44 protein-coding genes, 9 tRNA genes and 1 riboswitch (1 of these 54 only partly in view) are annotated in these 57,114 nt (G+C 72.6%); of the genes, 28 read left to right on the forward strand and 25 right to left on the reverse strand.

The features are described from left to right. Nucleotides 1–439: 439 nt before the first annotated feature. Nucleotides 440–988: a MarR family winged helix-turn-helix transcriptional regulator gene (locus ABD361_RS25845; RefSeq protein WP_344438519.1), complete on the reverse strand. Its 549-nt coding sequence runs from the start codon at nucleotides 986–988 to the stop codon at nucleotides 440–442. Between the two features lie 99 nt (nucleotides 989–1,087). On the opposite strand from ABD361_RS25845, the gene ABD361_RS25850 reads away from it, so the two are divergent. Next, nucleotides 1,088–2,419 (forward strand): MFS transporter, encoded by a 1,332-nt coding sequence (locus ABD361_RS25850; RefSeq protein ID WP_344438672.1) that lies wholly within the window; start codon nucleotides 1,088–1,090, stop codon nucleotides 2,417–2,419. A 14-nt stretch (nucleotides 2,420–2,433) separates the two neighbouring features. On the opposite strand, the gene ABD361_RS25855 is transcribed toward ABD361_RS25850, so the two are convergent. Then, nucleotides 2,434–4,134, reverse strand: a complete 1,701-nt coding sequence (locus tag ABD361_RS25855; protein ID WP_344438521.1) for an ATP-binding SpoIIE family protein phosphatase — start codon at nucleotides 4,132–4,134, stop codon at nucleotides 2,434–2,436. 269 nt (nucleotides 4,135–4,403) lie between these two features. Then, complete coding sequence (locus tag ABD361_RS25860; RefSeq protein WP_344438674.1) at nucleotides 4,404–5,729, reverse strand: NAD(P)/FAD-dependent oxidoreductase; 1,326 nt, start codon at nucleotides 5,727–5,729, stop codon at nucleotides 4,404–4,406. Between the two features lie 605 nt (nucleotides 5,730–6,334). Here ABD361_RS25860 and ABD361_RS25865 point away from each other — a divergent pair. Both ABD361_RS25865 and ABD361_RS25870 read left to right on the forward strand, forming a co-directional pair. Next, nucleotides 6,335–7,084, forward strand: coding sequence for a TetR/AcrR family transcriptional regulator (locus tag ABD361_RS25865; protein ID WP_344438524.1), 750 nt, complete (start codon nucleotides 6,335–6,337; stop codon nucleotides 7,082–7,084). A gap of 152 nt (nucleotides 7,085–7,236) precedes the next feature. Continuing rightward, nucleotides 7,237–9,516, forward strand: a complete 2,280-nt coding sequence (locus ABD361_RS25870; protein ID WP_344438526.1) for a sigma-70 family RNA polymerase sigma factor — start codon at nucleotides 7,237–7,239, stop codon at nucleotides 9,514–9,516. 27 nt (nucleotides 9,517–9,543) lie between these two features. Here the strand turns inward: ABD361_RS25870 and ABD361_RS25875 are convergent, their stop codons facing one another. Further along, a complete protein-coding gene (locus ABD361_RS25875) occupies nucleotides 9,544–11,583 on the reverse strand; it encodes an asparagine synthase-related protein (RefSeq protein ID WP_344438529.1) in 2,040 nt (679 codons plus the stop codon). A gap of 703 nt (nucleotides 11,584–12,286) precedes the next feature. Between ABD361_RS25875 and ABD361_RS25880 the strand changes: the two genes are divergently transcribed. Further along, nucleotides 12,287–13,744 carry an NsdA family TPR-like regulatory protein gene (locus tag ABD361_RS25880; RefSeq protein ID WP_344438531.1) on the forward strand — a complete coding sequence of 486 codons (1,458 nt, stop codon included), beginning with the start codon at nucleotides 12,287–12,289 and terminating at the stop codon, nucleotides 13,742–13,744. Nucleotides 13,745–14,025: 281 nt separating this feature from the next. After that, nucleotides 14,026–15,261, forward strand: a complete 1,236-nt coding sequence (gene lhgO, locus ABD361_RS25885) for an L-2-hydroxyglutarate oxidase (protein WP_344438533.1) — start codon at nucleotides 14,026–14,028, stop codon at nucleotides 15,259–15,261. Nucleotides 15,262–15,475: 214 nt separating this feature from the next. Here the strand turns inward: lhgO and ABD361_RS25890 are convergent, their stop codons facing one another. Next, nucleotides 15,476–16,408 (reverse strand): glycoside hydrolase family 16 protein, encoded by a 933-nt coding sequence (locus ABD361_RS25890; RefSeq protein ID WP_344438535.1) that lies wholly within the window; start codon nucleotides 16,406–16,408, stop codon nucleotides 15,476–15,478. Nucleotides 16,409–16,687: 279 nt separating this feature from the next. On the opposite strand from ABD361_RS25890, the gene trmB reads away from it, so the two are divergent. From trmB to ABD361_RS25910, 4 genes are all read left to right on the forward strand, one after another. Continuing rightward, on the forward strand, nucleotides 16,688–17,512 hold the full coding sequence (gene trmB / locus ABD361_RS25895; RefSeq protein ID WP_344438537.1) for a tRNA (guanosine(46)-N7)-methyltransferase TrmB: 825 nt from the start codon (nucleotides 16,688–16,690) through the stop codon (nucleotides 17,510–17,512). 163 nt (nucleotides 17,513–17,675) lie between these two features. Further along, entirely contained in the window at nucleotides 17,676–18,974 is a 1,299-nt protein-coding gene (locus tag ABD361_RS25900; RefSeq protein WP_425583325.1) for a PrsW family intramembrane metalloprotease, read from the forward strand. Between the two features lie 52 nt (nucleotides 18,975–19,026). Continuing rightward, nucleotides 19,027–20,169 (forward strand): YDG/SRA domain-containing protein, encoded by a 1,143-nt coding sequence (locus ABD361_RS25905; RefSeq protein ID WP_344438540.1) that lies wholly within the window; start codon nucleotides 19,027–19,029, stop codon nucleotides 20,167–20,169. Nucleotides 20,170–20,210: 41 nt separating this feature from the next. Next, the gene (locus ABD361_RS25910) at nucleotides 20,211–20,519 is read left to right on the forward strand and encodes a hypothetical protein (protein WP_344438541.1); all 309 of its coding nucleotides are present in this window, start codon (nucleotides 20,211–20,213) and stop codon (nucleotides 20,517–20,519) included. 22 nt (nucleotides 20,520–20,541) lie between these two features. On the opposite strand, the gene ABD361_RS25915 is transcribed toward ABD361_RS25910, so the two are convergent. The 7 genes from ABD361_RS25915 to ABD361_RS25945 all read right to left on the reverse strand — a co-directional run bounded on the left by ABD361_RS25915 (nucleotide 20,542) and on the right by ABD361_RS25945 (nucleotide 29,230). Further along, on the reverse strand, nucleotides 20,542–21,486 hold the full coding sequence (locus ABD361_RS25915) for an aldo/keto reductase (RefSeq protein WP_344438543.1): 945 nt from the start codon (nucleotides 21,484–21,486) through the stop codon (nucleotides 20,542–20,544). 64 nt (nucleotides 21,487–21,550) lie between these two features. Continuing rightward, the gene (locus ABD361_RS25920) at nucleotides 21,551–23,026 is read right to left on the reverse strand and encodes an MFS transporter (protein WP_344438545.1); all 1,476 of its coding nucleotides are present in this window, start codon (nucleotides 23,024–23,026) and stop codon (nucleotides 21,551–21,553) included. Between the two features lie 108 nt (nucleotides 23,027–23,134). Next, a complete protein-coding gene (locus ABD361_RS25925; RefSeq protein WP_344438547.1) occupies nucleotides 23,135–24,247 on the reverse strand; it encodes a M23 family metallopeptidase in 1,113 nt (370 codons plus the stop codon). An 11-nt stretch (nucleotides 24,248–24,258) separates the two neighbouring features. After that, nucleotides 24,259–24,395, reverse strand: a riboswitch (cyclic di-AMP (ydaO/yuaA leader). 135 nt (nucleotides 24,396–24,530) lie between these two features. Then, a complete protein-coding gene (locus tag ABD361_RS25930; RefSeq protein ID WP_344438549.1) occupies nucleotides 24,531–26,366 on the reverse strand; it encodes a DEAD/DEAH box helicase in 1,836 nt (611 codons plus the stop codon). 115 nt (nucleotides 26,367–26,481) lie between these two features. Then, nucleotides 26,482–26,685: a cold-shock protein gene (locus ABD361_RS25935; protein ID WP_344438551.1), complete on the reverse strand. Its 204-nt coding sequence runs from the start codon at nucleotides 26,683–26,685 to the stop codon at nucleotides 26,482–26,484. Nucleotides 26,686–26,855: 170 nt separating this feature from the next. Further along, nucleotides 26,856–27,689: a DUF6227 family protein gene (locus ABD361_RS25940; RefSeq protein ID WP_344438553.1), complete on the reverse strand. Its 834-nt coding sequence runs from the start codon at nucleotides 27,687–27,689 to the stop codon at nucleotides 26,856–26,858. A gap of 317 nt (nucleotides 27,690–28,006) precedes the next feature. Beyond that, nucleotides 28,007–29,230 carry an MFS transporter gene (locus ABD361_RS25945; protein ID WP_344438556.1) on the reverse strand — a complete coding sequence of 408 codons (1,224 nt, stop codon included), beginning with the start codon at nucleotides 29,228–29,230 and terminating at the stop codon, nucleotides 28,007–28,009. A gap of 358 nt (nucleotides 29,231–29,588) precedes the next feature. Between ABD361_RS25945 and tuf the strand changes: the two genes are divergently transcribed. Then, the gene (gene tuf, locus ABD361_RS25950) at nucleotides 29,589–30,782 is read left to right on the forward strand and encodes an elongation factor Tu (protein ID WP_344438558.1); all 1,194 of its coding nucleotides are present in this window, start codon (nucleotides 29,589–29,591) and stop codon (nucleotides 30,780–30,782) included. 179 nt (nucleotides 30,783–30,961) lie between these two features. Here the strand turns inward: tuf and ABD361_RS25955 are convergent, their stop codons facing one another. The 3 genes from ABD361_RS25955 to ABD361_RS25965 form a co-directional block, all read right to left on the reverse strand. Further along, a complete protein-coding gene (locus ABD361_RS25955; protein WP_344438560.1) occupies nucleotides 30,962–31,426 on the reverse strand; it encodes a cellulose binding domain-containing protein in 465 nt (154 codons plus the stop codon). A gap of 169 nt (nucleotides 31,427–31,595) precedes the next feature. Continuing rightward, a tRNA-Lys gene (locus ABD361_RS25960) sits at nucleotides 31,596–31,668 on the reverse strand. 147 nt (nucleotides 31,669–31,815) lie between these two features. After that, nucleotides 31,816–33,978 carry a DEAD/DEAH box helicase gene (locus ABD361_RS25965; protein ID WP_344438562.1) on the reverse strand — a complete coding sequence of 721 codons (2,163 nt, stop codon included), beginning with the start codon at nucleotides 33,976–33,978 and terminating at the stop codon, nucleotides 31,816–31,818. Between the two features lie 293 nt (nucleotides 33,979–34,271). Between ABD361_RS25965 and ABD361_RS25970 the strand changes: the two genes are divergently transcribed. Continuing rightward, the gene (locus tag ABD361_RS25970; RefSeq protein ID WP_344438564.1) at nucleotides 34,272–34,574 is read left to right on the forward strand and encodes a hypothetical protein; all 303 of its coding nucleotides are present in this window, start codon (nucleotides 34,272–34,274) and stop codon (nucleotides 34,572–34,574) included. Nucleotides 34,575–34,805: 231 nt separating this feature from the next. On the opposite strand, the gene ABD361_RS25975 is transcribed toward ABD361_RS25970, so the two are convergent. After that, nucleotides 34,806–35,156, reverse strand: coding sequence for a metallopeptidase family protein (locus ABD361_RS25975; RefSeq protein WP_344438566.1), 351 nt, complete (start codon nucleotides 35,154–35,156; stop codon nucleotides 34,806–34,808). 137 nt (nucleotides 35,157–35,293) lie between these two features. Here ABD361_RS25975 and ABD361_RS25980 point away from each other — a divergent pair. The 6 genes from ABD361_RS25980 to ABD361_RS26005 all read left to right on the forward strand — a co-directional run bounded on the left by ABD361_RS25980 (nucleotide 35,294) and on the right by ABD361_RS26005 (nucleotide 40,346). Further along, nucleotides 35,294–35,366: transfer RNA gene (locus ABD361_RS25980), tRNA-Glu, on the forward strand. 40 nt (nucleotides 35,367–35,406) lie between these two features. Beyond that, a tRNA-Asp gene (locus ABD361_RS25985) sits at nucleotides 35,407–35,481 on the forward strand. Nucleotides 35,482–35,511: 30 nt separating this feature from the next. Beyond that, a tRNA-Phe gene (locus tag ABD361_RS25990) sits at nucleotides 35,512–35,585 on the forward strand. A 194-nt stretch (nucleotides 35,586–35,779) separates the two neighbouring features. Beyond that, complete coding sequence (gene hrpA / locus ABD361_RS25995) at nucleotides 35,780–39,751, forward strand: ATP-dependent RNA helicase HrpA (protein WP_344438568.1); 3,972 nt, start codon at nucleotides 35,780–35,782, stop codon at nucleotides 39,749–39,751. Nucleotides 39,752–39,846: 95 nt separating this feature from the next. After that, nucleotides 39,847–39,921, forward strand: a tRNA-Asp gene (locus tag ABD361_RS26000). Between the two features lie 200 nt (nucleotides 39,922–40,121). Continuing rightward, complete coding sequence (locus ABD361_RS26005) at nucleotides 40,122–40,346, forward strand: DUF6274 family protein (protein WP_344438571.1); 225 nt, start codon at nucleotides 40,122–40,124, stop codon at nucleotides 40,344–40,346. 356 nt (nucleotides 40,347–40,702) lie between these two features. Here the strand turns inward: ABD361_RS26005 and bldC are convergent, their stop codons facing one another. Continuing rightward, a complete protein-coding gene (gene bldC, locus ABD361_RS26010) occupies nucleotides 40,703–40,909 on the reverse strand; it encodes a developmental transcriptional regulator BldC (protein WP_003949541.1) in 207 nt (68 codons plus the stop codon). A gap of 490 nt (nucleotides 40,910–41,399) precedes the next feature. After that, nucleotides 41,400–42,242: a DUF8083 family protein gene (locus ABD361_RS26015; protein ID WP_344438574.1), complete on the reverse strand. Its 843-nt coding sequence runs from the start codon at nucleotides 42,240–42,242 to the stop codon at nucleotides 41,400–41,402. 220 nt (nucleotides 42,243–42,462) lie between these two features. On the opposite strand from ABD361_RS26015, the gene ABD361_RS26020 reads away from it, so the two are divergent. Together ABD361_RS26020 and ABD361_RS26025 are read left to right on the forward strand one after the other, a co-directional pair. Beyond that, a complete protein-coding gene (locus ABD361_RS26020) occupies nucleotides 42,463–43,590 on the forward strand; it encodes a Leu/Phe/Val dehydrogenase (protein WP_344438576.1) in 1,128 nt (375 codons plus the stop codon). A gap of 375 nt (nucleotides 43,591–43,965) precedes the next feature. Then, a complete protein-coding gene (locus tag ABD361_RS26025) occupies nucleotides 43,966–44,223 on the forward strand; it encodes a DUF3073 domain-containing protein (RefSeq protein WP_344438578.1) in 258 nt (85 codons plus the stop codon). Nucleotides 44,224–44,339: 116 nt separating this feature from the next. Here the strand turns inward: ABD361_RS26025 and purM are convergent, their stop codons facing one another. The 6 genes from purM to purS form a co-directional block, all read right to left on the reverse strand. Beyond that, a complete protein-coding gene (gene purM, locus ABD361_RS26030) occupies nucleotides 44,340–45,422 on the reverse strand; it encodes a phosphoribosylformylglycinamidine cyclo-ligase (protein ID WP_344438580.1) in 1,083 nt (360 codons plus the stop codon). 61 nt (nucleotides 45,423–45,483) lie between these two features. Beyond that, nucleotides 45,484–47,001, reverse strand: coding sequence for an amidophosphoribosyltransferase (gene purF / locus ABD361_RS26035; RefSeq protein WP_344438582.1), 1,518 nt, complete (start codon nucleotides 46,999–47,001; stop codon nucleotides 45,484–45,486). Nucleotides 47,002–47,149: 148 nt separating this feature from the next. Next, nucleotides 47,150–47,992, reverse strand: a complete 843-nt coding sequence (locus ABD361_RS26040; RefSeq protein WP_344438584.1) for a sterol carrier family protein — start codon at nucleotides 47,990–47,992, stop codon at nucleotides 47,150–47,152. Between the two features lie 109 nt (nucleotides 47,993–48,101). Beyond that, a complete protein-coding gene (gene purL, locus ABD361_RS26045; RefSeq protein ID WP_344438586.1) occupies nucleotides 48,102–50,351 on the reverse strand; it encodes a phosphoribosylformylglycinamidine synthase subunit PurL in 2,250 nt (749 codons plus the stop codon). Continuing rightward, on the reverse strand, nucleotides 50,351–51,031 hold the full coding sequence (gene purQ, locus ABD361_RS26050) for a phosphoribosylformylglycinamidine synthase subunit PurQ (protein WP_344438588.1): 681 nt from the start codon (nucleotides 51,029–51,031) through the stop codon (nucleotides 50,351–50,353). The genes purL and purQ overlap by 1 nt, the downstream gene beginning before the upstream one ends. Further along, a complete protein-coding gene (gene purS / locus ABD361_RS26055; protein WP_030367046.1) occupies nucleotides 51,028–51,273 on the reverse strand; it encodes a phosphoribosylformylglycinamidine synthase subunit PurS in 246 nt (81 codons plus the stop codon). The genes purQ and purS overlap by 4 nt, the downstream gene beginning before the upstream one ends. Nucleotides 51,274–51,590: 317 nt before the next feature. Here purS and ABD361_RS26060 point away from each other — a divergent pair, with 317 nt between their 5' ends. The 9 genes from ABD361_RS26060 (at nucleotide 51,591) to ABD361_RS26100 (ending at nucleotide 56,400) form a co-directional block, all read left to right on the forward strand. After that, nucleotides 51,591–51,908 carry a histone-like nucleoid-structuring protein Lsr2 gene (locus ABD361_RS26060; protein ID WP_344438592.1) on the forward strand — a complete coding sequence of 106 codons (318 nt, stop codon included), beginning with the start codon at nucleotides 51,591–51,593 and terminating at the stop codon, nucleotides 51,906–51,908. Between the two features lie 186 nt (nucleotides 51,909–52,094). Beyond that, nucleotides 52,095–52,166, forward strand: a tRNA-Gly gene (locus ABD361_RS26065). Between the two features lie 44 nt (nucleotides 52,167–52,210). Then, nucleotides 52,211–52,282: transfer RNA gene (locus tag ABD361_RS26070), tRNA-Gly, on the forward strand. A gap of 79 nt (nucleotides 52,283–52,361) precedes the next feature. Further along, nucleotides 52,362–52,434: transfer RNA gene (locus ABD361_RS26075), tRNA-Gly, on the forward strand. 135 nt (nucleotides 52,435–52,569) lie between these two features. Then, nucleotides 52,570–53,544, forward strand: coding sequence for an ABC transporter ATP-binding protein (locus ABD361_RS26080; RefSeq protein WP_344438594.1), 975 nt, complete (start codon nucleotides 52,570–52,572; stop codon nucleotides 53,542–53,544). Next, the gene (locus ABD361_RS26085) at nucleotides 53,541–54,323 is read left to right on the forward strand and encodes an ABC transporter permease (RefSeq protein ID WP_344438596.1); all 783 of its coding nucleotides are present in this window, start codon (nucleotides 53,541–53,543) and stop codon (nucleotides 54,321–54,323) included. The genes ABD361_RS26080 and ABD361_RS26085 overlap by 4 nt, the downstream gene beginning before the upstream one ends. Nucleotides 54,324–54,354: 31 nt before the next feature. Then, on the forward strand, nucleotides 54,355–55,689 hold the full coding sequence (locus ABD361_RS26090; RefSeq protein ID WP_344438598.1) for a sensor histidine kinase: 1,335 nt from the start codon (nucleotides 54,355–54,357) through the stop codon (nucleotides 55,687–55,689). 8 nt (nucleotides 55,690–55,697) lie between these two features. After that, nucleotides 55,698–56,291 (forward strand): response regulator transcription factor, encoded by a 594-nt coding sequence (locus ABD361_RS26095; RefSeq protein ID WP_344438676.1) that lies wholly within the window; start codon nucleotides 55,698–55,700, stop codon nucleotides 56,289–56,291. Between the two features lie 36 nt (nucleotides 56,292–56,327). Continuing rightward, a tRNA-Gly gene (locus ABD361_RS26100) sits at nucleotides 56,328–56,400 on the forward strand. Nucleotides 56,401–56,419: 19 nt separating this feature from the next. Here the strand turns inward: ABD361_RS26100 and ABD361_RS26105 are convergent. Beyond that, nucleotides 56,420–57,114: the final stretch of a sensor histidine kinase gene (locus ABD361_RS26105; RefSeq protein WP_344438600.1), read on the reverse strand. It continues 706 nt past the right edge of the window; only the last 695 of its 1,401 coding nucleotides appear in the window; its start codon lies off the right edge, out of view — the gene reads right to left on this strand; the stop codon is at nucleotides 56,420–56,422.

Genomic DNA, 57,114 nt, shown 5'->3' on the forward strand with positions numbered 1-57,114 from the left:
TCCACCGTGATGATGGACGGGGTGTCAACATATCTGGCGTTGACTTTTGGCACGCTGTTGAGTTCTCAAGGAACGGACGCTTCCTTCGGTCCCGTTTCACCGGGCCCTCCGGGCGCTTCCCTTCGGTGTTTCCAACCTTACCAGATCCGATTTCTCGTTTCCGGCCCCCTGTTGGAGCGGGGTTTTTCTCGCCTTCGGTCTTTCGGCCCCCGGCGTGATCACTACTTTAGCGGATTTCCCTCCCGGCTCCTAATCGGAGCCCGGTCCGAAATTCGGCACGCCGAATTCCATCCCGTTAAGGGGCCGTGCAGTAGTGGATGCCGTCGGTGCGGCGAGAGATGCCGTCTCGAACCCTTCCGGGCCCGCGACAACTCGGAGAACACTACGGATGGGGCGATGCCCTGTCAACCCCCGTCCGGCAGCCCGTTCCCGGCCCCTCTCAGTCGAGGTCGCTGAGGCGGCCGCCGGCGTCGTGCTGGGTTTCCTCGACCCGGCGCAGGAGGCGGGTGAGCATCTCGCCGAGGAGGGCACGCTCGACCGGGGAGAGGTCCTGGAGGAGGTCCTCTTCGAAGACGGTGGCCTTGCGGAGGCCGTCGAGCCACTTGGCGCGGCCTTCCTCCGTGATGCCGACGATGACGCGGACGCGGTTGTTCTCGTCGCGCTCCCGGGTGACGAGGCCCTCGCCGACCATGCGGTCGATGCGGTGGGTCATGGCGGCGGGGGTGAGGCCGAGGCGCTTGGCGAGGTCGCCGGGGCCGAGGCGGTAGGGCTCGCCCGCGAGGACGAGGGCCTTGAGGACCTCCCACTCGGCGTTGCTGATGCCGAGCTCGGCGGTCTGGCGCCCGTAGGCGACGTGCATGCGCCGGTTGAGGCGGCTGAGGGCCGAGACGACCCGCTCGACCTGCGGGTCCAGGCCCTGGAACTCGCGCTGGTAGGCGGCGATCTGCTCTTCGAGGCTCGGCTCGGCGGGCCCGTGGGTGTCAGCCATGGCGGCAGTATCCCAGAAATCGTTCGCGCTAAAGCCCTTCGACGTGTACTCTTTAGCTTCGAACTTTAGGGTTGAAGTCTTCGAGGTTGAGGGGTGAGTGTGACCACCGCGATGGGCGCCGCGCTGCGCCGGATCCAGTTGGGCAACGCGTTGAGCGCGTTCGGCAACGGCTTCACGGTCCCGTTCCTGTTCGTCTACGTGTCCCAGGTAAGGGGTCTCGGGGCGAGCATGGCGGGCTTCGTGATGATGACGTTCGCCGTGGCCGCGCTCGCCGTGCTGCCGTTCGTCGGTCGGGTGATCGACCGCCGGGGTCCGCTGCCGGTCGCCGTCGCGGGTACGGTCGCCGCCGCCCTGGGGTCCCTCGCGCTGGGTCTGGCGAGCGTCTGGCCGCTGGTGCTGGCCGCGGCCGCCGCCCTGGGCGCGGGTATAGCGGTGGTCCAGCCCTCGCTGGCCACCATGATCGTGTGGTGCTCGACGCCGACCACCCGCTCGCGGGCGTTCGCCATGCAGTTCTTCCTGAACAACCTGGGGCTGGGTGTCGGCGGTCTGCTCGGTGGCCAGCTGGTGGACACCTCCGACCCGGCGAGCTTCGTGCGGCTCTTCGCCATCGAGTCGGTGATGTTCCTGGTGCTGGGTGCCATGGTCGCGACCGTGCGGCTGCCCCGCGCCCCCAAGGTGGAGGACAAGGTGCCCAGCGGGCCCACCCCGCAGAGCGGGTGGCGGGCGCTGGTGGGCGACCGGGCGATGGTGCAGCTGTGCGTGCTGGGCTTCGTGATGTTCTTCGCCTGCTACGGGCAGTTCGAGTCGGGCCTGGCGGCCTTCGCCGTCGAGGTCACCAGGATTTCGCCGGCGATGCTGGGCATCGCGCTGGCGGCCAACACGATGGCGATCGTCGTGGCCCAGTTCGTGGTGCTCAAGCTCGTCGAGCGGCGCCGGCGCAGCCGTGTCATCGCGCTGGTCGGTCTGATCTGGGCCGTGGCGTGGGTGGCGGCGGGCCTGTCCGGGCTCGTACCGGGCGCGCCGGCCCTGGCGACGACGCTGCTGATCTCGACGTACGCGCTGTTCGGCATCGGTGAGTCGATGCTGTCGCCGACGATGGCGCCGCTGGTGGCCGATCTGGCGCCGGCACGGCTGGTCGGTCAGTACAACTCGGCGTTCGCCCTGGTCAAGCAGCTGGCGCTGGCGGTGGGGCCGGCGGCGGGCGGTCTGATGGCGGGGGCGGGCGCGTACCCGGCGTACATCGTCCTGCTGGTCGTCTGCGCGCTGGGGATCTCCGTCCTCGCCCTGCGGCTGGGCCGCCTGCTCACCGCGGAGCAGGACAACCCGGTGCGTGCGCACGCTCGCCGTACCGCGGCCGCGGGTGTCGCGGCCGAGGCGCCGGCCGCCCGCTCCGTGCAGGAGCAGGGCGAGCGGACGCCGGTGGCGGTCTGACGGCGGCGTTGCGCTCAGCCCAGGTGGGTGCGCAGGCCGCGGCCGGTGGGCAGGGCGAATTCGCACCAGACGGCCTTTCCTCCGCCGGGTGTGCGCCGTGAGCCCCACGAGGAGGCGATCGTGGCGATGATCGAGATGCCGCGGCCGGCCTCGTCGGCGGGTTCGGCGCGGCGGCGGCGGGGGAGGTGGTCGTCGCCGTCGGTGACCTCGATGATCAGGCGCCGGTCGGTGCGGCGCAGCCGCAGCCGCATGGGTGGTGTGCCGTGCTGCAGGGAGTTGGCGACCAGCTCGCTGGCGGCCAGGACGCCGAGGTCGCGCAGGTCCGTGGGGAAGCGCCAGCTGGCCAGCACGCCGGAGGCGAAGGCGCGGGCGCGGGGCGCGGCCTCGATGCCGCCGAGGAGTTCGAGGGCGGCGTTGTGGAAGAGCTCGGCGTCGTGGCCGGTGCGGGCGGGGTGCTGGAGCACCAGCAGGGCGACGTCGTCGTCGTGTTCCTGGGTGACGCCGAGGGCACGCACCAGGCGGTCGCACATGACCTGGGGTGAGCCGGTGGCGCCGGCGAAGGCGCGCTCGAGGGCGGCGACGCCGTCGTCGATGTCCTGGTCGCGGCGTTCGACGAGGCCGTCGGTGTAGAGGACGGCGCTGGCGCCGGGGCCGAGGGGCACGCTGCCGGAGGTGTGCAGCCAGCCGCCGGTGCCCAGGGGCGGCCCGGTGGGTTCGGCGGCGCGGTGGACGGTGCCGTCGGGGTCGCGGATGAGGATGGGCAGGTGCCCGGCGGAGGCGTAGACGAGCCGGCCCTCGTTGGGGTCGTGGACGGCGTAGACGCAGGTGGCGATCTGGGTGGCGTCGATCTCGGTGGCGAGGCCGTCGAGGAGTTGCAGGACCTCGTGGGGCGGCAGGTCCAGGCGCGCGTAGGCGCGTACGGCGGTGCGCAGCTGGCCCATGACGGCCGCGGCGCGTACTCCGCGGCCCATGACGTCGCCGATGACGAGGGCGGTGCGGCCGGCGCCGAGGGTGATGACGTCGTACCAGTCGCCGCCGACGGCGGTGTCGTGGCCGCCGGGCTGGTAGGTGGCGGCGACGCGCAGGTCGTCGGGTTGTTCGAGCTCCTGGGGCAGCAGGCTGCGCTGGAGGGTGACGGCGGCCTCCCGCTGGCGGCGTTCGCTCGCGCGCAGGCGTTCGGCTGCTTCGACCTGGTCGGTGACGTCGGCGGCGAAGACGAGGACGCCGTGCTGGGCGCCCTTGCCCTCGCCGACCTCGATGGGTGAGCAGGTGAGCGTGTAGTAGCAGTGCCGTCCGGTGGTGACGGCGACCCGCCGGGACTTGACCGTGCGGGGTTTGCGGCTGCGCAGGACCTGGTCCATCAGCGGCAGCAGGCCGAGCTCGACGAGCTCGGGCAGGGCGGTGCGGGCGGGCATGCCGGGCGTGCGGATGCCGAAGAGGGCGGCGTAGGCGTCGTTGACGTAGGCGACGCGGTGGTCCGGCCCGTAGACGAGGGCGACCAGGGCCGGGACCTTGCCGAGGATGTCGTGCACGCGCAGCGCGTCGAGGCTGGGGACGGGCTCGGTGTCCGTGGCGGGCTCGGCGCGGGCGGCGGGCACCGAGCCGGTGCCGCTCCCGGTCGGCCCGTGCGGGGCGGTGGCGGAGGCGCGGTCGGCGCGGGCGGCGGCTCGGCGCTGCGTTCCGGGGAGCCGTGCGCTCCAGCGGGTGAAGTTCACTGAAGGACTACCTCGTGGAGTCGCTGCGGAATCAGCTCGGCGGCGTGGGGTGGCAAAGCCGCGCCCCCGGTGCGGGGGCGCGGTGAGCGGTGGGGGCGTCCGCTGCCGCGTATGGGCAGCAAACGTCCGAATGCTCGCGATTGTCACTCTTCGCAGATACCAGCCCACTCATGGTCACACGACCAGTGTGGCCGACCGGACGGACATCCGTCAGACGCCGCGTCGCAGGAGGGGGATCCCGGTCCGGATGCGCGCCCCTCATCCGCGCATCAACTCGCCTCGGGGTGGCGTCCCGTGCCGGCCGCGAGCTCGAACTCGGCACGCGGGTGTTCCAGCGAGCCCAGGGAGACGATCTCACGTTTGAACAGTCCCGCGAGGGCCCATTCGGAAAGCACCCGCGCCTTGCGGTTGAAGGTGGGGACACGGCTGAGGTGGTAGGCGCGGTGCATGAACCAGGCGGGGTAGCCCTTGAGCTTCCTGCCGTAGACCTGTGCGACGCCCTTGTGGAGGCCGAGGGAGGCGACGGAGCCGGCGTACTTGTGCCGGTACTCCTGCAGGGCCTCGCCGCGCAGCGAGGCCAGGACGTTGCGGCCGAGCACCTTGGCCTGGCGGACGGCGTGCTGGGCGTTGGGCGCGCAGGTGGCGCCCGGTTGGTCGGACGTCAGGTCGGGGACGGCGGCGGCGTCGCCGGCGGACCAGGCGTGCTCGGCGCCGTCCACCTGCAGCCGGGCCGTGCAGGTGAGCCGGCCGCGCTCGTCGAGCGGCAGGTCGGTGGCCGCGAGCAGGGGGTGCGGCTTGACGCCGGCGGTCCACACGAGCGTCCGGGTGGGGAAGCGGGAGCCGTCGCTGAGGACGGCGACGCGGTTCTCGCAGGACTCCAGGCGGGTCTGCAGCCGTACGTCGATGTTGCGCCCGCGCAGTTCCCGCACGGCGTAGCGGCCCATGTCCTCGCCGACCTCGGGCAGGATCCGTCCGGTGGCCTCGACCAGGATGAACTTCAGGTCGTCGGGTTCGAGGTTGTGGTAGTAGCGGGAGGCGTAGCGGGCCATGTCCTCCAGCTCGCCCAGCGCCTCGACGCCCGCGTAGCCGCCGCCGACGAAGACGAAGGTCAGGGCCGCGTCGCGCACCTGCGGGTCGCGGGTGGAGGAGGCGATGTCGAGCTGTTCGAGGACGTGGTTGCGCAGCCCGATGGCCTCCTCGACGGACTTGAAGCCGATGCCGTGATCGGCGAGGCCGGGCACGGGCAGGGTGCGGGAGATGGAGCCCGGGGCCAGGATCAGCTCGTCGTAGCGGACGTCGACGGCGCCCGTGCCCTCCTCCGCGGTGGCCAGCGTCTTCACGGCCGCCGTGCGCTTGGCGTGCGTGATGGAGACGACCTCGCCCGTGAGCACCTGGCACTTGGCCAGGGTCCGCCGCAGCGGGACGACCACGTGCCGCGGGGAGATCGACCCGGCGGCCGCCTCGGGCAGGAACGGCTGGTACGTCATGTACGGCTCGGGGTCGACGACCACGACCTCGGCCTCCCCGCGCCGCAGCCCGCGCTGCAGGTGCAGCGCCGCGTACATGCCGACGTAGCCCCCGCCGACCACCAGGATCCGCCTCGGGCGGCCGGGGTCCGCTTCCTGCGCCCCGGTCGTCCGCCGGCCGTTGTCCTGCTCCCGCTGCCCTTCCCGCGCCGGTCCGCTCACCAAGGCCCACTCCTCCTTGTTCCGCCTCGCGTCTGCCGCGTGGTCGCCGCTCGGTCCGCGCACGGACCCCCGCGTGGTGCTCGCACGGTGCCGGCTCGGCCCTCGGGTGGTGCTGGCGTTCTCCCTCGCATACCACTCGCACGGTGGTTGTATGCGGGCTCGACTCCTCGTCGCACTGCTGCCCCAGCTCCTTCCCGTGTCCCACGGGTGCCAGGGGTTTGTCCACAGGCCCGGCGAAATGTACGACTGGCGGCGAAGCCGGTCCCTCCCGCTGCCCGGGCCCGCCCGGAGGGAAAGGTGCGCAGGTCAGAGCCGCTTCACAGGGGTGGTGGGGTGGTGCACCATCAACGCCCGCAGGGCCCGTACTCCAATTGGGGACGGCCTGTGCGGAGCTACCCCCTTCTTTCTTGACTCGGGCTCAACTATGTTCGTACTCCGTCGGGGTGTCGAGACGCACCCCGGCAGTCAGGGCGGGGAGTCTCCGGGGGGAGACGTCATAACCGGGGGAACGTATGCACATTCAGGGGTCTCATTGGTCTGCCGCCGTCGCGACGACGTCTGACGGGACAGGTGGCCGCAATACGCCGTTGCGCGTGGATGCCCAGCGCAACCTGGAACATGTGCTGCGGGCGGCTCGCGAGGTGTTCGGCGAGCTGGGGTACGGCGCGCCCATGGAGGACGTGGCGCGCCGGGCCCGGGTGGGGGTCGGCACGGTCTACCGCCGGTTCCCGAGCAAGGACGTGCTGGTCCGGCGCATAGCCGAGGAGGAGACGGCACGCCTGACCGAGCAGGCGCGCACCGCGCTGGGGCAGGAGGAGGAGCCCTGGTCGGCGCTCTCCCGCTTCCTGCGCACGTCGGTGGCCTCCGGCGCCGGCCGGCTGCTGCCGCCGCAGGTGCTGCGGGTCGGCGTCGACGTCGAGCCCGGCGAGCAGCCCGGCCAGGAGCGGGCGCGGGTGCCGCAGCAGCGGCAGCCGGTGCCCGGCGAGAGCCAGCTGCACGAGCTGCGCCTGGTCGAGCAGCGGCAGACGGCGGTCAAGGAGCGGGACGACGCCGGTGTCAACGCGCTGCTGGACGTCGTGGGCCGGCTCGTCGAGCGGGCACGGGCGGCCGGCGAGCTGCGCACCGATGTCACCGTGGCCGATGTGCTGCTGGTGATAGCCACGGCGGCGCCGTCCCTGCCGGACCCGGCGCAGCAGGCGGCGGCCTCCTCGCGGCTGCTGGACATCCTGCTCGAAGGCCTGCGCTCGCGGCCCGCTGCCTGACCATCGGCCCGGCGCGCCGGGTGATCACCTGACTTCCGGCCCGGTCCAGGGGCCCGGACGGGTGGTTGCCGTTCGCTGAGCGATCCTGCCGTCGGCCCGTGTGCGACGCTGCTCGGTATTCGAGTCTGCGGCGTGTACGGGGAGCCTGCGCTATGGGCGTTGACGGGCGGGAAGAATCGCGGGAGAGCGGCGAGGCCGACGGGCCTGCCGTGCAGCCGCCCGGACCGCCGGCCCTGCCGTCGGCAGCGGCGGACCCCGTCGCCGGCGCGCTGGACCTGTGGCGCGGCGCCCTGGGCCCGGTGGTGCCGCAGCAACGGGAAGGCGGCCGGCCGGCGCCGGGAGGCGACGCCGGCACGGGCAGTGGCACGCCGGGCGGTGGTGCGCGGTCGGGCGAGGCCCGGGAGGCCGCTGCCGGGTGGACGGACGACGCCGGTGTGCGGGAGGACACCGACGCACCCCCGTCCGACCTCGAACTGGTGGCACAGCTGCGCGGGGGCGAGAACGAGGACGCCTACGAGGAGCTGTACCGGCGGCACGTCGACGCCGTGCGCCGCTACGCCCGCACCTGCTGCCGTGACGAGCACACCGCCGAGGACCTGACCAACGAGGTCTTCGCCTCGACGCTGCAGGCCGTGCGGCGGGGCGCCGGCCCGGACTCGGCGGTCAGGGCGTACCTGCTCTCCAGCGTCCGCCGGGTCGCGGCCGCCTGGGGGCGGACGACCAAGCGCGAGCATCTGGTCGAGGACTTCGCGGTCTTCGCCACCTCGTCGGCCGTCTCCTCCATCGCGGCGGACGACGACACCCTGGGCCTGGGAGCGGACGTCCGGGCCATGCAGGAGGCCGAGCGGTCGCTGGCCGTGCAGGCGTTCCGCAGCCTGCCGGAGCGGTGGCAGACCGTGCTGTGGCACACGACCGTGGAGGAGGAGACACCGGGGGAAGTGGCCCCGCTGCTGGGGCTGAGCGCCAACGCGACGGCCGTGCTGGCGCACCGGGCCCGTGAGGGGCTGAAGCAGGCGTACCTGCAGGCGCACGTCAGCAGTTCCCTCACCTCGGGCGGGGAGTGCGCGCAGTACGCGGACCGGCTGGGCGCCTATGCGCGGGGGCGGCTGCGTTCGCGGGCCGAGCGGGGCATGCGCAAGCACCTGGAGACGTGTGCGCGCTGTCGTACGGCTGCCCTGGAGGTGGCCGACGTCAACGAGCGCCTGCGGGCGCTGTTGCCGATGGCCGTCATCGGTTGGTTCGCCGCGGGCTGGTCCGTGAAGGCGGCGGCCGGCCTGGCGGCAGGTGCGGCCGCCGGCGCGGGTGCGGCCGCGGCCGGCGGCACGGGAAGCGGGGGCGCGGGGGGAGGGGTGGGGGCGGGGGCGGGGGCCCCCTCGGCAGGTGCTTCCGGTGCCGCCGGTACTTCCAGTGCCTCCGCCTCCTCCGCTCCTGCCACCGCCTCGGCGTCGTCCTCGGCGTCGTCCGGGTCCTCTTCGGCGTCTTCTTCCGTGTCTTCCGCAGGCTCTGCCGGCGAGGGGCTCGGGGTGGTGACGAAGGTGGGGCTGGTCGCGGGGGCGGTTGCGGCGGCGGGGGCGGTCATCGCCTATGCGCTGGCCGCGGGTTCGCCGGCGCCCTCGCCCGGGCCGCGGGCCGCGGCCCCGGTCCCGGCGCCGGTCACGCACGCCCCGCGGCCCCGGGCCTCGCAGCCGCGGCTCACCGCGTCGGCGGCGCCGACCGCGGCGCCCGGGTTGCCGGCCGGGGCGGCCTCCGCGAGCGCCTCGCCCTCCGCCTCTCCTTCCCCGTCCGCGTCCCCATCCGCGTCCCCTTCCGCCTCGCCGTCGCCTGCGGCGGCCGGGGCGGCGGGTCCGGAGGCGTCGGCTTCCGCCTCGCGTTCCGCTTCGCCTTCGGCTTCGCGTCCGCGTACGCCGGGCGCCTCCCCGGCCGTGCCCAAGCCCGCTCCCCCGCGCCTCCCCACGGCCGTCTATCCGCTCGACCAGTTGGAATACGCCCCCCTGGGCGACGGCGGTGAGCCCGAGTTGCGGCCGGCCCCCGGCGGTTGGATGTGGCAGCGGTACGGCGATCTACGTATCGGCGGTACGACGTACCGCAATGGCGCGAGCGTGCATGCGCCGTCCTCCGTGATCGTCGACCTGAACCGTTCCTGCACGGCCTACGACGCCTTCGCCGGCATCGACGACATGTCCATGGGCCATGGCGCGGTCACGTTCTCCGTCTTCGCCGACGGCGCGCGGATGTGGAGTTCGGGCCTGGTGGAGGGCGGGCAGCCGGCGAAGGCCGTGCACGTTCCGCTGGCCGGGCGCAGGACGCTGCGCCTCGTCGTGGAGTCCCGTTCGCCGTACGAGGGGGCCGCGGTCGCCGACTGGGCCCGGGGCCGCATCAGCTGCACCGCCCCGGCCGGCTCCGCTGGTGCCTCCGAGGACGAAGGCCCCTGAACGGACGCCCTCAACACCTGGCCGCCCTCAGCATGGTGGCATGACGCCGCCCGCCACCGCGCGCGGGCCGTGGGTCTCGGCTCCCGTCCAGCAGGTGCCGCGACGGGCGAGCAGGCGGCGCAGCCATGCTTCGGTCGAGACGATCTCGGCGAGCCCGTCCAGGGGGAGTGCCTCCCCGCGGGCCGCGGCGCGCAGGGCGCTGCGCACGGCGCCCGCGTCGACGAGGCCGGCGTCGGCGAGGAGCGGCGCGTCGAGGAGTTCGAGCAGGGGTCCCAGCGCGGCCGCGATTCCGGTGCGTGCCGCGGCGGCGTGGGAGGCGTGCGAGGGCGTGCCCCAGCCGGGTGGCAGGTCGTGGATGCCGGCGCCGGCCAGTACGGCGCGCAGGATCGCGGCGCGTGCGCCGGGTTGGACGCGCAGGGTTTCGGGCAGGGCGCGGCAGGCGCGTACGACCTGGTTGTCGAGGAAGGGGGCGTGCAGGCGCTGGCCGCGGGCCTCGACGGCCTGTTCGTGGATGCGGTGGTCGGCGGCGTGCCGGTGCAGTGCGGCGGCGGCGCGGCGTTCGCCGGGGCGCTGGGGCAGTCCGGTGGTCGGCGCGGAGGGCTGTACGGCGGCGGTGTGCAGGCGGGCGGCCACGTCCGCGCGGGCTTCTGCGGTCAGCCAGCGTGCGGCGGGGCCGGGGCGGCACCAGGCGAGGGCGGCCAGTGAGGCGTCGAGGGGGCCGGTGGTGCCGCGGGTGTCGGGGGCGTCGGGGGTGCCGTCGGCGTGGAGCAGGTGGGTGGCGGCGGTCTCGAGTCCTTCGCGGTGGCCGGTGCGGGCGAGGCGGCGGGCGGCGCGGTAGACGGTGAAGGGGACGGACAGCGAGTGGGTGGCGGTGTTTGTGGCGGTGTTTTCGGCGCGGGCGAGGGCGGAGACGGGTTTGAGCAGGTGGCGGCGCCGGCGGTCCATGAGGAGGTCGGCGAGGCGGGCGGGGTGTGCGTCAAGTACTTGTCGGGCGCCGTTGCCGACGAGGTGGTCGGTGGCGCCGGCGGCGAGGCGGTGGCGGTGCCGGGCGGCGTAGGCGAGGGCGGGGCCGGGTTCGTCGGTGAGGGGGCTGCGGTCGAGGTGGGCGTAGGGCAGGGCTTCGGTGCCGGCGGCGACGATGAGGTGGTGCAGGCGCAGGTCGGCGGCGAGGGCGCGGGCCCGTTCGAGTTCGGGGGCGCGGTGGCGGGCGGCTTCGGTGGCGAGGTCGTTGAAGGTGACGGCGAGGAGGCGTTCGCCGGTGACCCCGGGGTTCGCGCCGGGCAGGCCGGCGGCGAGCAGGGCGAGGGTGGCGGAGGCGCTGCCGCCGGAGAGGTCGGCGCCGGTGGCGGGGCGGGGGCCGGTCGCGTGGTGGGGGCCGGTGAGGCGGGCGTGTACGGCGTCGACGAGGGCTTCGCGTACGGCGTCGACGGCTTGGCGGGCGTCCGCCCGCGGGGTGGCGGCGGCGAGGGTGGGGTGGGGTTCGTAGCCGGTGATCTGGCGGGTGCCGTCGCGCAGGACGAGGGCGTGGCCGGGCGGTAGGCGGCGTACGCCGGTGTAGGGGGTGCCGTCGCCGAGGGCTTCGGGGATGTCGGGGCAGGCGAGGAGGGCGGCGAGGTGGCCGATGTCGAGCTGGGCCTCGACGAGGTCGGCGAGCGGGAGGGCGGCGGTGGCGTAGGCGGTGCCGCCGTGGAAGTCGGTGTGGAAGACGGGCCGGGTGCCGGCGAGGTCGCCGAGGACGGCGAGGCGGCGGCCGGTGCGGACGACGACGGTGTAGCTGCCGGGCCAGGTGGTGAGGTGGCGCAGGGCGCCGCCACGGGCGGCGCGCAGGCCGGCGCGCAGGGCGTCGTCGCCGGCGGCGCAGCGGCCGAGGACGGCGAGGCGGGTGGTGGGATCGGCGGGTTCGGCTTGGACGGTGCGGATCTCGTCGGGGCGCCAGTCGCCGACGGCCCACAGGGGTTCGGGGCCGTCCCACAACTGCCGTGCGGCGACAGGGTGGAGGCGGGGTCCGCCGGTGCCGTCGGCGTGGTGGTGCGCGGCGGTGCGGTTCCACCCCACCAACCAGCGCATCGCCGCCTCCACAGGCTGTGGACAGCCGATCGGTCGGGCAACCGATCGGTAGCAGTCATCATGCACAGCCGGGCTGGGGTTGCGTACATCCCCGGGCAACACCTTGGGCAATACCTTGGACAACGCCTTGGTTGCGGCTCAGCGGCTGGTCGAGGGCTGCCAACTCCTCGGACAACGCGGCGAGATGGCGTTCCGTCACGGTTGTTCCCGAATGCACGCCGGGTGTCCGGGTACGGGCAGGCGCGCACGGCGGCCGCGTGACGGCAAGGCGGCGGCATCCGGCCACATCCGGCCACGGTTGAACGGGATCCGCCCTGCGGCCCGCACCGAGGTCCGTACCGGGGCCCGCACCGGGCCGCCTGCGGGTGCGGGCGCGGCCCGGGAGGCGGTGAACCGCCTCCCGGACCGGTCCGCCGCCCGCGGGGAATGAGGCGACGGCATCCCCCAGCCCACTGGACCCAGTGCAGCGGGCCAACCCACGCATCTCCATGGAACCGTCACGGGCTTTGGCGCGGACAGAGCGCACGGCGGGCGCACGGCCACACACAACCGGAGCACGTGCCCCTCCGTGCACGCACATACGGACCAGAATCTCGCCATCCGGGACATCGCCTCTTAACGGTCGGGATGCGGCGAACTACGCTGGGTTTACGAATGCCTCGTGCCTATGCCGGGGCGGGCGTCGTGTTGTCGAGGGGTGCGCATGTCCAGGGAGCCACGCGGGCCGAATGAGAAGCTGGGCACTGTCCTCGCCCTTGCAGGGATCAGCAACGCCGGTCTCGCGCGCAGGGTCAACGACCTCGGTGCGCAGCGGGGATTGACGCTTCGGTACGACAAGACATCGGTGGCGCGGTGGGTGTCCAAGGGCATGGTCCCGCAGGGCGCGGCGCCGCATCTGATCGCGGCGGCGATAGCCGCCAAGCTGGGCCGGCCGGTGCCGCTGCACGAGATCGGGCTGGCGGACGCCGATCCGGCGCCGGAGGTGGGGCTCTCCTTTCCGCGCGATGTCGGCCAGGCGGTGCGGTCGGCGACGGAGCTGTTCCGGCTGGATTCGGCCGGTCGGCGCGGGGGCGGGGGGATCTGGCAGTCCCTGGCCGGTTCCTTTTCCGTCAGCGCCTATTCCACGCCTGCCTCCCGTTGGCTGATAACGCCCGCCGACAGTTCGGTGGCGCGTGAGCCGCAGCAGGCGGCGCGCGAGGCGGCGACCGCGCCGTCGGGCGGCGGTCAGGACTGCGGTTTACCGCAGCGTGTCGGCCACAGCGATGTGACGAAGCTGCGGGAGGCCGCCGACGACGCCCGCCGCTGGGACTCCAAGTACGGCGGCGGCGACTGGCGTTCGTCGATGGTGCCCGAGTGCCTGCGCGTGGACGCGGCCCCGCTGCTGCTGGGTTCGTACAGCGACGACGTGGGCCGTTCGCTGTTCGGGGCGACGGCCGAACTGACCCGGCTGGCGGGTTGGATGGCCTTCGACACCGGCCAGCAGGAGGCGGCCCAGCGCTACTACATCCAGGCGCTGCGCCTGGCCCGTGCGGCCGCCGACGTGCCGCTGGGCGGCTACGTGCTGGCGTCGATGAGCCTGCAGGCCACCTACCGCGGCTACGCGGACGAGGGCGTCGACCTCGCGCAGGCGGCGTACGAGCGCAACCGGGGGCTGGCGACCGCGCGCACCATGAGCTTCTTCCGGCTCGTGGAGGCGCGGGCGCAGGCGAAGGCGGGCGACGCGCCGGCCTGCGGTGCGGCGCTGAAGGCCGCCGAGGGCTGGCTGGAGCGGGCACGGTCGGGTGATGCGGATCCGTCCTGGCTGGACTTCTACACCCAGGAGCGGTTCGCGGCCGATGCCGCCGAGTGCTACCGCGATCTGCGCATGCCGCGGCAGGTGCAGCGCTTCACCGAGCAGGCGCTGGCGCGGCCGACGGAGGAGTTCGTGCGCTCGCACGGCCTGCGGCTGGTGGTCTCGGCGGTGGCGGAGCTGGAGTCGGGCAACCTGGACGCGGCGTGCGCGGCCGGAGTGCGCGCGGTGGAGGTGGCGGGGCGGATCTCCTCGGCGCGGACGACGGAGTACGTACGGGACCTGCTGCACCGCCTGGAGCCGTACGGGAACGAGCCGCGCGTGGCGGAGCTGCGGGAGCGGGCGCGGCCGCTGCTGGTGGCGCCTGCCTGAACCGTCCGGCACGCGGTCCCGGAGCCGTCCTGCGCGTCGTCCTGTGCGTCTTCCCGCGGGCGGTCCTGCGGGCGGTCCTGCGAGCAGTCCTACGGGCGGTCGTGCGAGTCCTGCGCGCGCTCCCCGGGCCGTCGGTTACCGGTGAGTGATCCCATCGGGCGTCCGGTTGTCGGTGGCACAGGTCATCATGGGTCCGTGCGGGAGGCGCTGAGGAGGCAGGGAGTCGGTGGTCGCCGTGGCCGGGGCGGGGCGCGGCGGCGTGGGCGCGGGGAGGTGAGGTGATGGCGGCGTACGACTGCGACGTGCTGGTGGTCGGCGGCGGGATCGTGGGCCTGTCGACCGCGTACGCCCTCACGCGCGCCGCCCCGGGCACGCGGGTGCTGGTGCTGGAGAAGGAGGCGGGGCCGGCCCGGCACCAGACCGGCCGCAACAGCGGTGTGATCCACAGCGGGATCTACTACCGGCCGGGTTCTCTGAAGGCGCGCTTCGCCGTCGGGGGCGCGGCGGAGATGGTGCGGTTCTGCGCGGAGCAGCAGTTGCCGTACGAGGTGACGGGCAAGCTGATCGTCGCCACCGGGCGCGAGGAGCTGCCGCGGCTGCACGCCCTGGCCCAGCGCGGCCGGAAGAACGGGGTGCCGGTGCGCGAGCTGGGCCCGGCGCAGATCGCGGAGTTCGAGCCGGCGGTACGGGGCGTGGGTGCCCTGCACGTGGCCACCACCGGCATCTGCGACTTCCCCGCGGTGGCCCGGCGGCTGGCGGAGCTGGCCGAGCGGGACGGGGCCGAGGTGCGCTACGGCGCCGAGGTGTGCGCGGTGGGGCGGCGCGAGGACGCCGTCGCGGTGCGCACGGCGGCCGGCGAGGTGCTGCGCGGCCGGGTCCTGGTCAACTGCGCGGGGCTGTACAGCGACCGGGTGGCCCGCCTCGCGGGTGACGACCCGGGCATGCGCATCGTCCCCTTCCGGGGGGAGTACTTCGAGCTGGCGCCGGAGCGCCGGGGCCTGGTGCGGGGCCTGGTGTATCCGGTGCCGGATCCGGCGTTCCCGTTCCTGGGCGTCCACCTCACCCGCGGCATCGCCGGCCACGTCCACGTGGGCCCCAACGCGGTGCCGGCGCTGGCCCGCGAGGGGTACGGGCGGTGGACGGTGCGGCCGGGCGAGCTGGCCGGCACCGTCGCGTATCCGGGGGCCTGGCAGCTGGCGCGCCGCCACTGGCGGTACGGGGCGGGCGAGGTGCGCCGCTCCCTGTCGCGGCGGGCCTTCACGGAAGCGGTGCGGCGCATGCTGCCGCAGGTCACCCCGCAGGACCTGATACCCGCGCCCGCGGGGGTGCGGGCGCAGGCGGTGCTGCCGGACGGAACGCTGGTGGACGACTTCCTCTTCGTCCGCTCGCCGCGCATGGTGCACGTCCTCAACGCGCCCTCGCCGGCGGCCACGGCCTCGCTGCCGATCGGCCGGGAGGTGGCGCGCCGGGCGCTGGCGGCCCTGGGGCACGCGGCGGCCGTGGCGCGCCAGGTGTAGGGCCGGGTCCGGCGGGTGTTCGTCCCGCGGCACCACGGCGCCCCGTCAGGGGCGCGGGGAACTGCGCGACCGGCCACCGACGGCCCGGCAGTCGAACGCGCTGCCCGGCGTTCCGGGCGCAGCACGGTACCCCCTCTGCGGGCGCGTCGTGGCTTGTCGCGCCCACGCGGCGGCAGCCGCAGATCGACACTGCCCCGCGCCCCTTCGGGGGCGCTCACCGGCCGGGGGCGTACACGCGCACGTAGTCGACCAGCATGCGGGCGGGGAACGGGGTGGAGCGGTCCGGCGGGCCGGGCCAGTCGCCGCCGACGGCGAGGTTGAGCAGCAGGTAGTGGGGGTGGTCGAAGACCCAGCGCTGCCCGCGGCGCAGCCGGTCGGCCGAGACGCTGCCGTACGCCTTGCCGTCGAGGTACCAGGTGATCCTGCCGGGCACCCAGTCGACGCGGTAGGTGTGGAAGTCGTCCGACAGCCGCCCGCCGGCGCCCAGCCGGGTGTGGTGCTCGATGCCCTGGGCGACGTAGCCGGGGCCGTGGACGGCGCCGTGCACGGTGCCGGGCTGCCTGCCGAGGGCCTCCATCACGTCGATCTCGCCGTTGGCGGGCCAGGCGACGCGGTCGGAGTCGGCGCCCATCATCCAGAAGGCCGGCCACAGCCCCTGCCCGCGGGGAATGCGGATGCGGGCCTCGAAGCGGCCGTACGCGCGGGCGAAGCGGCCCTTCGTCGTGATCCGCCCGGAGGTGATGTCGCACGGCCCGCTGGCGCACCGCATGCCGCGCCGCTTCTCGTGGCGGGCGGTGATCGCGAGGTGGCCGCGGCCGTCGAGGGAGACGTTGCCGGGGCGGTCCGTGTAGTACTCCCACTCGTGGTTGCCCCAGCGGGGCTCCCCGCCCCGGTCGAAGACCCACCTGCCCCGGTCGGGCCGCCGGCCGGCGGGCCCGGCGAACTCGTCCGACCACACCAGGCGCCACCCGCCGGAGCGCGCGTACGCCTGCTGTACGGGCCCGGGGCCGGGCGCACCGGTCAGCGCGGCGGGGGTGTTGCGTCCGGCCGGTTCCCCGGCGAGTTCCTCGCGGGCCATGCCGCTGCCGGCGAGCAGCACCGCGGCGGCGAGCAGGGCGAGCGTGGCGGTGAAGGGGCGCAGTCGCATGGGTGATCCCTGGAGAGGGTGGGGGGACGGCTCGCCGGAGACCCGGGCCAGTCGGATCGTAGGGGCGCGGCAAGCCGGGGCCAGGGCCACCACGCAGCGTTGCGCCGGACCCACCGGAACGGCGGACAGGCATTCCCCCGGTTGTCGGCCGGTTGTCGGCCGGTTGTCGGCCGGTTGTCGGCCACCTCGCCCGCGCAAGGCCACCTCGCCCGCGCCAGGTCCGGGGAGTCGCGCCGGGCCCAGGGGGACTTTTCGCCGCGCCCGTAGACTGGAGGAACTGTGTCCGAGAACCTCGCCCCCAGCACCGCGGCCGGCACGGCCGCCGCGGGCACCGCAGCCCCCCGTCCGGTCCCGGCCCCCGCCCGCGCCCGGCGCGAGCCCATGTTCCCCGACGGCCCGGCGCCGGATCCGGCGGGCTCGCACCACGAGCGCCGCATCCGTTCCTTCCAGCCGCGCCGCAGCCGGGTCACGCCCGGGCAGGCCGAGGCGCTGCGCCGCCTGTGGCCCACGTGGGGCCTGGACGTCGACGGTCTGCGCCGCCTCGACCTCGGCGAGCTCTTCGGCGACCCCGCGCTGCCCGTGGTCCTGGAGATCGGCTTCGGCATGGGCGAGGCCACGGCCGAGATGGCGGCCGCCGACCCCGGCACCGGCATCCTCGCCTGCGACGTGCACACGCCGGGTCAGGGCAATCTGCTGGGCCTTGCCGAGCAGCGCGGGCTGACCAACGTGCGGGTGGCCAATGGCGACGCGATCATCCTGCTGCGCGAGATGCTCGCGCCCGACGCGCTCGCCGGCATCCGTGTCTTCTTCCCGGACCCCTGGCCCAAGAAGCGCCACCACAAGCGCCGGCTGATCCAGCCGGAGTTCCTGGCGCTGGCCGCGACGCGGCTCGCGCCGGGCGCGGTCCTGCACTGCGCGACGGACTGGGAGCCGTACGCCGAGCAGATGCTGGAAGTGCTCTCGGCGAGCCCCGACTTCGAGAACACGCAGCCCGACGGCGGCTACGCGCCGCGCCCGGACTTCCGGCCGCTGACCCGCTTCGAGGGGCAGGGTCTGGACAAGGGCCACGTCGTCCACGACCTGATGTTCCGCCGCCGCGGCTGAGCGCCGGCATCTCCACCCCACCGCCGGGCACCGGACCGGACCCGGTCCCGAATTGGGGACGCCGACCCCGGCGGCGCTTGGTTAGGGTCGTGACGTGCATGCGCCCCCGACCGACCGGCAGCCGCAACCGCAGCCGCAGCCGTTGCCGCCGCAGATACCGCCGATGCCCGCCAGCCCGCCCGCGCCACCGGCGGGCCTGCACTACAAGGCCCGCCGGGCCCTGTGGGACACCCTCTGGGACAACAAGGCGGTCCGGGCGGGCGCGGTCTTCCTGCTGCTCGCCCTGTGCGGGCTGATCATCCTCGCCCTCGTCCGCGAGCAGACCGGCACCGAGGGCTTCCTGGTGGGCCTGGGCCTCGCCGTCCTGCCCGTACCGCTGCTCATAGCCGCGTTCCGCTGGATGGACCGCGTCGACCCCAAGCCCTGGCGCAACCTCGTCTTCGCCTTCGCCTGGGGCGCCTGCGCGGCCACCCTCGTCGCCCTGCTCGCCAACGGGTACGCCACCCGCTGGCTGCTCAGCGCGGTCGACGTCACCCAGCGCGACGACCCCTCCACCTGGGGGGCCACCTTCGTGGCGCCGGTGGTGGAGGAGAGCGCCAAGGGCGTGGCGATCCTGCTGCTGTACCTCTTCCGCCGGCGCGACTTCAACGGCATCGTCGACGGCGTCGTCGTCGCCGGCCTCACGGCCACGGGCTTTGCGTTCACCGAGAACATCCTCTACCTGGGCAACGCCTTCGCCGACGACCAGAGCTTCGGTTACTCGGGGCTGCCGACGACGACCGCGGCCACGTTCTTCATCCGGGTGCTCATGTCGCCCTTCGCGCACCCGCTGTTCACGTCGATGACGGGACTGGGCTTCGGCCTGGCGGCCACGCTGGCGGCCCGGCGCCGGGTGCTGAGGGCTGTCGTGCCCTTCGTGTCCCTCCTGACGGCGATGCTCCTGCATGCACTGTGGAACGGCTCGGCGACCCTGCCGAACGGCGGCTTCCTCGCGGTGTACGCGCTGTTCATGGTGCCGGTCTTCGGGCTGCTGACCTGGCTGGTGATCTGGTCCCGGCAGAACGAGCTGCGCACCATCCTCGCCGAGCTCCCCGCCTACCAGGCCGCCGGCTGGCTCACCCCGCCCGAACCCCTGGCCCTGTCCTCGATGCGGGCCCGAGGCATCGCCCGCGACGTGGCCCGCCGCACCGGCGGCGCGGCCGCGGCCCGCACGGTGGCGGAGTACATATCCTTCGCCACCTCCCTGGCCTTCCTCCGCCACCGCGCCCACCGCGGCACCCCGGACCCCCACTTCACCGCCCGCGAGCAGGAGCTCCTCCACCACCTCTGGCAACGCCGCACCACGGCCCAACCGGCCCTGGCCCAAGCAGTCACCACGATCCCGAGGCCGTACCCGACCCCGTACCCACCCCAGTGGGGCCCCGCCCCGGGCCAGTGGCAGGGGTGGCCGCCGCAGCGGTAGCGGCATCGTTCACTCGTACGCGTTCACCACTAGTCCATTGGGGGGGCACACCATGCCTGAAGACGAGGCGAAAGCCATCCGCAAACTCTTCGAGAGGGTCGGGCAGAGGACGGGGCTGGAAGACCAGCTGCATACCCTTCTGGCCGCTACGCCAGAGGAACGGCAGCAGGCCATCGCCCGGTTCTTGGCCGAGCATTTTCCCGCCGATCCTTGGCAAGAGGTCCTGCTCAGCGTCGGCCTGGTGGACGAAGAATTCGACGGCTTCGGGCACCCGCCGTACGTGCCCGTGGGCACCTGCTTCGAAAGCCGCGCCGCGCTGCGGGCTTCGGGTCTGCACGGCCCGCTGCAAGCAGGCATCTGGGGCAAGGCGAGGGAGGACGCCAAATCCATCGTGGTGTCCGGCGGTTACGAGGACGACCGGGACTACGGCGACCTGATCATTTACACGGGCCAGGGCGGGCGGGATGCCGACTCTGGTCGACAGGTTGCGGACCAGGAACTCACCCGCGGCAATGCGGCGCTCGTCAACAGCCAATCGTCGGGCACGCCCGTCCGCGTCATCCGCGGAGCGGAGCCGGACAACGCCCATGCGCCTTCACGCGGATATCGGTACGACGGCCTCTACCGCGTCGAGGACCACTGGTCGCAGCGCGGCGAGTCGGGCTTCCTGGTGTGGCAGTACCGCCTGGTTGCCGTTGACGCGGCCGGGGTCAACGAAGCGGACATCAGGGCGGCCCACAATGCTGCGAAGTTCGGCCGGCCCCCGCGCGACGAGCCCCTTCCCACCGGGAACGATGCGCCCGGCCGCAGGGTGACCTCGACGCAGCGCGTGGTGCGGAGTACGGCCGTGGCCAATACCGTCAAGCGGCTGTACGACTACGCGTGTCAGGTGTGTGGCACCCGCATCGAGACGCCGACCGGCGCTTACTCGGAAGCGGCCCACATTAGGCCGTTGGGCCGTCCCCACAACGGGCCGGACACCCCGGAGAACGTCCTGTGCCTGTGCCCGAACCACCATGTGGCTTTCGATTTCGGGATGCTCACCATTGACCCGGGCGGCACGGTCGTGGAACACGGCTCCCAGCAGCGTACGTACGAGCTGCGCCTGCATCCCCAGCACGCGATAGCTGCCGAACACCTGGCGTACCACCGCGAGCACCACGAGGCCCGACGCACCGCACCGGTCGAGGGTTAATCTCGCAGGAGATCGTCTGTCGACACGGAGGTGTGTGGGCCATGGCCGCAGTGAGCGGGATTCCGGCGTCTGTCGTAGCCGCCGTCGGGCTTGTCGGGGGGTACGGCGTGGCGCGGTGGACGAAGAAGAGGGCGCTCGGTGGGGTGGTGTTGGGGGCCGCCGGGGTGGTGGCTGCTCGGGAGTGGAACGACAAGGCCGGGGCGCAGGCCGCCGCCGGGCTGACGGGGTTGTATCTCGCCGCGTTCGGTGGGGCGCATCCGTTGGCGAAGAAGGTCGGGGCCTGGCCGGCGGTGTTCGCCGTCGCCGGTGGGGTGGCGGTGGCTTCGTGGGCGGTGGAGAAGCGGGCGTAGCCCACGAAGCCGTTGCCGGTGTCTATGCCGAGGCTTCGGTGAGCTGCCCCAGTTCGGCGTCCGTCAGGTGCAGGTCGGCCACCGCGAGGAGGGCCGGGAGCTGGTCGACCGTGCGGGCGCTGGCCAGGGGGGTGGCCACGGTGGGTTGGGCGGCGAGCCAGGCGAGGGCGACGGTGGAGACGTCCGCGCCGTGGGCGGCGGCCACCTCGTCGAGGGCGGCCAGGACGCGCCGGCCCCGCTCGGTTTCCAGGTGCTTGGCGGCGCTGCCCGCGCGGGCGCTGTCCACGGTCGTGCCGGGGCGGTACTTGCCGGTGAGGAAGCCGGAGGCCAGGGCGTAGTAGGGGACGGCGGCCAGGCCGTGGCGGGCGGCGACGTCGGCGAGGGGGCCCTCGTAGGTGTCGCGGGAGACCAGGTTGTAGTGGGGCTGGATCGCCACGTACTTGGCGAGGCCGGAGGCGTCGGAGAAGGCGAGGGAGGCCTCCAGGCGTTCGGCGCTGATGTTGGAGGCGGCGATCTCGCGGACCTTGCCCTCCTTCACCAGGGCGTCGAGGGTGCCGATGATGTCCTCGACCGTCTGCGAGGTGTCGTCGTAGTGGGTGTAGTAGAGGTCGATGTAGTCGGTGCCCAGGCGGCGCAGGGACTCCTCCACGCGGGACCTGATGGTGGCGGGTGCAAGGCCGGCCGGTTCGGGGACGCCGGCGCCGACCTTGGTGGCGATGACGGTCCGGTCGCGGTTGCCGCGGGCGGCGAGCCAGGCGCCGAGGATGGTCTCGGACTCGCCGCCCCGGTTGCCGGGGACCCATGCCGAGTAGACGTCGGCGGTGTCGATGAAATTGCCGCCGGCCTCGGCGTAGGCGTCGAGGACGGCGAAGGACTCCTTCTCGTCCGCCGTCCAGCCGAAGACGTTGCCCCCGAGGGCGAGGGGGTGGACGGAGAGACTGCCGATCGTGCGGTGGTTGTCAGCCATGCGATGCCACAACGCCCCTACCGGCAGCCTTATTCCGCGTCAGTTCGCGTGGTGGTGTCTTCGGTCAGTCCGCGGGTGCGGGAGCCGGTAGGGGCTCGGGAGGGTGGACGGACAGGGGGGTGGCGATGTCTTCGAGGGAGCGGCCTTCGGCGGCCACGGCGAGGAACGCGGCCACCGCCCCGCCGATGCACATCAGGGAGGCGCCGATGGTGAAGGCGAGCACGGTGTCCCCGACGACGCCGCTGTGGGTGAGGGCGGCGAACAGCAGCGGGCCGCTGATGCCGCCCGCCGCTGTGCCCACCGCGTAGAAGAACGCGATGGCCATGGCCCTGGTCTCCATCGGGAAGATCTCCGAGACGGTGAGGTACGCGCTGCTCGCTCCGGCCGAGGCGAAGAAGAGGACGACGGCCCAGCACGCGGTCAGGGTGACGGCGTTGAGCCGGCCGCTGCCGAAGAGCCAGGCGGTCGCGAACAGCAGCAGTCCGGCCAGCAGATACGTCGAGGTGATCATGATGCGCCGGCCGAGCGTGTCGAAGAGCTTGCCGAGGAAGAGCGGGCCCAGGAAGTTGCCCACTGCTATGACGGCGAAGAAATAGCCGGTGCGGGAGGTGGAGACGCCGAAGAAGCGGGTGAGGATCGCGCCGAAGCCGAACGTGATGGCGTTGTAGAGGAACGCCTGTCCGATGAAGAGGGCGAGCCCCAGCACCGCCCGGCGGCGGTAGTCGGAGAAGACGGTCCGGGCGATGTCCCGGAATCCGAAGCTCTCGCGCTGGCGAATGGTGAAGCGCCCCTTCGCGGGCGGCAGCTCGGCGCCCTTCTCCGCGACGACGCGTTTCTCGATCTCCGTGACCAGCTCCTCCGCCTCCCCGCTGCGGCCATGGATGAACAGCCAGCGTGGGCTTTCGGGAACGTGGCGCCGGACGAGCAGGATCACCAGGCCCAGCACGACGCCGAGCCCGAAGGTCAGCCGCCAGCCGACGTCCTTGGCGAAGATGCTCGTGTCCAGCATCAGGATCGACAGCAGCGATCCGGCGATCGCGCCGAGCCAGAAGCTGCCGTTGATGATCAGGTCGACGCGGCCGCGGTAGACGGCCGGGATGAGTTCGTCGATGGCGGAGTTGATGGCCGCGTACTCGCCGCCGATGCCGAAGCCCGTCATGAAGCGGAAGACGAAGAACCACCAGGACGAGTACGACAGTGCGGTCAGCGCGGTCGCCGACAGGTAGACGGCCAGGGTGACCATGAAGAGTTTCTTGCGGCCGAAGAGGTCGGTGAGCCGGCCGAAGAACAGCGCCCCGGAACACGCCCCCGCCACGTACAGCGCGGCGGCCAGGCCCGTCACCCCGCCGGAGGTGATGGGCAGGCCGCTGCCCTGTTCGGAGAGGCGGCCGGCGATGTTGCCGACGACCGTGACCTCCAGACCGTCCAGCACCCAGACGGTGCCCAGCCCGATCACCACCGTCCAGTGCCACCGGGACCAGGGCAGCCGGTCCAGGCGGGCGGGAACGGACGTGGTGATCGTCGGTGCGGTCGTCGTCACATCCTCTGATTTCCCGATCACACGGATAACATTCCCGGAAAATCGGGATACGTAGGGGAATCCACGCCGCTATGACCCGGCTGCCTCCCTGCGGTTGCGGAGCGCGCGCTACGGCTGCAGGCCCCGGCTGCGCAGCCAGGACAGCGGGTCCACCGGGGCGCCACCGCCCGGCCGCACCTCCAGGTGCAGATGGGGACCGGTGACATTGCCGGTCGCCCCGACCCGGCCGATGACCGTGCCGGCGCCGACCTTGCCGGAGGTGATCACCATCGACGACAGGTGGCAGTACCAGACCTCCGTACCGTCACCGAGGGTGAGCACGACGCGGTAGCCGTACGCGCCCGCCCAGCCGGCCTGCGTGACCGTGCCCCCGCTCACGGCCCGCACCGGAGTGCCGGTCGGGGCGGCGAAGTCCTCGCCGGTGTGGTGGTGCGACGACCACATCGCCCCGGCCCGCCCGAAGCCGGCGGTCAGGGTGTAGGAGGTCAGGGGCAGTGTGAAGGATGCGGCGGTCTGCGCCTGCGGATGCGCCTGCGGGGCGCGGTGGGGCTGGGGAGCGCGGTGCGCTTGCGGCGCGGAACGCGGGGCCTGCTGAGCGTGCGGGGCCTGTGGGGCCTGGTGGGTCCGCTGCTGCGGCGGCGCGGCCTGGGCGGGTGCGGCTGCCGCCGCGTGCGCCGCTGCCGCGCGGGCTGCCGCCGCCCGGGCCGCGGCAGCGGCCTTGGCCTCGGCCTCCGCCACTGCCGCCTGCTGCGCGGCCATCGCATGGTGCCGTTCCGCTGCCGCCCGGGCCTCGGCCGCCTGCACGGCCGCTTCCGCCGCCTCCTGCTGGTGCTCGGCCTGCTGCATGATGCGCGTCCGCAGCACCTCGCCCGCGTCGGCGGCTTCCTCGGTGAACGCCGCCGCGGATGCCGCGGGGGCGGCGGGTGCGTCCCGGCCGGGGTCGGGCACGGATATGGGGGCCGCCGGGCGGTCCTGCGCGCTGGCCATGCCGCCCGCGCCGACGGCCGCGATCATGCCCACGCCGAGGACGGCACCGCTGCGGGCCATCGTGCCGCCGCGCTGCTTGGCGGCGCGGTGCCGGCCGCGCTCGAGCGGCGTCGCCGGGAGGTCGTCGCCGGGGCCGGTGGCGCCGGGATCGTAGGGCGGGGCGTAAGCCGGGACGATCGGAGGGTCGTACGCGGTGTAGGAACCGTCGTCGGCACCGTGCCTGTTGGACGCCACCGGGGCGCACTCCTTTCCTTCCCACTCGCCTACCGGGTTAGCTGTCGGGTTCGGAGCAGGAAGGTCTCCTACGGGCCGGTGCGCGGCCCGATTCACCCCAAAGGGATGGTTCCCCGGTTCCGTTCACGGGATTCGGCGAAGGCGCGCGGCACCGCCTCTTGCGGCGGTATCCAGGACCGCGCTGCGTTATCGAACGTTAATAGACAGCGCGACCGGATTCCAAGCCGAACGGGTGAATCCGCAGGCGTGTTGACGCTCCGATTTTCTGACGGAGCGTCAATTGTTATGCGCGCTCCCCCGCGGGCCGGCGGCGCCGGGCCGGGCGGGTGCGGCCGCGCCCGGGACGGCGCTGCGCCTGCTCCTGCCGGGGCTGCTCCGACCGGGACTGCTCCTGCCGGGGCGTGGGCACCGCGATCGTCACCGGGATGCCGCTCGGCTCCCGGGCGCCGGTGATGCGGGCCAGCTCGGCGTCCTGCGGGTGGACGTCGGCCGTCGCCGGGGCGATGCGCGCGGTCGCCATCATCTGCCGCATCTCGCGCCGCTCCTCGGGCAGGACGAGCGTGACGACGGTGCCCGCCTCGCCGGCCCGGGCCGTACGGCCGCCGCGGTGCAGGTAGTCCTTGTGGTCGACGGGCGGGTCGATGTTGACGACGAGGTCGAGCCCGTCGATGTGGATGCCGCGCGCCGCCACGTTCGTGGCGATCAGCGCCGTCACCTGCTCGGTGCGGAACTGCTCCAGGACGCGGTTGCGCTGCGGCTGGCTCTTGCCCCCGTGCAGCGCCGCGGCCCGCACACCCTGCGTCAGCAGGCGCTTGACCAGCCGGTCGGCGCCCCGCTTGGTGTCCACGAACATGATCACGCGGCCTTCGCGGGCCGCGATCCGGGTGACCACCTCGCGCTTGGCCTCCACGTCGGCGACGTGCAGCAGGTGGTGCTCCATGGTCACCACCGCGCCCGCCGAGGGGTCGACGGAGTGGGTGACGGGGTCCGTCAGGAAGCGGCGGACGAGCCGGTCGACGTTGCGGTCCAGCGTCGCGGAGAACAGCATCCGCTGGCCGCCCGGGGCGACCTGGTCGAGCAGGCGGGTGACCTGGGGCAGGAAGCCCATGTCGGCCATCTGGTCCGCCTCGTCCAGGACGGTGACGGTCACGTCGCCCAGGGCGCAGTCGCCGCGCTGGAGCAGGTCGGCGAGCCGGCCCGGCGTCGCGACCATGACCTCGGCACCGCGGCCGAGGGCCTGCGCCTGCCGGCCGATGGACAGCCCGCCGACGACGGTGACCGTACGCAGGTCCAGGGCGGCCGCGTAGGGGGTGAGGGAGTCGGTGACCTGCTGCGCGAGCTCGCGGGTGGGCACCAGCACCAGCGCCAGCGGCCGGCCCGGCAGGGCCCGCCGGCCCGCGGTACGGGCCAGGAGCGCGAGCCCGAAGGCGAGGGTCTTGCCGGAACCGGTACGCCCACGGCCGAGGACGTCGCGCCCGGCGAGGGAATTCGGCAGGGTCGCGGCCTGAATGGGGAAGGGCTCGGTGACGCCCTCGCGGGTCAGCGTCTTCAGCAGCGCGCTGGGCATGTCGAGGTCGGCGAAGGAGGCGACGGGCGGCAGCGCCGGCGTCGTGGCCTCGGGCACCTCGAAGTCGGCGGCCGGCTCGACGACGGCGGCAGCAGCCCGTGCGGGGCCGCTGGCGCGGCGCCGGGCGGGACGGCCTTCGCGGGCGGGACGGTCTTCGCGGCCGGGGCGGCTGTCGCCACGGGAGCGGGTGCTGCCGGAGCGGCTGTCGCCGCTGCCACGGGTGCTGCGACCGGTGCGGGCGTCGCCGCCGGAGCGGGCCTCGCCCTCGGGGCGGGCGCCCCCACGGGAACGGGTGCTGCCGCCGGAGAGGGCATCCCCGCCGGCGCGGCCGTTGCCGCCGGTGCGGGCGTCCCCACCGGAGCGGGCGCCACGACCGGAACGGGCATCCCCGCCCGAACGGGCACCGCCACCGGAACCGGCGCTACCGCCGGACCGGGTGCCGCCCCCGGACCGGGCACTGCCGGCGGAGCGGTTGTCGCCGCTCGAGCGGGCGCCACCGGTGGAGCGGGCATCGCCGCCGGAGCGGGCGGGGCGGGGGGCGGAGCGAGTCATGCGGGACCTTCCCTCGGTGGCGGCGGCGGGAGCCGGGCCCCCGGTGGACGGACGCGACAATGGGGCCCGCACCCAGTGGTGCGGGCCCCATGGCGCGTACGCGCGTACGGTTTCGTCAGATGGTGACGATGTTCTCGGCCTGCAGGCCCTTCTGGCCCTGCGTGACCTCGAAGGACACCTTCTGGCCCTCGAGCAGCTCGCGGAAGCCGTTGGAGGCGATGTTCGAGTAGTGGGCGAAGACGTCGGGGCCGCCGCCGTCCTGCTCGATGAAGCCGAAGCCCTTTTCCGAGTTGAACCACTTCACGGTGCCAGTAGCCATGTCTATCTCCTTAGTGATGGGGTGGCCCCCGACCGGAAAAAGACCGGCGAAAACAAAAATGCGCCTTCGGCTACATGGCCGAGGCGCACACGAGTTCCATGGGTACCACAACTGCAACTCGTACGAGCGTACCACGCCCTGTGCGCCTCGTGTGGATCTTGTACGGCCCGCTATAACTCGACGCCCTGGGCCCTGGCGTGCCGGTCGGCGGCGACCTCCGCCTCGGCCTCGTCGAGGTAGACCTCGCAGACCAGCCGCCCGTCCGCGGTCATGTTGTGCTCCAGCTCCCAGAGGCTGACCTCTCCCCCGCCTTCGAGCAGGAACGCGTGCTCGTAGAAGCGGCACCAGGTGGCGTCCTTGCCGGGCCCCCGGCGCCTGGGCTTGGTGATGAGCGCGATGTGGTGGCCGAGCGCCCCTTGGAGCAGCTCGCGCACCACCTCGCCGGGGCCGTCGGCGTTCTCGGCCCGGCGCAGCAGCCGGCGGGCGTGCTCGGGGGAGGCCTCGGCGACGTACTCGCGGCGGGGCCGGCTGGGGCCCATGGCCAGCAGCAGTTCCTCGGCCAGCCAGGCCGGCAGCTCCTCGTCCTCGCTGCCCGGGCCGATGCCGCCGCCGATGTGCTCGTGCACGCGGCGCTCGGCGGCGTCGAGGGCGGTGTCGTCGGTGTAGAGCTCGTACAGGAACCCCTCCTGCGGCCCGGTGTCGTGTTCGAGCTCGTACAGCACGAGGCTGCTGCCGTCGGCCAGCAGGAAGATGTGGCGGTAGGTGTTGCAGCGCAGGGGGCGCCCGCCGTCGTTGCGCTGGCGGTACGAGCGCAGCTCGGGCTGGTGCATCAGCGCGGTGCCCAGCCGCGCGAGGACGTGCTCGCCGATCTCGAAGCCGTTCTGGGCCCGCCTCAGCAGCTCCTGCACCTGCTCGGCGGGGGTCGCCTCGCGGCCGGCGGGGCGCTCCGTCCCCTCGCCGCCCCGCTGCTCGCCCTCGCCCCCGCCCTCGCGCGTCCTCGCCATGCCCCTCGACCTCCCGAGTCCCTCTCCCGCCACCGAGCCGGGTGCCGCCCGCCGCCCACCGTCCGCCGCAGGCTGCGCCGTCGCCGGCACGAGCGCCGTGCCGGCGCCCCTGCGCCGCTCGCGGGGGTCCGTGCGCTGCCCTTCCGCGCACTTACCGTAGCGGCGTGAACACGGCCGGCGGGCGGGGTTTTCCGCAAGTGGCCGTAGGGCGCCCTTACCGCACACGTTTCCCTCGAACATTCGGGCCTCGAACAGGGTCGTGCAGCGCCCCTACGGGGCGCCGTGGCGCCACGTGCCGAAGATCCGCCGGGCAGGCCCTAGGCACCCCCCGGCAGGGGCCGGGTGCGGCCGGCCAGGTACCAGCCGGCCGTTGCGGCGCACCACAGCAGGGCGCCGGCCGCCACGAAGGAGGCGCCGGGGGCGGCGTCGACGGCGAAGGGCAGCAGCAGCATTCCGGCCACGGACGCCGCGTGGGCGGCCATCTGGTCGACCGTCAGCAGCCGCAGCCGGGCGGGCGGCGCGAAGCGCGCCAGGTGGGCGCGGAAGGTGACGGTGCACACGGGGAAGAGCAGTCCGGTGACGATGCACAGTGCGATGACGGCGGCCATGCGGTCGGCGACGCCGAGTCCGGCGAGGGCGAGGCCGGAGACGGCCCAGGCGAAGCAGTAGGTGCCGAGCCAGTTCTGTTCGTCACAGGGGCGGGTGGTCAGGGTGTTGCCGGTCAGGAGGTTGCCGGCCAGTCCGCCGGCCGCGGTGGCGGCGAGGGCGAGGCCGTACCCGGCGGCGCCCTGGCCGAAGCGGGCGACGAGCAGCGGGGGCAGTCCGACGGTGGAGACCGCGGAGGCGAACAGGGCCACGGCGTGGACGGCGATGGCGGTGGCGGTGCGGCGCTGTTCGCGCAGCAGCCGCCGGGCCCGCACGGCCGGCAGGGGGCCGCGGGCGGCCGCGGCGCTCTTCCTGCGGGCCGTGCGCCGGCCCAGCCAGGCGAGCGCGGCGGCCGAGACGGCGAAGGTGAGGCCGTCGATGGTGAACAGCTGCACCTCGGAGACGAGCAGCAGCAGGGCGCCGGCGCTGCCCTGTCCCACCACGCCGGCCACCCGGGAGGTGAGGTCGAACAGGCAGCTGGCCTGGGCCACCTCGTCGGGTGTGACGAGCTGCGGGACGAGGGTGCCGAGGTTGGGGTCGAAGAGGGCGCCGAGGGTGCCGAGCAGCAGGACGAGGCCGAGGGTGAGGGCGAAGCCGAAGGCGTCGGGGGACCACAGCAGGGGCAGGGCGAGGGCCACCGCGGCGCGGGCGGTGTCCAGCCAGGCCAGCGAGCGCCAGCGGGAGAAGCGTCCGACGACCGTGCCGGCCCCGCCCAGGGCGATGTAGGGCAGGGACTCGACGGCGGCGACCAGCCCCATCCGCGACGACGACCCCGTGGCCTCGTAGACCACCCACATCGCGGCGAGGGCGTAGAGCCGGTCGCCCAGCACGGAGAGGGTCATGGACAGCCACAGCACGCGGACGGAGCGGGAGCGCAGCAGACGCACATGCCTCACGGCGCTTACCTCCGGCAATTCCGGTCCGGGGCGGCACACCCTAGGGCGCGGGCGAGCGGGCATTACCGGCCTTCCGTCGCAGACCGGGGCGGGGTGCGGGCGTTCACCACCCGCAGGTGTGGCGGTGTTCGCACGGCGTCTCACGACGCGGACCCGCGCGGGGCGGGCGCCGGGGCGGCGACCGGGGGCGTACGCGGTTCGGTCAGCGCCACTGGTCCATCCGGGGACGCGCCGCGCGCGACGATGGGGTGTGACGACATAGAGTGACGGCACAATTGCTCCGCGTATCTGCGGGACGCGAGGGATCGGCGGCCGCCGGCCTTCCTTGGTCCTGCTGAGATCAATCAGGAGGTTCCCAGTGGCGAAGGCGAAGTTCGAGCGGACGAAGCCCCACGTCAACATCGGCACCATCGGACACATCGACCACGGCAAGACGACCCTGACCGCGGCGATCACCAAGGTGCTGCACGACGCCTATCCGGACCTGAACGAGGTGTCGGCCTTCGAGAACATCGACAAGGCCCCGGAGGAGCGGCAACGCGGCATCACCATCTCCATCGCCCACGTCGAGTACCAGACCGAGCGGCGTCACTACGCACACGTCGACTGCCCCGGTCACGCGGACTACATCAAGAACATGATCACCGGTGCCGCCCAGATGGACGGCGCCATTCTCGTCGTGGCCGCGACCGACGGCCCGATGCCGCAGACCAAGGAGCACGTGCTGCTCGCCCGCCAGGTCGGCGTTCCCTACATCGTGGTGGCGCTCAACAAGGCCGACATGGTGGACGACGAGGAGATCCTGGAGCTCGTCGAGCTGGAGGTGCGCGAGCTGCTCAGCGAGTACGAGTTCCCGGGCGACGAGGCCCCGGTCGTCAAGGTCTCGGCCCTGAAGGCCCTGGAGGGCGACCCGGAGTGGGGCAAGTCGGTCCTCGACCTGATGAAGGCCGTGGACGAGGCCATCCCGGAGCCGGAGCGCGAGATCGACAAGCCGTTCCTGATGCCGATCGAGGACGTCTTCACCATCACCGGCCGCGGCACCGTGGTCACCGGCCGCATCGAACGCGGCGTCCTGCGCGTCAACGAGACCGTCGACATCATCGGCATCCACCCGGAGAAGACGACCACGACCGTCACCGGTATCGAGATGTTCCGCAAGCTGCTCGACGAGGGCCAGGCCGGTGAGAACGTCGGTCTGCTGCTGCGCGGCATCAAGCGCGAGGACGTCGAGCGCGGCCAGTGCATCATCAAGCCCGGGTCGGTCACTCCGCACACCGAGTTCGAGGCGACGGCCTACATCCTCTCCAAGGACGAGGGCGGCCGGCACACGCCCTTCTTCAACAACTACCGTCCGCAGTTCTACTTCCGCACCACGGACGTCACCGGCGTCGTGACCCTGCCCGAGGACAAGGAAATGGTCATGCCGGGCGACAACACCGCGATGTCGGTGGCGCTGATCCAGCCGATCGCCATGGAGGAGGGCCTGAAGTTCGCCATTCGCGAGGGCGGCCGCACGGTCGGCGCCGGCCAGGTCACGAAGATCACGAAGTAGGAAGGGCGGGAACGGGGGCCGGCTGCAGGCCAGAGGACCCTGGAGCCGAGCCGGACCACCCCGTTCCCAGTCGACACGCTAGCGCCCGGGCGGCGGCACCCCCCGCAGGCCGGTCGGCGTGGCGACGCAAAAACCCGCCGCGGCCGCACGCCGGACCGCAGGCGGGCGCGGGCCTCGGCTCACGGGGAAGTGCAGCGGAGCGAGGGGGCCTTGGCGGCCGGCCCGCTGACACTGAAGCCGAAGGTGACCGACCGGCGCGCTGGCACGGTGGCGTTGAAGGAGACGTTGCGTACGGCCACCTGCTGCCCGGAGACGCTGAGGGTGCCGTTCCACAGCTGGGTGACCCGCTGTCCGGGCGCGAGGGTCCACTCCACCGTCCAGCCGCTGATCTCCCGGGCCCCGGCCCGTACGGTGACCTCCGCCTCGAACCCGTCGTGCCAGGAGTTCGTGACCCGGTACGCCGCCGTGCAGGCGCCCTGCCGGTCGAGGACGGAGTCCGCGAGCCCCGTGACCGCCCCGGCGACGTCCCCCACCATGCCCGGGCCGGGCGGGGGCGCCGGCGCGGCACTCGCGGGAACGGCCGGAGCCGCGGCGGCGACGACGGTCAGAACGGTGGCGGCCCACCTGGAGCCGAGGATCGTCATGGGGCCCAGGCTTACCGGACGGATCCCCTCCGCTATCCCGCCGGCCCGGATCGAAACCACCCGGAAGCGTGGCCGCACCGCGCCCCCAACGACTGAGCGCCCCGCCCGGCAACAGCCGGACGGGGCGCTCAGTCGCAGGTCAGGGGGCGGTGCCCCCGCCTGCATCGGGTAGGCCGTGTGGGACTCGAACCCACAACCAATGGATTAAAAGTCCACTGCTCTGCCAATTGAGCTAACGGCCCGCACCCCGCAGCATAGCCCGGCCTGCCCGCGAAGCCCGAGTCGTTATCGCCGAGGACTTGGGCGGAGCGGCGCCGGGGCGGTCGCGGAGCGGGCGAGGGCCCGTACGACACGGTGTGTCGTACGGGCCCTCGAAAGCTGCCGCCGGGTCAGCCGTTGCGCTTCCAGCGGGGCTTGTCGGCGCGGCGGTCGAACGACGAGCCACCGCGGTGGTCGTCACGACGGCCGTACGGGCGGTCGCCGCCACCGGAACGGAAGCCGCCGGAGGGGCGGTCGTCGCGGCGGTCGCGGTTGAACGGACGGTCGCCGCCACCGGAGCGGTAGCCGCCGGACGGGCGGTCGTCGCGGCGGAAGCCACCGGACGGACGGTCGTCACGACGGAAACCGCCGGAGGGACGGTCGTCACGGCGCTCGTCGCGGCGGAAGCCGCCGGAGGGGCGGTCGTCACGGCGGAAACCACCACGGTCGTCACGGCGCTCGTCACGGCGGAAACCACCACGGTCGTCGCGACGGTCGTCACGACGGAAACCGTCACGGTCGTCGCGGCGGAAGCCACCGGTGGGGCGGTCGTCGCGACGGAAACCGCCGGAGGGACGGTCGTCACGGCGGAAGCCACCACGGTCGTCGCGACGGAAGCCGCCACGGTCCTCACGGCGGTCGTCACGGCGCTCGTCGCGACGGAAGCCACCGCGGTCCTCGCGGCGGTCGTCACGGCGCTCGTCACGGTCGTCGCGGCGGAAACCGCTGCTGCGACGCTCGAAGTTGCCGCGCTCGTCACGGCGCTCGTCGGCCGGGGCGCTCTGCTGCGCCGGGACGGCGGCGGCCCGGTCGGCCTCCTCCGCCCGGGCGGTCTCGGCCTCGGCCTCCGCGGCGGCGGCAGCCACCGCGGCCTCCGGGTCCTCGCCGCGCTCGCGGGCGGCACGGGCCAGCAGGCGGTCGGCCTCCTCGCGCAGCTCGGTGGCGCGGCGCTGGGCGCGCTCCAGCTGACGGGTCAGGTCCGCCAGGTCGCGCTCGGCCTGCTTGGCGGCGTTGGCCGCCGAGTCGGCCTGCACCTCGGTGAGCGAACGAGCGCCGGTGATCTTGGCGACGTCCTCGTCGAAGGCGCCGGAGCCGGCGACGATGTGGCGCGAGGCGTCCACGCCCGCGTCCTCCATCAGGCGGAAGATCTGCCGGCGCTGGTGCGGCAGGGCCAGGGAGACGACCGTGCCGGACTGGCCGGCGCGGGCCGTACGACCGGAGCGGTGCAGGTAGTCCTTGTGGTCACCGGCCGGGTCGACGTTCAGGACCAGGTCGATGCCGTCGACGTGGATGCCGCGGGCGGCGACGTCGGTGGCGACCAGGACGTTCACGCGGCCGCCCTTGAAGTCCTCCAGGACGCGGGTACGGGCGCCCTGGGTCATGCCGCCGTGCAGCGCGTCCGCGCGGATGCCGGCGTCGAGCAGCTGCTCGGCGACGCGGTCGGCGCCCATCTGGGTGCGGACGAAGATGATCGTGCGGCCCTTGCGGGCGGCGATGGCGGCCGTGACCGGCGCCTTGTCCTTCGGCTTCACGACGAGGACGTGGTGGGTCATCGTCGTCACGGCACCGGCGGACGGGTCGACCTCGTGCGTGACCGGGGCCACCAGGTAGCGCTTGACCAGCGTGTCGATCTCGTTCTCCAGCGTCGCGGAGAACAGCAGGCGCTGGCCGCCGGTCGGCACCTGGTCGAGGATCTCGGTGACCTCGGGCAGGAAGCCCATGTCGGCCATCTGGTCGGCCTCGTCGAGGACGGCGACCTGGACCTTGTCGAGGGAGGCGGCGCCGCGGTCGATGATGTCGCGCAGGCGGCCCGGGGTGGCGACGAGGATGTCGACGCCGCGCTCCAGGGCGTAGATCTGGTTGCCCATGGACGTACCGCCGCAGACGACCTTCATCTTCAGGCCGAGCACGTCGCCGTACGGCTGCAGGGCGTCGGCGACCTGCATCGCCAGCTCACGGGTCGGGGTGAGGATCAGGCCGCGCGGGCGCTTCTTCTCGGTGTGGCCGCCGGCCAGGATCGACAGCAGGGGCAGACCGAAGGAGAGGGTCTTGCCCGAGCCGGTGCGGCCGCGGCCCAGGATGTCCTTGCCGGCCAGGGCGTCCGGGATGGTCGCCGCCTGGATCGGGAAGGGGGTGGTCACGCCGTTCTGGGCGAGCTTGCGGACGATGGCCTCGTCCAGGCCCAGGTCGGCGAAGGTGATCTGCGGCTCGGCGGCCTCGACGACCTCGGCGGCGGCCTCGACGATCGCCTCGTCGGCGGCGGGCATGACGGTGGTGTCAGGGGAAATGGACATGCGAAATGCGAAACCTTCCGGAGTTTCGGCACGCGCCCAAGCTCCGTGTCGGCTTCACAAATGACCGCCTCGATGCGGTCAGCCACGGCAAGGTAAGGAACGCGCCACACGGCGCGCTTCTGTCTGGCGCCGGGCAAATGGGATCAAACGATCTACCACCATACGCACCCATCGCCCCGCGGCGCAAGCCGCCTGCACATGGCCTGGGACACACTCCCCCACCCCGCCCCGCGCCTCACGACGGACCCGCCTGCGGCGACGACGGAGGCTGCGTCGGCGGCGTCGGCGGCTGCGTGGGCGCCGGCGGCGTCGGCGGGGCCTGCGTCGGCGGCTGCGACGGCGCCGGCGGCTTGCCCGGCGCCGACGACGGGCCCGCACCGTGCCCGGCCGGCGGCTTCGACGGCGCCCCCGGCCTGTCCGGCCGCCCGGCCGGCGGGGACGCGCCCGGGGCCGCCGACGGCGACGCGGAAGCCGACGCCTCGGGATGCGCCCCCTTCGCCGACGGGCTGCCGCTCGCCCCGCCCTTCACCGACTTGCCGTCCACCCGACCGCCCGGACGGGTGCCCGGCATGCGGATGCCGCCCTCCGTCCGCTGACCGTCCCCCTGCCGGTCGCCCGCCCCCTTGGGCACCGGCCGCCCCGGGTCGCTCACGCTCATGCACCCGCCCAGGGCCAGGGACGCGACCGCCACCGCGGCGATACGGGTGGCCGTCGCGCGAGTGAACGCTGCGGCGTGCGCTGACATTGCGCGCATGGACAGGACCGCCTTCGGGTACGGGGGACAGGCGCCCTGCCCAACTGGCCCCGCCCCGCGCAGGACACGGCCGTCAGCCGTAGCCCAGGGCGTGCAGGCGGGCGTCGTCGATCCCGAAGTGATGTGCCACCTCGTGGACGACCGTCACCTCCACCTCGGCGACGACCTCCTCCCGCGTGGCGCACATGCGCAGCGTCGGGCCGCGGAAGATCGTGATGCGGTCCGGCAGCACACCGGCGTACCACTCGCCGCGCTCGGTCAGCGGCGTTCCCTCGTAGAGCCCGAGCAGCTCCGGATCATCGGTCGGCGGCTCGTCCTCGACGAAGACGGCGACGTTGTCCATCAGCCGCGTCAGCTCGGGCGGGATCCGGTCCAGGCCCTCGGCGACCAGTTCCTCGAACTCCTCGCGCGTCATCTCCAGCACGCGGCCATTGTCCGGCAAGGAGGCCCGCGGGGACCCTGCGGCGAGGCCCCCGGCAAACCGTTTTGGCGATACCTCCTCCCATCCCATATGCTTCTCACGTCCCCGAGGCGCTGCGAAGCGCCCAGGTGGGCCATTCAGCCCTCATCGTCTAGTGGCCCAGGACGCCGCCCTTTCAAGGCGGTAGCACGGGTTCGAATCCCGTTGGGGGCACGCTGGAACGTGTGCGAGACTTGTTCTCGCACATGAGCAAGGTCCTGTGGAGCAGTTTGGAGTGCTCGCCACCCTGTCAAGGTGGAGGCCGCGGGTTCAAATCCCGTCAGGACCGCTTACGATTGCTTGTGACGAGTGATCGTATGGCTGGGTAGCTCAGTTGGTACGAGCGTCCGCCTGAAAAGCGGAAGGTCGCCGGTTCGACCCCGGCCCCAGCCACGACGAGGCCCCCATCTCCGATGGGGGCCTCAGTGCGTTTCCGCCCCGTAGGGGCGCAGTGCCGTGTGCGCCCGGACCCCGGCTGCGGGCGCGTTGTGGCTGATCGCGCAGTTCCCCGCGCCCCTGCGGGGCGCCACACCGCCGGATAAATGGGTTCGCCGCTTCGCGGCGGCTGGTGCGATCCTGGGGGGCGTATGTCTACGCAGCCTGCCGCCACCGCCACGTTCGCCGATCTCGCCGCCCGTCTGTCCGAGCTGATGCTGCGCGACGCGCAGCGGCTGGGGCGGCGGATGGAGGGGGCTCGGCGTATTCGCAAGCCCGAGGCCCGTGCGGCCGTGCTGGCCGAGATCGCGGGGGAGGTCGAGGCGGCCGAGCTGCGCGTGGCCGCCCGGCGGCAGGCCGTGCCGGAGATCTCGTACCCGGAGCAGCTACCGGTCAGCCAGAAGAAGGACGCGATCCTGGAGGCGATACGCGACCACCAGGTCGTGATCGTCGCGGGTGAGACCGGTTCCGGCAAGACGACGCAGATCCCGAAGATCTGTCTGGAGCTGGGCCGTGGCGTGCGCGGCCTGATCGGGCACACGCAGCCGCGGCGGATCGCCGCCCGTACGGTGGCCGAGCGGGTCGCGGAGGAGCTGCGGACGCCGCTGGGCGAGGCGGTCGGCTGGAAGGTGCGGTTCACCGATCAGGTCGGTGGCGACACGCTGGTCAAGCTGATGACGGACGGCATTCTGCTCGCCGAGATCCAGACGGACCGCGAGCTGCGCCAGTACGACACGATCATCATCGACGAGGCGCACGAGCGCAGCCTCAACATCGACTTCCTGCTGGGTTACCTGGCGCAGTTGCTCCCGCGTCGCCCCGACCTCAAGGTCGTGATCACCTCGGCGACCATCGATCCGGAGCGCTTCTCCCGTCATTTCGGCGACGCGCCGATCGTGGAGGTCAGCGGGCGTACGTATCCGGTGGAGGTGCGGTACCGCCCGCTGCTGGAGGAGGAGTCCTCGGACGCGGACCGTGACCAGATCACGGCGATCTGTGACGCGGTGGACGAGCTGCAGCAGGAGGGCCCGGGCGACATCCTCGTCTTCCTCTCCGGTGAGCGGGAGATCCGTGACACCGCGGACGCGCTGGAGAAGCGCAAGTACAAGTTCACCGAGGTGCTGCCGCTGTACGCGCGGCTGTCGCACGCCGACCAGCACCGCGTCTTCCAGCGCCACACCGGTCGCCGCATCGTGCTGGCGACGAACGTCGCGGAGACGTCCCTGACGGTCCCGGGCATCAAGTACGTCATCGACCCGGGTTTCGCGCGCATCTCGCGCTACAGCCACCGCACGAAGGTGCAGCGGCTGCCGATCGAGCCGGTCTCGCAGGCCAGTGCCAATCAGCGCAAGGGCCGGTGCGGCCGTACGAGCGACGGCATCTGCATCCGGCTGTATTCGGAGGACGACTTCCTCTCCCGTCCGGAGTTCACGGACGCGGAGATCCTGCGGACGAATCTCGCCTCGGTCATCCTGCAGATGACGGCCGCGGGACTCGGCGACATCGAGAAGTTCCCGTTCATCGACCCGCCGGACCGCCGCAACATCAAGGACGGCGTGGACCTGCTGCAGGAGCTGGGGGCGATCGACCCGCAGCAGAAGGATCCGAAGAAGCGGCTGACGCCGCTGGGCCGCAAGCTCTCGCAGCTGCCGGTGGACCCGCGCCTGGCCCGCATGGTGCTGGAGGCGGACCGCAACGGCTGTGCCCGCGAGGTCATGGTCATCGCCTCCGCGCTGTCCATCCAGGATCCGCGCGAGCGGCCGGCGGACAAGCAGCAGCAGGCGGATCAGCAGCACGCCCGGTTCAAGGACGAGACGAGCGACTTCCTCGCCTTCCTGAACCTGTGGCGGTACGTGCGCGAGCAGCAGAAGACGTTGTCGTCCTCCGCCTTCCGCCGCATGTGCAAGTCGGAGTTCCTGAACTACCTGCGCATACGTGAGTGGCAGGACATCTACTACCAGCTGCGCTCGGTCGCGAAGACGATGGGCGTCCACCTGGCCGAGGAGGACGCGGCGCCGGAGCGGGTGCACCAGTCGCTGCTGGCGGGTCTGCTGTCGCACATCGGCCTGAAGGATCCCGAGAAGAACAACGAGTACGTCGGCGCCCGCAACGCCAAGTTCGCCGTCTTCCCCGGCTCCGCACTGTTCAAGAAGCCGCCGCGCTGGGTGATGTCGGCGGAGCTGGTGGAGACCTCGCGGCTGTGGGCGCGGGTCAATGCCCGCATCGATCCGGAGTGGATCGAGCCGCTGGCCCAGCACCTGGTGAAGCGCACCTACAGCGAGCCGCACTGGGAGCAGAAGCAGGCGGCGGTGATGGCGTACGAGCGGGTGACGCTCTACGGCGTGCCGATCGTGGCGCAGCGCAAGGTGAACTACGGGCGGATCGACCCGGAGACGAGCCGGGAGCTGTTCATCCGCCATGCGCTGGTGGAGGGCGACTGGCGCACGCACCACCAGTTCTTCCACGACAACCGCAAGCTGCTCGACGAGGTCGAGGAGCTGGAGCACCGGGCGCGCCGGCGCGACATCCTGGTGGACGACGAGACGCTGTTCGACTTCTACGACCAGCGGCTGCCGGAACACGTGGTCTCGGGTGCGCACTTCGACTCGTGGTGGAAGCACAAGCGGCGCGAGGAGCCGGAGCTGCTCAATTTCGAGCAGTCCATGCTCATCAACGAGAAGGCCGGGGCGGTCACCAAGGAGGACTATCCGGACTCCTGGCGGCAGGGCCGGCTGAAGTTCAAGGTGACGTACCAGTTCGAGCCGGGGGCGGACGCGGACGGTGTGACGGTGCACGTGCCGCTGCAGGTGCTCAACCAGGTCTCGGCGGAGGGCTTCGACTGGCAGATCCCGGGTCTGCGCGAGGACCTGGTGACGGAGATGATCCGCTCGCTGCCCAAGCCGATCCGCCGCAACTGCGTGCCGGCGCCGAACTTCGCCCAGCGCTTCCTGGACTCGGCGGTGCCGTTGCAGGAGCCGCTGCCGGTGGCGCTGGCGCACGCGCTGCACCGGATGACCGGGGTGCGCATGGAGGCGGGCGACTTCGACCCGGCCAAGGTCCCGGACCACCTGAAGATCACGTTCCGGGTGGTGGACGAGCGGCGTCGCAAGATTGCCGAGGACAAGGACCTGGAGGCCCTGCGGCTGCGGCTGAAGCCGAAGACGCAGGCGGCGATCTCCAAGGCGTTCGACGCGGCCCTGGACCGGGCGGCGGGCGCCGCGGGACCCGGCGGCGGGACGGCCGGCCGGCTGGAGCAGCGCTCGGGCCTGACCCGCTGGACGGTGGGCACGCTGCCGCGCACGTTCGAGACGCGCCGCGCGGGCCAGCCCGTCAAGGCGTACCCGGCGCTGGTGGACGAGGGCGCCTCGGTGGCGGTGCGGCTCTTCGACACGGAGGAGGAGCAGCGGGAGGCGATGTGGCGCGGCGTGCGCCGGCTGATCCTGCTGAACCTGCCGTCGGACCCGGCGAAGTTCGCCCAGGACAAGCTGGGCAACCAGCAGAAGCTGGCGCTCTCGCGCAATCCGCACGGCTCGATCCAGGCGCTCTTCGACGACTGCGTGGCCGCTGCGGCCGACAAGCTGATCGCGGCGCACGGCGGGCCGGCGTGGGACGAGGAGTCCTACCGCAAGCTCTTCGACGCGGTGCGCGCGGACATCGTGGACGCGACGCTGGACGCGATCCGCAAGGTGCAGGAGGTGCTGGCCGCCTGGCAGGCGTGCGAGCGCCGGCTCAAGGCGACGACCAGCCCGGCGCTGCTGACGTCGCTGACGGACGTCAAGGAGCAGCTCGCGGCGCTGATCAAGCCGGGCTTCGTGACGGAGCACGGCGTACGCCGGCTGCCGGACCTGCTGCGCTACCTGGTGGCGGTGGACCGCCGCCTGACGCAACTGCCGACGGGCGCGGAGCGGGACCGGGCGCGGATGGCGAAGGTCCACGAGATGCAGGACGAGTACGCCTGGCTGCTGGAGCAGTTCCCCAAGGGGCGGCCGGTGCCGCAGGAGGCCCGGGAGATCCGCTGGATGATCGAGGAACTGCGGGTGAGCTACTTCGCGCACGCGCTGGGGACGGCGTACCCGGTGTCGGACAAGCGGATCGTGAAGGCGGTCGACAAGCTGGCGCCGTAGGTGTGCCCCACGTCTCGTCGATGCGGTTCGACCGCACGGCCTGACCTGCTGTAGAGTCTTGCTTCGCAGCCCCCCGGAAGGGGAAACGCAAGCAAGGTCCTGTGGAGCAGTTTGGAGTGCTCGCCACCCTGTCAAGGTGGAGGCCGCGGGTTCAAATCCCGTCAGGACCGCAGCAAGATGAGGCCCGCACCGTTCATGGTGCGGGCCTCATCGTCGTTTCCGGCCGGAGCAGTGCACACCCCAGCGGGCCTCGTCGTCGTTTCCGGTCGGATCCCGGCCGGATCGGCGCACCCTCCCGCCAGGCCTCGTTGTCGACCTTGACTGCGACACGTGCCAGGGGTACCCCAGTCAGAGGGAGGTGCTGCGCCCCATGACGACGACCACCCGGACCGAGCGTGCCCGGCACGAGACGCGGGCGCTGTTGCGTGCTCATCTTTCCGCCGCGGCCGGCTACCGGCATCTGACCCGGCACTGCCCGGTCTGCCACCGGCTGCTGCAGCTGGCCCAGGAGGGGGTGGGAGAGCCGGCGGGGCCGCCGGGTGCGGGTGTCACCCTCAGTGGTGAGGGCAGCAACTCCTTTACCGCAGCGCCATGATGGGTGACAAGGCGACCGCGATGTGACGGGTGTCACCGAAAGAGTTTCGGTGAAGGGGGAACTCACACCCCCTTCACCCCTGCTCAATTTAATATGTGCAATTGCACCGGCCCCCGGCGGCCGCCCCGGGACAGGAGCCGGCCGGCACCACCCGGGCACAGTACGGACGTCCCGCGCACATGCGGGCATAAAAAGATCGCGCTGGACCCGGCGGAGTCCAGCGCGATCGACAACGCACCCAAGTCGGTGGGCTGGGAACCTGTTGGGGCAGGCGTCCCGTCGTTCACTGCTTGGTGGAGCTGTGCTGGGCGACAGCCGGGTTGGGGGCCCCGGAAATCACCCGGTCATTCAGTTGTTCAGGCCTCGCTGCGCTGCTGCGGAATACCCGCCAGCAGGGCACGGACCTCGGCTTCGCGGTAGCGCCGGTGTCCTCCGAGCGTGCGGATGGACGTGAGCTTGCCAGCCTTGGCCCAGCGGGTGACCGTCTTCGGGTCCACGCGGAACATCGTGGCAACCTCAGCCGGGGTCAGCAGCGGCTCGGCATCAGGGGTGCGAGCGGTCATGAGCGGCCTCCTCGGGAGAACCGAACCATCACGTCGGTTCTTTCCTCTAAATTCTGCACCTTGACCCGCGTTGCCCGAAATGGCGGACGCGGGCCGAGTCGGTTATAGGACGAACGGCTTGTCCTCGGCACTACAACTACACCATCTGTCCAGCCACGTCGGCCAAACCGATGGAATTGCCCTCTCAGGTGTTCAACCTCGACGGAAGCCGATGGACCATGCCATAGCGGACAGTCACGCCACCGTGACGATCAGTCACAGCGGGATCAATCGGATCAGGGGTCACCGGATCCGCCAAGGAGTGCAATACCGAGCTGTCCGCCCTCAGTTAGGCGGAAGGAGCCCTTCCGAGGCTCCTTGTCCTATTTTGCCATGAGGATGGGCGATCGGCGCAAGACCTTCCGTAAGTGCAGTAGGTCACGCTTGCCGCAATGGCCCGGATCGGGACCTAGGTCCCGGACCGTGCCCGCCCCGGCCCCACGACGGGCGGTCAGTTGGCGAACTGGCGGTTGCGGACCGCGCTCCAACGCTCCGTCAGCCGCTCGTACGCCGCACCGGCCCGCGCCCCGTCACCCGCCCGCAGCGCCGCCAGTCCCTCCGCCGTGTCGGCCGCGGAGTGGTCCTCGGCCAGTCGTGCTTCCGGAACCATATGCACAAGTCCGCCGTAGTCCAGCTCCACCAGGGACCGCGGATGGAACTCTTCCAGCCATCGCCCCACCTCCACCAGCCCCTCGATCAGCGGTCCCTCCTCGATCGCGTCCCGCAGGGTGCGCAGGCCGCGGGCCACCCGGCGGCGCGCCTGGACCATGGGCGTGCGGTAGCGCATCCGTACGTCCCGGCCGCCCTCGCCGCTGTCGTAGTCGCGCTCGTCGTCGGAGAAGAGCACGAACCAGCGCAGCGGCACCTGCCAGGTGGCGGTCCTGATCCACGGCCGGGCGTCGGGATTGCGCTCGAGCCAGTGCTCGTAGTCGGCGACGGCCTGGCGGCGCACCACCGGCGGCAGCGCCGCGTCCAGGACGGGCGGCGGCAGGCTGTCGGCCAGGCGCTGCAGGGCCAGCCAGCCGCGCAGCCGGGTCCGCCAGGGGCACACGCACAGCACGCCGTCGACCACGGCCACGAAGGCGTCGGCGCTCTCGTGCACGGGGACGGGCACGGGCGGGGTGGGCAGCAGGTCCGCGAGCGAGCGGCGCAACTCCTCCTGGGCGCCGGGCAGCTCCCCGCGCCGGGCGTAGCGCAGCCAGTGGCTGCGCTCGGGCTCGGGGAAGGCCCCCAGCGGCTCGTAGACCCGCAGGTACGCCGCGTACGGGACGGTCACCGACGACGCCACGCCCACGCTCGCTCCCTCAAGCCGTAGGACCCCCGGGCGGCGGCCGCCGGGCCGCTGGCCGCGCCGTCGCCCTGCTGTCTCGTCCAGATCGTCCCACGGCGTCGCAGCACGGGAGGGTGATCCTCGGCACGCGGCCCTTCCCGGCGCCCGCCAGGCCCTACCCTCGTGCCAACCGGCCCTCCGCCACCCCGGGAGGGCGACCTCCGCGACATATGGAGTCACCACCGTGACTGACGTACGTCCCACCACCGAAGCCGCCGGCGGCGTGCTGCAGACCCTGTTCCGATCGGAGCAGGGCGGCCACGAGCAGGTCGTGCTGTGCCAGGACCGCGCGAGCGGCCTGAAGGCCGTGATCGCCGTGCACTCCACCGCCCTGGGCCCGGCTCTCGGCGGTACGCGCTTCTACCCGTACGCCTCCGAGGACGAGGCGGTGCAGGACGCGCTGAACCTCTCGCGCGGCATGTCGTACAAGAACGCCCTGGCGGGGCTCGACCACGGCGGCGGAAAGGCCGTGATCATAGGCGACCCCGACCTGATCAAGACCGAGCAGCTGCTGCTCGCGTACGGCCGCTTCGTGGCCTCCCTGGGCGGCCGCTATGTCACCGCGTGCGACGTCGGCACGTACGTGCAGGACATGGACGTGGTTGCCCGGACGAACCGCTGGACCACCGGCCGCTCCCCCGAGCAGGGCGGCGCCGGCGACTCCTCGGTGCTCACCGCCTTCGGCGTCTTCCAGGGCATGCGGGCGGCCGCGCAGACCCAGTGGGGCGCCCCGACGCTGCGCGGCCGGCGGGTCGGCGTGGCGGGCGTCGGCAAGGTGGGCCACCACCTCGTGGAGCACCTGATCGAGGACGGCGCCGAGGTCGTGATCACGGACGTGCGGGCCGAGGCCGTCGAGCGGATCATCGCCCGGCACCCGAAGGTCACCGCGGTGACCGACGCGGACGTGCTGGTGCGCACCCCGCTGGACGTCTACGCCCCCTGTGCCCTGGGCGGCGCGCTCAACGACGACTCGGTGGCCGCGCTGACCGCCACGGTCGTCTGCGGCGCCGCGAACAACCAGCTGGCCCACCCCGGCGTCGAGAAGGACCTGGCCGACCGGGGCGTGCTCTACGCGCCCGACTACGTCGTGAACGCCGGTGGCGTCATCCAGGTCGCGGACGAACTCCACGGTTTCGACTTCGAGCGGGCGAAGGCCAAGGCGGCCAAGATTTTCGACACGACTTTGGCCATTTTCGATCGGGCGAAGGCGGACGGCATTCCGCCGGCCGTCGCCGCCGATCGTCTCGCCGAGCAGCGCATGGCGGAGGGGAAAGCCGAGGGGAAAACTGCCCGGGCGACCGCGGGGCAGTGACCGAAACGTTCGGCCTCGGTCCCGCCTTCACTCGTTCGGGTGAGGCCGCTTGGCCGAGTGCATGAACGAAGGCCGTACACCGGTCCCCACAGTGGGCCGCCGGGCGGTGGTGAAAGGAGAGAAGTGTCACCACCTCTCGGCGGGTCGGCGTCCAGGACACGTTAAAATCGCACCTGACCAGCGAGTACAGAGCGGCTCGCGGGTTGTGCTGCGTGCCACGTCATGCGGGCGACGTACCGTATGGCCGCGGAAGCAGGTACCGTTGAAGCTCTACAGGCCGGACACCCTTACACAGGGGTCCGCTCTGAACTCATGAACGTGAACGCGTGTCAAGACTCTGGGGCCGCTGAGCCCCGTCAATGAGGGGGTCGAGCCATGGGGCGCGGCCGGGCCAAGGCCAAGCAGACAAAGGTCGCCCGCCAGCTGAAGTACAACAGCGGCGGGACGGACCTGACACGTCTGGCCAGTGAGCTGGGCGCAACATCGCCGACGAAGCAGCCGCCGAACAGCGAGCCGCTCGACGACGAGCTGGACGACGACCCGTACGCTCAGTACGCGGCGCGTTACAACGACGATGAGGACGAGGACGAGCACACCGCGTCCGACTCGTCCGCATACCGTCGCCGCGCTTGACGCTCTGACATTTCACCGACCCGGTCCGGGCTCCGCCCGGACCGGGTTCTGTGCTGTCCGCGGCTCCGCCGGTGCCCCCGTGCCGCCGCAGCGGCGCGGAGGGCACCGGCGTGCGTTCACACCGCGTAGTCGCCCGTCAGGACGGCCGCCTCCGCGGCGTCGCCGCGCTCCGTGATCCGGCCGGCCACCCACGCCTCCAGCCCGCGGTCCGCGCACGTCGCCAGGGCGACGTCGACGGCCTCCGGGGGCACGACGGCGATCATGCCGACGCCCATGTTGAGCGTCTTCTCCAGCTCCCGGCGCTCGACCCCGCCCAGCTCCCCCACCAGGGAGAAGACCGGGCCCGGCGTCCACGTGGCGCGGTCGACGACCGCGCGCAGGTGGTCGGGGATCACGCGCGCGAGGTTGTTGGCGAGCCCGCCGCCGGTGATGTGCGAGAAGGCGTGCACCTCGGTGGTGCGGGTGAGGGCCAGGCAGTCCAGGGAGTAGATCCGCGTGGGCTCCAGCAGCTCCTCGCCCAGCGTGCGGCCGAGCTCGGGCACCTCGCGGTCCAGCTCCCAGCCGGCCCGGTCGAAGAGCACGTGCCGCACCAGTGAGTACCCGTTCGAGTGAAGTCCCGACGAGGCCATCGCGATGACGACGTCACCCGGACGAATGCGCTCGGCGCCCAGCAGCCGGTCGGCCTCGACCACGCCCGTGCCCGCGCCGGCCACGTCGAACTCGTCGGCGCCCAGCAGCCCCGGGTGCTCGGCGGTCTCGCCGCCGACCAGCGCGCAGCCGGCCAGGACGCAGCCCTCGGCGATGCCCTTGACGATCGAGGCGACCCGCTCGGGGTGGACCTTGCCCACGCAGATGTAGTCGGTCATGAACAGCGGCTCGGCGCCGCAGACGACCAGGTCGTCGACGACCATGCCCACGAGGTCGTGGCCGATGGTGTCGTAGACGCCCATGCGCCGGGCGATGTCGACCTTGGTGCCCACGCCGTCGGTGGCGGAGGCCAGCAGCGGGCGCTCGTAGCGCTTGAGGGCGCTGGCGTCGAAGAGGCCGGCGAAGCCGCCGAGGCCGCCGAGGGCCTCGGGGCGGGTGGCCTTCTTCACCCATTGCTTCATCAGCTCGACGGCGCGGTCGCCCGCCTCGATGTCGACGCCCGCGCTCGCGTAGCTGGCGCCGCCGCCGGCACTGGTGGTCTCGGGAGACATGGTCCTCAAGATCTTTCGTGTCGTACGTCAGGGGGTGACGTCAGGGTGGGGTGCGCCGGCGCTACGGGCGCCGGAGCGCGTCGGCGGCGTCGGGGCCGCCGGCGAGCTCGGTCTCCAGCAGGTGCTTGCCGAGCCGCTCGGGGTCGGGCAGCTCCATCGGGTACTCGCCGTCGAAGCAGGCGCGGCACAGGTTGGCCTTGGGCAGGGACGTCGCCTCGACCATCCCGTCGAGGGAGATGTAGGCGAGGGAGTCCGCGCCCAGCGAGCGGCCGATCTCCTCGACGCTCATGCCGTTGGCGATCAGCTCCGCCCGGGTGGCGAAGTCGATGCCGAAGAAGCAGGGCCACTTGATCGGCGGGGAGGAGATCCGGACGTGGACCTCGGCCGCGCCGGCCTCGCGCAGCATCCGCACCAGGGCGCGCTGGGTGTTGCCGCGGACGATCGAGTCGTCGACGACCACCAGGCGCTTGCCGCGGATGACCTCCTTGAGGGGGTTGAGCTTGAGGCGGATGCCGAGCTGGCGGATGGTCTGGCTGGGCTGGATGAAGGTCCGGCCGACGTAGCTGTTCTTGACCAGACCGGAGCCGTAGGGGATGCCGCTGGCCTCGGCGTAGCCCACGGCGGCCGGGGTGCCGGACTCCGGGGTCGCTATCACCAGGTCGGCGTCGGCCGGGGCCTCGGCGGCCAGCCGGCGTCCCATCTCCACGCGGGAGAGGTAGACGTTGCGGCCGGCGATGTCGGTGTCGGGGCGGGCGAGGTAGACGTACTCGAAGATGCAGCCCTTGGGGCGGGCCTCGGCGAAGCGGCTGGTCCGCACGCCGTTCTCGTCGATCGCGATCAGCTCGCCGGGCTCGACCTCGCGGACGAAGGTGGCGCCGACGATGTCGAGCGCCGCCGTCTCGGAGGCCACCACCCAGCCGCGCTCCAGGCGGCCGAGGACCAGCGGGCGGATGCCCTGCGGGTCGCGGGCGGCGTAGAGGGTGTGCTCGTCCATGAAGACGAGCGAGAAGGCGCCCCGGACGTCCGGGAGGACCTTCCGGGCGGCGTCCTCCACGGTCAGCGGCTTGCCGTCGTCGTCGGTCTGGCCCGCCAGCAGGGCGGTGACCAGGTCCGTGTCGTTGGTCGCCGCGACCTGGGTGGCCCGCCCGTTGTCCCGGGGCAGGGCCGCGACCATCTCCGCCAGTTCGGCGGTGTTGACCAGGTTGCCGTTGTGGCCGAGGGCGATGGAGCCGTTGGCCGTTGCGCGGAAGGTCGGCTGCGCGTTCTCCCACACCGATGCTCCGGTGGTGGAGTAGCGGGCGTGACCGACCGCGATGTGGCCCTGGAGGGAGCCGAGGGATGTTTCGTCGAAGACCTGGGAAACCAGTCCCATGTCCTTGAAAACGAGGATCTGCGAGCCGTTGCTCACTGCGATGCCCGCGGACTCCTGTCCGCGATGCTGCAGGGCGTACAGCCCGAAATAGGTGAGTTTGGCGACCTCTTCTCCCGGAGCCCAGACACCGAAGACGCCACAAGCGTCCTGGGGGCCCTTTTCGCCGGGAAGCAGGTCGTGGTTGAGTCGTCCGTCACCACGAGGCACACCTTGAGTCTATGGCAGGGACGAGGTTCATCCGAACCGGGTACGACCTGTTCTGCCTCACACCACGGACAGCCACTCGACGGGCACAGCGAATCACCTTTTCGCACGGCGCATTCGCACGGTGCGCAGGGGAATTCGCTTTAACCGCTCAAGTGAATAGCGGCAGGTATGCGGAGATGTCCGCGCGCTCCCCGCTCGCGGTCACGGTGGTGGCGCGCAGGGCGTCCTCCCACCGGGCCCGGCCCGTGGCGAGGCGGATCCAGGTGACCGGATCGCTCTCCACGACGTTCGGCGGGGTGCCGCGGGTGTGCCGGGGGCCCTCGACGCACTGCACCACCGCGAACGGCGGGATGCGCAACTCCACCGAGCCGCCCGGGGCCTTGACCGCCAGCGCGTCCGCGAAGAGCCGGGTGACGACCGCGAGGGCGTGCCGGTCGTGCCGCACGGCCGTGCCGGTGGCCTCGGCGAGGTCGTCGGCGTGCACCACGGCCTCCACCAGGCGCGTGACGAGGACGTCGGCCACCGTCATGGGGCCGAGCGCCGTCGCCACCACGTCGGTGGGATCGGCCTGTTCGAGCACCGCCAGCAGTCGCTCGGTGGCTCGATCCAGCCGCTGCGCGACCGCGGCGGGGCCGCCGCCGGTGAGGGCGGCGGCGGCCTCGCTCGTGCGCCGCGCCACGTCCGCGGCCTTCGCGCCGGCCCCGTCGAGGTACTCGACGAGGCCGGTGCGCACGGCCTTTGCACCCGCGGACGGCCGCGGCTCGTCCAGCAGCCGGGGCAACCAGTCGAGCGCGTCGGCGAGGTGGACGATCAGTTCGCCGACCGTCCACCGCCCCAGCCGCGTGGGCGCCGCCAGCAGCGCCTGCGCGTCCGGCTCCGCGCACACCACGGCCACCAGTTCCCGTACGGCGCGGACCTGGCCCTGCAGGGCGGTCCGCACCTTGGCGGGATCGTGGCTGCGGGTACGCGGCTTGCGCTGAGCGGAAGGCATGGCGCGAGCCTAATCGTTGGCCACGCTTCCGGTGGGCCCAACCGGGAGAACCGGCCGGGACCGACCCGAAGGCGTGATGGCGCCCGGGGGCGCCCCCGGGCGCGCGCCGTTACGCGAGCAACGCCGGGATGGTGGCCTCGTGCGCCGCGCGCAGTTCGGCCAGCGGCAGCGTGAACTGGCCCTGGACGTCGATCTCTTCGCCGTCCACCACGCCGATGCGGGTGGCCGGCAGGCCCCGCGCGCCGCACATGTCGGCGAAGCGGAGCTCCTCGCTGCGGGGGACGGAGACGACCGCCCGGCCCGCGGACTCGGAGAAGAGGAAGACGAAGGGGTCCAGCCCGTCGGGCACCACGATCCGGGCGCCCTTGCCGCCGCGCAGGCACGACTCGACCAGGGCCTGGATCAGGCCGCCGTCGGAGAGGTCGTGCGCCGCGTCGGCCATGCCGTCGCGGGAGGCGGCGATGAGGATCTCGGCGAGCAGCTTCTCGCGCTCCAGGTCGACCTTCGGCGGCAGGCCGCCGAGGTGGTCGTGGATGACCTGCGACCAGGCCGAGCCGCCGAGCTCCTCCGCGGTGTCCCCCAGGAGGTACAGCAGCTGGCCCTCCTCCCGGAATGCCATCGGCGTACGGCGGTTGACGTCGTCGATGACGCCGAGCACCGCGACGACGGGGGTCGGGTGGATGGCCGTCTCGCCGGTCTGGTTGTACAGCGAGACGTTGCCGCCGGTCACCGGGGTGCCCAGGGCCAGGCAGCCGTCCGCGAGGCCGCGCGTGGCCTCGGCGAACTGCCACATGACCGCCGGGTCCTCCGGGGAGCCGAAGTTCAGGCAGTTGGAGATCGCCAGCGGGCGGGCGCCGGTGGCGGCCACGTTGCGGTACGACTCGGCGAGCGCCAGCTGGGCGCCGGCGTACGGGTCGAGCTTGGTGTAGCGGCCGTTGCCGTCCGTGGCGACCGCGACGCCCAGGCCCGTCTCCGCGTCGATGCGGACCATGCCGGAGTCCTCGGGCTGGGCGAGCACGGTGTTGCCCTGCACGAAGCGGTCGTACTGGTCGGTGATCCAGGACTTGGACGCCTGGTTGGGCGAGGAGATCACCTTCAGGACCTGCTCGCGCAGCTCCTCGGGGGTCTGCGGGCGGGGCAGCTTGTTCGCGTCGTCCGCCTGCAGCGCGTCCTGCCACGCGGGGCGGGCGTACGGGCGCTCGTACACCGGGCCCTCGTGGGCGACGGTGCGCGGCGGGACGTCGACGATCTGCTCGCCGTGCCAGAAGATCTCCAGCCGCTCGCCGTCGGTGACCTCACCGATGACGGTGGCGATCACGTCCCACTTCTCGCAGATCTCCAGGAAGCGGTCGATCTTCGAGGGCTCGACGATCGCGCACATGCGCTCCTGCGACTCGCTCATGAGGATCTCCTCCGGCGAGAGCGTCGCGTCGCGCAGCGGTACGCGGTCGAGCTCGACCCGCATGCCGCCGGAACCGGCGCTGGCCAGCTCGCTGGTGGCGCAGGACAGCCCGGCGCCGCCGAGGTCCTGGATGCCCTCGACGAGGCCCTCGCGGAAGAGCTCCAGGGTGCACTCGATGAGGAGCTTCTCCTGGAACGGGTCGCCGACCTGGACGGCGGGGCGCTTGGCGGGCTTGCTGTCATCGAAGGTTTCCGAGGCCAGGACCGAGACGCCACCGATGCCGTCGCCGCCGGTGCGGGCGCCGTACAGGACGACCTTGTTGCCGGCGCCGGAGGCCTTGGCGAGGTGGATGTCCTCGTGCTTCATCACGCCCACGCACAGGGCGTTGACCAGCGGGTTGCCCTGGTAGCAGGCGTCGAAGACGACCTCGCCGCCGATGTTGGGCAGGCCCAGGCAGTTGCCGTAGCCGCCGATGCCCGCGACGACGCCCGGCAGGACGCGCTTGGTGTCGGGGTGGTCGGCGGCGCCGAAGCGCAGCGGGTCCATGACGGCGACCGGGCGGGCGCCCATGGCGAGGATGTCGCGGACGATGCCGCCGACGCCGGTGGCCGCGCCCTGGTAGGGCTCGATGTAGGAGGGGTGGTTGTGCGATTCGACCTTGAAGGTGACCGCGTAGCCCTGGCCCACGTCGACGACGCCGGCGTTCTCGCCGATGCCGACGAGGAGGGCATCGTTCTCGGGGGCCTTCTCGCCGAACTGGCGCAGGTGCACCTTGCTGCTCTTGTAGGAGCAGTGCTCGGACCACATGACGCTGTACATCGCGAGCTCGGCGCCGGTGGGGCGGCGGCCCAGGATCGCGCGGATGCGCTCGTACTCGTCCTGCTTGAGGCCGAGTTCGGCCCAGGGCTGCTCGACGTCGGGGGTCTCGTCGGCGTGCTTGACGGTGTCGAGAGTCATCAGGCGCTGACCAGCTTCTTGAGGAGCGAGGTGAAGAATCCGAGGCCGTCGGTGCGGCCCGTGCCGATGAGCGGCTCGACCGCGTGCTCGGGGTGCGGCATCAGGCCGACGACGTTGCCGGCGGCGTTGGTGATGCCCGCGATGTCGCGCAGGGAGCCGTTGGGGTTGCCCTCCAGGTAGCGGAAGGCGACGCGGCCCTCGGCCTCCAGCTCGTCGAGGGTGCGCTCGTCGGCCACGTAGCGGCCGTCGATGTTCTTGAGCGGGACGGAGATCTCCTGGCCCGCCGCGTAGTCGGCCGTCCAGGCGGTCTCCGCGTTCTCCACGCGGAGCTTCTGGTCGCGGCAGATGAAGTGCAGGTGGTTGTTGCGCAGCATGGCGCCGGGCAGCAGGTGGGTCTCGGTCAGGACCTGGAAGCCGTTGCAGATGCCGAGGACCGGCATGCCGGCCTTGGCCTGGTCGATGACGGTCTCCATCACCGGCGAGAAGCGGGAGATGGCGCCCGCGCGCAGGTAGTCGCCGTAACTGAAGCCGCCGGGCAGGACGACGGCGTCGACCTGCTTGAGGTCCTTGTCGCGGTGCCACAGGGGCACCGCTTCCAGGCCGGCGATGCGGACGGCGCGCTGGGTGTCGCGGTCGTCGAGCGTGCCGGGGAAGGTGATGACCCCTACGCGTGCGGTCACGAGTCCACTCGCACGGTGAAGTTCTCGATCACGGTGTTGGCGAGAAACGTTTCGGCCATCTCGTGGATGCGGGCGAGGGCGGCGTCGTCGACGGGGCCCTCCACCTCGAGTTCGAAGCGCTTGCCCTGACGGACGTCGGCGATCCCCTCGAAACCCAGGCGAGGCAGTGCGCGCTGCACCGCCTGCCCCTGCGGGTCGAGGATCTCCGGCTTGAGCATGACGTCGACTACGACGCGTGCCACTGGCACTCCCGGTGTTGGTGCGTGAGCTGAAGCGGTACCGCCAGAGTACAGTCCCGAAAAATCTACGCGCATAGATATGCTGGGCTTATCCTTCGCATTCCCGGCGGGACCCTTCGGGGACGCTCGGGAAAATTCCGGGAAAAATCCCGGGGGAAGGCACCGGGGCGATTGCGGCGACGGGCCGGTACGGAATTTACTGGTGCCGGCAACGCATTGCCCTTTGCCGTACAAATGAATATGTATGGCCCGAGAACAACCGCAAACCCGACGTCGCCGCAGGTCATCGCGGCGATACCTGGCCGAAAGGACCGATTTCCGTGGCACAGCGCGTAGTGGTCACACTCTCCGACGACATCGACGGCGGGGAAGCCGCGGAGACCGTCATCTTCGGGATCGACGGCAAGTCGTACGAGATCGACCTGAATGAAGACAATGCGGAGCGGCTGCGCGACATCTTCGCGCCCTACAAGGAGGCCGCCCGCCGCCAGTCCCGCTCCGGGCGGGCCTACCGCCGCACCGCCGTCGCACCCGACCCCGCGGCCGTCCGGGCCTGGGCCCGCTCGCGCGGCATGGAGGTGCCGCCGCGCGGCCGCATCCCCAAGGCGGTCTACGAGGCGTTCAACGCGGCCGGCTGACGCCGGCCGCCGGGCCGTCCCGCGCACACCCCCCGCGGGCGCCCGCCGCACCCCTGCGAAAGCCCCCCGCAGCTCCCCCGCAGCCGGGCTGATCATCCGACTTGCCAAGCACCCCGGGTGATCAGCTAGAGTCTGGATCACGCCGAGGGGCAAGGCCGGGAAACGGCCGGGCACTTCGAACGTCACGCGGGTGTAGCTCAGTAGTAGAGCGCCCCCTTTCCAAGGGGGAGGCGCAGTGTGCGATTCCTGTCACCCGCTCTGACCGTCCACCGGCCACGCACGTGGTCCGGCTGGAAGGCCATGCGGGTGTAGCTCAGTAGTAGAGCGCCCTCTTTCCAAGAGGGAGGCGCAGTGTGCGATTCCTGTCACCCGCTCCGCACCGTTTACCGACCACCGCAGTGGATCAGGTAGAGTGGTGCTCGCACCGCCCGGTGAGAGCCGGTCGGGAGCAATGCGGACGTAGCTCAGTTGGTAGAGCGCAACCTTGCCAAGGTTGAGGTCGCGAGTTCGAGCCTCGTCGTCCGCTCAGGGAACGAAGGCCCCGGTCATCAGACCGGGGCCTTCGGCGTTTCCGGCCCGCGGTGCCGTGATGACATTCGTCATCGCAGGTCGTGACAGCTCGCACTGCTGCCCGCCCGGATCCGCCGGGAGCCTTGAAGGCATGGAGTCCAGGGAGAGTGTGATCGAGGTCTCCCAGCTGCGCCGGCGATACGGGCGGCCCGGGGAGGACAAGGGATGCGAAGCGGTGCGGGGCGTCTCCTTCACCGTGCGCCGCGGCGAGGTGTTCGCGCTGCTGGGCACGAACGGGGCGGGCAAGACCTCCACCGTCGAGCTGCTGGAGGGCCTGGCCCGGCCGACCGGCGGCGAGGTGCGGGTGCTGGGCCACGACCCGTACGCGCAGCGCCGCCTGGTACGGCCGCGGATTGGGGTGATGCTGCAGGAAGGCGGCTTCCCCTCCGAGCTGGGCGTCACCGAGACGGCGACGATGTGGGCCGGCTGCACCACCGGGGCCCGGCCCGTGGCCGAGGCCCTGGCGCTGGTGGGGCTCGGCGGCCGCGGCGGGGTGCGCGTCAAGCAGCTCTCCGGCGGTGAACGGCGCCGCCTGGACCTGGCGCTGGCCCTGCTGGGGCGGCCGGAGGTGCTCTTCCTCGACGAGCCCACCACCGGTCTGGACCCCGAGGCCCGGCGCACCACCTGGGAGCTGGTGCGGCGGCTGCGCGAGGAGGGCACCACCGTGCTGCTGACCACGCACTACCTGGAAGAGGCCGAGGCCCTGGCCGACCGTGTGGCGATCATGCGCGAGGGCCGCATCGTCACCGCGGGCACGCCCGCGCAGGTCATCGGCGCCCACCCGGCCCGGATCCGGTTCGCGATGCCGGCGGGCTGGTTCGTCGGCGACCTGCCGCCGCTGGCCGAACTGGGCGTCCTGCGGCACGAGGAGAACGACGGGCGCGTGGAGCTGCAGACGTCCGAGCTGCAGCGCACCCTGACCGGGCTGCTGCTGTGGGCCCGGGACAAGGACCTGGAACTGGAAGGGCTGGACGCGCGGACCGCCTCCCTGGAGGAGGCGTTCCTGGCGATAGCGGGCGTACCGGGAGACGTACCGGCGGGCGTTTTTGCGGGGAGGGGCGAGTGAGGGCGACGACGGGTACGGTCACGGGGCCGCGGCGGGCCCTCGCGCTGGGGAGGGCGGAGCTGACGCTGCTCGGCCGCAACAGGACGGCGCTCTCCATGACCCTCCTGATGCCCGCGCTCATGATCTACGCGATGCGTGCGGGCGCCCAGCAGGTGGACCTGGGCCGCAGCGGGATGTCGCTGAAGGAGGTCACGATGACCGGTGCCTTCGGCTACGTCCTGATCTTCTGCGTCTACTACAACCTGATGAGCGCCTATACGGCGCGGCGCGAGGAGCTCGTCCTCAAGCGGCTGCGCACCGGCGAGGCCGGCGACCTGGAGATCCTCGCGGGCACGGCGCTGCCGTCGGTGCTGATCGCGCTGGTGCAGTGCGTCCTGCTGGTCGTGGCGGGCGTCACCTGGCTGGGCATGCCCCTGCCGGCGCGGCCCGAACTCCTCGTGGCGGGAGTGCTGCTGGGCGTGGTCGTGCTGACCGCGCTGGCGGCCGCGTCCACGGCCTTCGCCCGCAGCTCGGAGAGCGCCCAGCTCGCGGCGATGCCGCTGGCGATGGTCTCGCTGCTGGGCTCGGGCATCTTCGTCCCCCTCGACCTCTTCCCGGAGGCCCTCGCGCGGGTCTGCGAGGTGCTGCCGCTGACGGGGGTCGTGCAGCTGGTGCGCGAGGGCTGGCTCGGCGGGGCGGGTGCGGGGGGCGTGCTCGCCCACCTGGGGGCCGCCTTGGTCTGGGTCGGCCTGGGGGTGTTTGCTGTACGACGGTGGTTCCGCTGGGAACCACGGCGCTGAGCAGGGCAGATCGGCAGATCCAATACGGGGGGTGGCGCGCGTGTTCCGCCGGGTGCGGGCGTTCCGGCGCCAGAGCAAGGTCAAGCAGATCGACATGTACTCGCGCGGTGCGCTGTACGTGGTGCCGTGGTTCTTCCTCCTCGCGCAGAGCGCCTCGCTGCTGGCGCTCGCCGAGCAGGGGGCGGTGAGCACGGTCCTCACCGCGGCCTTCATCGCCGTCGGCGTCGTCCAGGCCGTCACCGGGGCGGGCCTGATCCGGCGGGCCCTCGACCACTACCTCGACAAGAACGGCGAGGCCCCCGTTCCCCGGGGGCGGCTGGTCCTCGGCACGGCCCTGCTGGCGCTGGCGCTGTGCCTGCTCGCCGCGATGCTGGGCAGGCACCCGTCCCAGGACGCCCTGCAGGCCGCGCCCACCTTGCTCATGGGCACCTCGCTGCCGCCGGCCGGCGCCTTCTGCCTCCTGGTGCGCAAGCGCGTGTACGCGGCGGTGTCCGCGGGGGTCTCGCTGCTGCTGGCGTGGGTGCCGTTCGCAGTGATCGGGCTGCCGTCCCCGGTGCTCGCGGGCATCGCGGTGGGCGCGCTCTTCCAGTGCGGCTGGGTCATGCTCATGGCCCGCGTCACCGGCTGGATGCTGTCGATCGTCTGGGAGGTCGACGCGGCCCGCGCCGTCCAGGCGCGGCTGGCGGTCGTGGAGGAACGGCTGCGCTTCTCCCGGGACATGCACGACATCCTCGGCCGCAACCTGGCGGCGATCGCGCTCAAGAGCGAGCTCGCGGTGCAGCTGGCCCGGCGGGGATCCGAAGCGGCCGCCGACCAGATGGCCGAGGTGCAGCGCATCGCGCAGGAGTCGCAGCGCGAGCTGCGCGAGGTCGTCCGCGGCTATCGCGAGGCGGATCTGCACACGGAACTGGCCGGGGCGCGCGGCATCCTGACCGCGGCCGGCATCGCCTGCCGCATCGACGACGCGCAGGTCGCCGACGGCGACCTGCCCCCGGCGGTGCAGTCGGCGCTGGCGTGGGCGGTGCGGGAGGCCACGACGAACGTGCTGCGGCACGCGGACGCGCGGCGGTGCGAGGTGCGGCTGCGGCGCGTGGGGGACGCGGCGGTGCTGACCGTCGACAACGACGGCGCGAGTGCCGGCGGGGCCGGCGGCGGCGCCGGTTCCGGGCTGGCCGGCCTGCGGGAGCGCCTGGCGGCACTGGGCGGCACGGTGGACGCGGCGTACGGGGACTGCGCCACGTTCCGGGTGACGGCGCGGGTGCCGGTGGGTGCGGCGGCGGATCCTTCGCCCGCCGCGCCGCCGCCTGCGGCGCCGGTGAGCGGCGTGCGCAGGTGGGCCGCGGCCGGCGAGGGGAGGGCCGTGTGATCCGCGTCATGCTCGCCGACGACGAGCACCTCATTCGCGGGGCGCTCGCCGCGCTGCTCGGGCTGGAGGACGACCTGCGCGTCGTCGCCGAGGCCGCCAGCGGGCCGGAGGCGCTCGCCATGGCCCGGGCCCACCGGCCCGACGTGGCCGTTCTGGATCTCCAGATGCCAGGGCTGGACGGTGTGACAGTGGCCATATCCCTGCGGGCCGAACTCCCCGGCTGCCGCACCATGATCGTGACGGGTCACGGGCGGCCCGGGCACCTGAAGCGCGCCCTTGAGGCGGGCGTCCGCGGCTTCGTCCCGAAGACGGTGTCGGCCCAGCGGCTCGCCGAGATCATCCGCACGGTGCACGGCGGAAGCCGGTACGTGGACCCGGAGTTGGCGGCCGACGCCATCAGCGCCGGCGACTCCCCGCTGACCGCGCGCGAGGCGGAGCTGCTGGAACTGGCCGAGGACGGCGCCCCCGTCGCGGAGATCGCCGAGCGCGCCCGGCTCACCCCCGGCACGGTGCGGAACTACCTCTCCTCGGCCGCCGCGAAACTCGGCGCGGAGAACCGTCACGCGGCAGCGCGCATCGCACGCGCCCAGGGTTGGCTATAGTGGAACCCGCACCGCACGGAAACGCGCGGAGCGAATGCGGACGTAGCTCAGTTGGTAGAGCGCAACCTTGCCAAGGTTGAGGTCGCGAGTTCGAGCCTCGTCGTCCGCTCGGAGAACGAAGGCCCCGGTCACCGACCGGGGCCTTCGTCGTGCGTACGGGCCATGGTCAGCCGGAAGAGGGCACCGCCGCCCGGCGCGTGCTCGGCCGTCAGCTCCGCGCCGTGCGCCCGGGCGATCTGCCGGGCCATGGCCAGGCCCAGCCCGGAGCCGGGCAGCGCCCGGGCCTGCCGGGAGCGGTAGAAGCGGTCGAAGACGTGCGGGAGGTCCTCGGGCGTGATGCCCGGGCCGTGGTCGCGCACGGTGAGGCAGGCGCTGCCCTGCGTACGCCGCAGCTCCACCTCCACCACCGCACCGGCCGGGCTGAACTTGGCCGCGTTGTCGAGGAGGTTGCCCAGCAGCCGGGCCAGCCGGGCGGGCACGCCGGCCACGGTCACCGGTGCGACGTCGGCCGTGAAGGGCGTCGCCGGCCAGTGGCCGCGGGCGTCGGCCACGCAGCGCTCGGCGAGCCGGTCCAGGCGCACCTGCTCCACCAGGGGCTGCGGCTCCTCGTCCCGGGCGAGCTCGATCAGGTCGCCCACCATGCCGGTCACCTCGCGCAGCTGCCGGCCGAGCGCGTCGGCGGCGCGGGTGCGCTGGGCCGGCGAGAGCCGCTCGGCGCGGGCGAGGAGTTCGGCGTTGGTGCGCAGGGCGGTCAGCGGCGTGCGCAGCTCGTGCGAGGCGTCGGCGACCAGGCGGCGCTGGGCCGCCACGGCCTCCTCCAGCT

The organism is Streptomyces luteosporeus (assembly GCF_039532865.1).
Taxonomy (GTDB): Bacteria; Actinomycetota; Actinomycetes; order Streptomycetales; family Streptomycetaceae; genus Streptomyces; species Streptomyces luteosporeus.

What these genes read in the sequence shown, in the direction of transcription:
- ABD361_RS25845 (WP_344438519.1), bottom strand. Translation starts at nt 988, where the DNA reads ATGGCTGACACCCACGGGCCCGCCGAGCCGAGCCTCGAAGAGCAGATC.
- ABD361_RS25865 (WP_344438524.1), top strand. Translation starts at nt 6,335, where the DNA reads ATGCACATTCAGGGGTCTCATTGGTCTGCCGCCGTCGCGACGACGTCT.
- ABD361_RS25870 (WP_344438526.1), top strand. Translation starts at nt 7,237, where the DNA reads ATGGGCGTTGACGGGCGGGAAGAATCGCGGGAGAGCGGCGAGGCCGAC.
- ABD361_RS25875 (WP_344438529.1), bottom strand. Translation starts at nt 11,583, where the DNA reads ATGCGCTGGTTGGTGGGGTGGAACCGCACCGCCGCGCACCACCACGCC.
- ABD361_RS25880 (WP_344438531.1), top strand. Translation starts at nt 12,287, where the DNA reads ATGTCCAGGGAGCCACGCGGGCCGAATGAGAAGCTGGGCACTGTCCTC.
- lhgO (WP_344438533.1), top strand. Translation starts at nt 14,026, where the DNA reads ATGGCGGCGTACGACTGCGACGTGCTGGTGGTCGGCGGCGGGATCGTG.
- ABD361_RS25890 (WP_344438535.1), bottom strand. Translation starts at nt 16,408, where the DNA reads ATGCGACTGCGCCCCTTCACCGCCACGCTCGCCCTGCTCGCCGCCGCG.
- ABD361_RS25900 (WP_425583325.1), top strand. Translation starts at nt 17,676, where the DNA reads ATGCCCGCCAGCCCGCCCGCGCCACCGGCGGGCCTGCACTACAAGGCC.
- ABD361_RS25905 (WP_344438540.1), top strand. Translation starts at nt 19,027, where the DNA reads ATGCCTGAAGACGAGGCGAAAGCCATCCGCAAACTCTTCGAGAGGGTC.
- ABD361_RS25910 (WP_344438541.1), top strand. Translation starts at nt 20,211, where the DNA reads ATGGCCGCAGTGAGCGGGATTCCGGCGTCTGTCGTAGCCGCCGTCGGG.
- ABD361_RS25915 (WP_344438543.1), bottom strand. Translation starts at nt 21,486, where the DNA reads ATGGCTGACAACCACCGCACGATCGGCAGTCTCTCCGTCCACCCCCTC.
- ABD361_RS25930 (WP_344438549.1), bottom strand. Translation starts at nt 26,366, where the DNA reads ATGACTCGCTCCGCCCCCCGCCCCGCCCGCTCCGGCGGCGATGCCCGC.
- ABD361_RS25935 (WP_344438551.1), bottom strand. Translation starts at nt 26,685, where the DNA reads ATGGCTACTGGCACCGTGAAGTGGTTCAACTCGGAAAAGGGCTTCGGC.
- ABD361_RS25940 (WP_344438553.1), bottom strand. Translation starts at nt 27,689, where the DNA reads ATGGCGAGGACGCGCGAGGGCGGGGGCGAGGGCGAGCAGCGGGGCGGC.
- ABD361_RS25955 (WP_344438560.1), bottom strand. Translation starts at nt 31,426, where the DNA reads ATGACGATCCTCGGCTCCAGGTGGGCCGCCACCGTTCTGACCGTCGTC.
- ABD361_RS25965 (WP_344438562.1), bottom strand. Translation starts at nt 33,978, where the DNA reads ATGTCCATTTCCCCTGACACCACCGTCATGCCCGCCGCCGACGAGGCG.
- hrpA (WP_344438568.1), top strand. Translation starts at nt 35,780, where the DNA reads ATGTCTACGCAGCCTGCCGCCACCGCCACGTTCGCCGATCTCGCCGCC.
- ABD361_RS26005 (WP_344438571.1), top strand. Translation starts at nt 40,122, where the DNA reads ATGACGACGACCACCCGGACCGAGCGTGCCCGGCACGAGACGCGGGCG.
- bldC (WP_003949541.1), bottom strand. Translation starts at nt 40,909, where the DNA reads ATGACCGCTCGCACCCCTGATGCCGAGCCGCTGCTGACCCCGGCTGAG.
- ABD361_RS26025 (WP_344438578.1), top strand. Translation starts at nt 43,966, where the DNA reads ATGGGGCGCGGCCGGGCCAAGGCCAAGCAGACAAAGGTCGCCCGCCAG.
- purM (WP_344438580.1), bottom strand. Translation starts at nt 45,422, where the DNA reads ATGTCTCCCGAGACCACCAGTGCCGGCGGCGGCGCCAGCTACGCGAGC.
- ABD361_RS26040 (WP_344438584.1), bottom strand. Translation starts at nt 47,992, where the DNA reads ATGCCTTCCGCTCAGCGCAAGCCGCGTACCCGCAGCCACGATCCCGCC.
- purL (WP_344438586.1), bottom strand. Translation starts at nt 50,351, where the DNA reads ATGACTCTCGACACCGTCAAGCACGCCGACGAGACCCCCGACGTCGAG.
- ABD361_RS26080 (WP_344438594.1), top strand. Translation starts at nt 52,570, where the DNA reads ATGGAGTCCAGGGAGAGTGTGATCGAGGTCTCCCAGCTGCGCCGGCGA.
- ABD361_RS26095 (WP_344438676.1), top strand. Translation starts at nt 55,698, where the DNA reads ATGCTCGCCGACGACGAGCACCTCATTCGCGGGGCGCTCGCCGCGCTG.